The sequence below is a fragment of the Desulfatibacillum aliphaticivorans DSM 15576 genome (genome assembly GCF_000429905.1).
Taxonomy (GTDB): domain Bacteria; phylum Desulfobacterota; class Desulfobacteria; order Desulfobacterales; family Desulfatibacillaceae; genus Desulfatibacillum; species Desulfatibacillum aliphaticivorans.
This window is the reverse complement of the sequence record NZ_AUCT01000020.1, coordinates 115344-159642: the sequence shown is the minus strand read 5'-3', so window position 1 is coordinate 159642 and position 44299 is coordinate 115344. Positions and strand designations below refer to the sequence as shown.

Genomic DNA, 44299 nt, shown 5'->3' with positions numbered 1-44299 from the left:
ACCGGAGTTCTTGTTGAGCTGGGCTTCCAATTTTTCAATGCGTTTGTTTTGCTGTTGAATGATTTGGCCCTGTTCCTGAACAAGCTGGGTGAGTTGGTCCACGGATTGTTGAAGCTGTTGGACGGTGCGTTCCAGATAGAGCACATACTCACGCATAGGTTGGGGAGTGAGTTGCCAGTCCAGGTCGGATATGGGGCGCTTGGGTTTCATGAAACAACCCTAGCACATAACACAGAGGACGTCTAGTAGGAATAATTCCTAAGTAGGACTTTTTTTAGCCCCCTGAACGCTTACGAAAGACATTCCAAAACTCGGTGTGATCTAAGCCCGATTTCAATATATCCATTTCTAACCTACTTAAATCAAATACAATATAATCAGTTGGTTCAAGCACATTGTCCTCAATGTATTGTTTATTTCGTGCATAGAAGGGAGCTTGACACAAAATAAACGCAAACCAATCATCACCTCCAGATTGATCCTGGTTCTCAAACATTGAAATGTCATATTTGGATTCAAAACGAATAAAAAATGCCTTTCGGCAATCTATTAGCGATTGGGTAAAATTCCCTTTCTCATATTGGTCCTTAGCCGCCTCCAACAAGGCCTTTTCTTCTCCCTCATTTACCAAATCGATCATACTTATAGAGGCAAAGGACTTATTGAAAATAGACGAGGTAACAGCGTTGAAAAACTCTTCCATTGCAACGAGCAGGCCTCTCGTTTCAGAAGAAGAAGGAATCAACCCATAATGTTTTGCATTTACTCTAAGTTTGTTCAGTGAAATCAATTTAGTTCTAAATGGTAGTTTTTCAGATTTAAGCTCATCATTAATGAGATTAATATACTGATCAAATGTTGTATTATTCTTAATGTTAGCGTTTACCTCTTCTGCGACAGATAACAAAAAAACCTCTACAGCATCTTGCAGAAGACACACTCCAACAGTTCTCGAAATGTCATTAGGGCTTTGCAAATTGTCGCTGGCCAACAGAAAAAGGCGACGCGATAAAAGGATTTTCTTTATTGAATCCATTTTCATGAAAATGCCCCCATATTTGAATTTAATCCCAGGGTGTCAGCATCAAAAGCTGCTCCAGCCCCAGCGTTTTTTAACTCAATCAATAGAGACCGCATTTGCATTGAATGATAGATTGCAGAGGGTATACTTTTATCGCAAATGGATATTGATACGGCAAGTTGTTTTTTCCCGGACAAAATGGAGCCCGCCAAAACCTGGGACGATTGGGGAAAGGTTTTTGCCTTGCAAGGCATATAATACTTGAGCAACGGATTTCCATCAATTACCCATCAATTAAAATTATACAATATTTACAGATAGATACAATTACAACCCTTTGTTTTACCCTCTTCCCATCAATTACCCGTCAATTAAAATTACATGGCCGCAGGACTGTATGGAAAGTGCAACATTGAGCGCATGGGCTCAAATAGCTTCCCTGGGCCGCCCGTCCTCACTGGTTTCCAGCAATGCACAGGCCGCACTTATTGCGCTGACGCGCCCCGGCAGGATACTGCCCTGCCGCGGCTGGCCGGGCTATTGCAGCGCATAAGGATAATTTGATTGGAACGAGATCCTATGCAAGGCCATTCGCCCGCCGGCCATCCCCAATTTGAAAGTTCTTCGTGGGTCGCGCCTTTTGGCCTCCGGCCCCAGGCATTGCATGCCTGGGCCACCCTGCCAGGATGAATTCGCGCCCTACTCCCGGATTTTCTGCAGACCGGGATGGACCGCCCAAAAAATACACAGGACAAGCCCTGATGCCGCACTGCCTTTTGATACGCCATGGGTTGAATTCGATTTGCAGCGCAGGCCCCCGCGCCTGCCAACGGCGCCCGGGCTTTCAGGACTGACCGGAGGGTCCCGCCCGTCTTTTTTTTTGACCACATGGCGGCTACTGGAGGGTCTTGAGGATTTCCCGGGCTACAAGCCTTGCTCCAAAAATTGATAAATGGTTGTCGTCCCGATAAAAAATACGGCCGTTGCTCTGGACGGCGCACCTTCCTTTAACGAACGTGTCGCAAAATATGCGCTCGGGATACACTCGGTACAGATTGGGATGCTGGCCCAAGGAATCAAGCATTTCGCAGGCCCCTTTGTTGCGTTTAAGAAAGGCTTGGTAGTCGGTGGAGCCCACGCTCTTATCCAGGTCGGCCGCTTCCGCGCCGTGGATAAAGGCCCATTTGTTGATATACGCCGGCGCGCTCCATCCCACTTCCGGAATGGGATACACGATCACCACCTTTTTGCCTGCATCCAATAGTTTTTGAATGGACTCCTGGTAGGCGGCTTCAAGATTGCTTTTTCTGTCTTCCTCCCGGCTGACAATTTTTCGGTTGTCCGATATAACGTCCAACCCGCCCGGCTCTCCGTATTCGACGCCGCCCTCGCCATTGTCGAATCTTTCCTTTTCAAGGTATAAGGTCCACCGGGCGGCCAACACCACGTATTTGATTTGATCGTTTTCAAGGATGTAATTGTACAAATCCTGGTTGTGCTCATAACACCTGTGGTCGTCCCCCTTGTCCGGCCTGTAGACGTTTTCAATGGGGGGGCACGCCGTGTAAGAGATGTACATGAAGCCGTAATCGGAGTTATCCAGGGTCTGCATCAGGCCCTCTGCAATGGCGCCCGCGTGGGAGTCTCCAATCAGATACATGATATTGTCGTCATTTTTGCCTGGGGCGACATTTTTAAACGAGTCCCGGACGTCATCGGGCTGTCCAGGCCCCATGATATGCCATTTATCAACCAGGGGGCCTTTATTCACCGCGCTGGATAACGCGCTTATGAGCCCTTCCGGCATTCTTGTGGGCCAGCCGTAGCCAAAATACCCCAAAAACCCGGCTGTGATTAAAAAAACGGATCCTATGCCGGCGAAAGTGAAGATCGTTTTTCTTTGGACCTTTGCTTTGTTTCGGAATGGAGTCTCGATAAATTTCCAGCTTAAATAAGCAAGAACCAGGGACGCAGCAGCCAGGCCCAGGAATACATTCAGGCTTGGCTCGGTCAACAGTCTGTGCCGGGCGAAAACAAAAAGCGGATAATGCCATAAATAGGCGCTGTAGCTGATTAAACCAAGCCCAACCAGAGGTTTGGCGCCCAAAAGGCGCCCCACCGCATTGCTTGGCGTTGCAAAAGCGATGACCAGGGCCGCGCCCGCTGTTGGCGCAAGGGCGTGGAACCCGGGAAAAGGCGTTGTTCTGTCGTAGGCGAAAACCGCGTATCCGATTAAAATTAGCCCGACGAACGCCAACGGCCCGCTTAATTTTTTTACGGACTCTGCAAAGGCTTTTTGATCCTTTTTAAAAACAAAGTAGTAGGCCAGCCATGCGCCGACGGCCAGCTCCCAGCCGCGGGTGGGCAGCAGGTAAAAAGCGGCGGACGGATTATGATGCGCCATCCACTGGGCCAAAAACAGGCTGCATACGCCGACGACAAGCAAGGCGCCGAATAAAATCTTCCTGGCAAATTTCCATAATAAAAACAGGAAGATCGGAAAGAAGAGGTAAAACTGCTCCTCCACCGCCAGGCTCCAGGTATGGAGCAGGGGCTTTAATTCCGCGGCTGTGTCAAAATATCCGCTTTGGGAGTAAAACAGGAAATTGGAGCAAAATGAGGCGACGGCCATCACGCTTTGGGAGAATTCCTCCAAATAATGCGGAGACAGCCACATCCAGGCAAAGGGGAAGCAAGCCAGGGTTATAAAAAACAAGGCGGGCAAAATCCGGCGCGCTCTTCTATCATAAAAAGCGACGATGGAAAAATTGTCCTTGGCCAGATCATTAAGAATTATCGTTGTGATCAAATATCCGCTGATCACAAAAAAGATGTCAACGCCTACGTATCCGCCCTGAAACAGATTGAGCCCTGCATGAAACAGGATAACCGGCATGACGGCGACGGCCCTCATTCCATCAATTTCTCTACGATACTCCATAAAACCTCTGATGCAAGGCGCGCATTAACTCCGGGCGAGCGGTAAGATGTCTTGAGGGTTGAAAAGGGCCGCAAAAAGCCGTACTGCGGGCTTAGGAGTATCACAGATCAAAGGATAAATCCATCCGCCTGAAACCAAAGATATTGACCTTTATTTATGACGAATAAAAAAAGCCCGCCAAAACCGGTTGGTCCGATCTTGGCGGGCTCAGGTTATTCCTCGCCCTCCCGGAGCTTCAGGCGGGAGGGCTTTTTGTTTTGTAAAGATCCTATTTGGAAAGGTCCACGCTTTCTCCCGTTACCAGGTCAATATAAACCGCGCCGTCCGAAGGATTGAGGTCCGTCCAAAGGGTTCCCATCATCTGGCCCAGGGTCGCGGTTTGTTCGTTGGCCAGGTAGGCGTTGATTTTCGCCAGGACTTCGGCCGTTGGGGTTTCATCGCCGGCGTAATGCGCGGCGTAAGCGGCGGCTACATCAGGGGCCAAAGCCTGGGCCGTGGCCGCGTCCACGCCGAACAGGGACTGCAGCAAAACGGTCGCCACCACTTCCAGGCCTTCTTCCAGGTATTCAGCGGCGTAATCCTGGAAGTACTCGCCGTCCAGGTCGTAGTCGATCCATTCAATGAGATGGGTGGAGATTTCCATGGTCTTTTCGGAGCCGTCCAGAGAGACCGTGCGCCAGGGGCAGGGGCTGGTCACCGAGGAGCCGGTTTCCACGTCATAGACAAAGCTGGCGGCCGTGGCGAATTTGGTGATGTCGTTGGCGTGGTAGTGGCCGGTAAAAACCACGTGCATGCCAGCGTCCGCCAGGGTCGTGGCGACGTTTTCGTAATCGTCGATCACGTAGTCGGCGCCGATGGCGTCCACGGATTGGCCGGTGTAGTGCTCCACCAGGTTGTGGTGTTCAAATCCGATGACCGTGAAACCCGCTTCCACGGCTTCCTCGGTTTGGGCTTTAATCCAAGCCAGGGTTTCGGCGGAAAAAGCGCCGCTGGTTTCGGCGTGTTCGGCGTTATCTTCGTCGCTGTACTTGCAGGAGTCCATGCCGATGATGCGCAGCCAGTCATTGGGCTGAACCACGTAAGACAGGGAGTTGGGGTCGCGTGCGATGGCTTCGTTGTATCCAAAGTCCGCATAGATGGTTGCAAAGTCTTCGGCGCTGATGTTGTCCACGGCCACTTCGTTGTCGCCTTCGTAGCCGTAGGCCTGGGGGTTGTTAACGTCATGATTGCCGGGAACCACGTACACCTGGGCGCCGGCGGCCTCGATCTTGGCGATGCCCTCGGCGAATTCCTGATGGCTGGCCAAAGCGCCGTCCTTGGTCAAATCGCCGCACACCAGCACAAAGTCCGGGTTTTCCGCACGGATCATCTGCACGGTGGAGTCCATGATAGCCTCGCTCTCCGCGATGAGCTTGCGGTCCTGAAGCAGATAGGCTTCGAAGGCGGCGCCTTCGGTTCCCAGGGAAGAATCGTAGTAATGGGGGTCGGTAAAAACCGCGAATTCCGCCTTGCGGGAGGCGCTGTCCACGGAATACAGGGTGGTGGTGCCGGAGACTTCATTGGCGCAGGCCAGCATGGGCTTGCCGTTGGGGCTGTCGGAAGCCGGGATGAAAATCAGACCTTCGGGCGCCATGTCCAGGGCCGGGCCGGTGGTTTCGTCGTCCTCGTCCCAGTTCATGTTCCGGTTGTTGATATAATGGCAGTAAACCGGATTTTCGGGAATGGTGATGTCAAAGGTCATGATACCGCCCATGCGTTCCAGGCCCACAAAAGCGTACACGCGGCCGTCGATCTCGCCGATGGCGACGGCTTCCGGTTCGGGGCCCTTGTTATCGGAGCGGTTGTCGAACTTGATTTCGTCGTCCGTGGTGTTGAAGGCTTCCGGGAACATGGCTGCTACGACCTGCTCGATCTTGTCGCCGGAGTCGAAAACCAGCTCCAAGCCGCTGGCGCCGACTTTCCAAACGGAAAAGGAGCGTGCGCCGAAGGAATAGAGTTCGTCGTAATCGCCGTCGTTGTCGGTGTCGCCCATGGTATTGGTGACGCTGAGCTTGCCCAGGTTTTCCTTTTCCTGCAAGGTGGCGGCGTTGGGGAAGGCGGTTTCGTCAAGGTCCAAATCTTCAACGGATTCCTCTTCCTCAAAGGCGTCGTATTCCCTGGCGTCGCCTTCGTTGGCCGTAACCAGAAAGATTTCTCCGCCCAGATTATACGCAGCGATGGAGTCGGGCATATACATGCCCAGGACAGGCCAGGTTGCAATATTGATGGCGTCGTCCTTGTTGCTGGCGTCCAGGCCGTTTCCGTCCAGGCTGTGATCCTTATATCCCAAGGGGAAAATGCCGGTAACCGTGGCGGTAGCCAGGTCGATTTCCGCAATGGCGTTGTTTTCCTGCAGGGTGACGTAAGCAGTGCTGGAATCGGCGTTGACGGCGATGTACTCGGGCTCCAGATCCTGCGCCACGGTGGCGTTGGGGCCGAAAATGCGAACGCCGGAGGCGATCAGCGCGGCTTTGTCGTCGTTGAAGGCGGCGAATCCGGCGGTAGCTACGCTGGCGGAGGCCGCTCCGCCGGAGATGTCGATGACGGAAACGGAGCCTTCAGGGTCCGTGGTGTAGTCGTCGTTAGGCTCGCCTTCGTTGGCGACCAGCACCTTGGTTCCATCCGGGGTGAAGGCGACCATGTCGGGCAAGGCGCCCACCGTCACATGATTGATGTAGGTTCCGTCAGTCTGGTAAAAGGCGACCACGCCGGGATTCTGCTTGGGGTCGGACTCGATGGCGATGGCCACTACGCCGTTTTTCACCGCGCAGGAGTTGACGCCGGCGCCCATGCCGGAGACGTCGATGCTGTCAACATAGGCCGGGGCCGTAGGATCGGACACGTCAATAATATCCACCTTCACGTAGTCGTCTTTGCGGTCCGGCATTTCGCCGGCGTTGGTGACATAAACCTGCTGGGTCGCGGGATCGTAAGCAACGATTTCAGCATAGGCTTCGGAGATGTCTTTATCCGGGTCGGGATCGTAAGTTCCCAGAACCGCCAGTTGCACAGCCACGGGGGAAGAGGTCGCCAAACGGGCCTTGGCGCCGGATGTATCGGCTTCAGTCCCCAGGTTGGCCACGGCGGCGGCGCCCATGCCTTCTCCGATGGCGCCGTCCGCATCCTCATTGGCGAGTTTGGCGGCAGCCGCCTGCAGAGCAGCTTCCAGGGCGGCGGGATCATCCAATTCGTTCAGGCGGCTCACAAAGCGCTGTCCGAACTCGCTCAGCATGCCCATATAGGAATCGTCGAAATTCAGGGCGGTGAGCAGGTCCTGATCCAAATCGTCCGCTGCGCCGTCCACGGTTCCGTCCATGATATCCAGGGCGAAAGTAAGCAGGACTTCGTCAATGGCCGCGTCCGTACCGGCGGCCGTGTTTTCAACCACATAAAGCAGGAAGTCAATGGCCGTACGGTGGGCGACCATTTCATCGAGGATGTCCTGGTCAATCTTCTGGTTTGTCTGCACCGTGGGGGGCGTGGCAATGGATTCAAATTCCAGGCCCAGGCCGAACAGGCTTTCCACAATGCTGGTTGCAGCGTTCACATCGGTTATGGTTATTTCCAGGGGATCGCCGCCGGCCCTGGCCAGGGCTACGTAATAGATGAGGGTGGTCAGGGGCGTGGGATGGCCGGCGGCTGCGCCGTCGTTAAAATTGACCGCCAGGGCGAAATATTCCCCATCAAACGGGGTGCATGGGTTGGTTGCGTTGTCGCATCCTCCGTCGTAAAGGCGAATGCGCAGGGGCCGGCTGACATCGTCCGGCAGGGTAATGCTGTAGGCGCCCGTGGCGTTCGTCCGGGAGGAGGCTGTCCATTCATTGCCCCTGGAATCGGTAATGGTTATCTTGGCCCCCTCAATGGGGCCGTCCACGGCATTTCCCTTTAACAGCTTTTCTTTCTGCTCAGGGGTCAATGAATCGTCGTCGCTGCACCCGACGGAAAAACATAAGGCCAGCGCCAACAATACCGCCAGCAGCCGGAATAGTCTCTTATCCATGAACACGCTCCTCTATCGATTTAATGATGGAATTAGGTTGATTTTTCAGGGGCGGAGGCCCTTGAAGCATGAAGGAGTATTTAGTTCCGCAGGGTTATGAAACTGTTAAGCCCGGATTAGTCTTTGATTGGCGGAATATGAGAAACATGTAAAGGAGGCTGCGGCCAGCCGGAGAGAACCAAGGCGTCAGGAATGCTCCGCAAAGGTTCTCCCCACATCAAGGAAAGCACGGCCCAATCCGGCCTGGGAATAAATAAATTGCTGCACTAAAGTCCGGCTTCATTGCCCCCCCGGTTATCCCGGGTTCGAAAACCCACCGCTCCATTTTCCATGCAGGGAGAAAGCGCTTAACAAAGCGGCTTTTATCGAACGGCGCCCCTTCGGCCAGGGTCTTTCATCTTGAAAAGGGTCTTAAGTCCTACTTTCACGCCCCCTGTGAAAAAATATTTATAGGATAGAAATTACTGGAAAATATATTTTGAATTGAAATAATCTTTAAACTAAAGTATTATAATTGAAATAATCAGAACGCCAATCGTCGGATGCATTGCGGGCGGGATCGCCAAACCCAAACATGCCCTGGCTGCGCACGGCGCGGCCATGCCCGGCGAGAATCTAAAAGCAACACAGGCAAAAGGAACCGGCATGGAAAAAATCGTCATTGAAAATCTGTACAAAGTATTTGGCAGTCCGGCGCAAAAAGCCATGACCCTGCTGGAGCAGGGGATGGAAAAAGACGCCATCTTCGAGAAAACCGGACTGACCGTCGGCGTCAACAACGCCTCGTTCTCCGTGAACGCGGGGGAGATATTTGTGGTCATGGGGCTTTCCGGGTCCGGCAAATCAACCCTGGTTCGCATGCTGAATCGTTTGATTGAGCCTACTGCAGGGAACGTTTTGGTGGACGGCGAAAACGTAAGCAAAATGAGCCAGGACGAATTGGTGAATTTCCGGCTTCACAACATGAGCATGGTTTTCCAGTCTTTCGCCCTAATGCCTCATCTTACCGTGCTGCAAAATGCGGCCTTTGGCCTGCAGTTGGCCAAGGTGGAGAAAAAGAAACGGGAGGAGCGGGCCGCCGAGGCTTTGGCGCAGGTTGGCCTGGCCGGATGGGAGGATTCCTATCCCAAGCAGCTTTCCGGCGGCATGCAGCAGCGCGTTGGGCTGGCCCGCGGCCTGGCCGTGGATCCCGACATTCTGCTCATGGACGAGGCCTTTTCCGCTCTGGATCCCCTGATCCGTACGGAAATGCAGGACGAGCTGCTTAAACTGCAGGAAGACGACCAGCGCACCATCGTGTTCATCTCCCATGACCTGGACGAGGCCCTGCGCATTGGGGACCGCATCGCCATCATGGAAGGCGGCCGGGTGGTCCAGGTGGGCTCGCCCGAGGAGATCCTCCAAAATCCGGCGGACGATTACGTCCGGGCCTTCTTCCGCGGCGTGGACCCCACAAACGTCATCAGCGCGGGCGACATTGTCCGCGACACCCAGCCCACGGTCATCAAAATGAAAGCCGGCAGCCTGCGGGCGGCTCACGAATTGTTGAGCGGCAGCGAACGGGACTATCTGTACGTCCTGGGGCCGAAAAAACAATTTTTGGGGCTGGTTTCCACGGATTCCCTCAAGGAAGCCATGGACAAGAAAACCGGGGACTCTCCCATTGATCAAGCCTTTATCCAGGACGCCGAACCGGTAAAAATGGACGACTCCATGCAGGACATCCTGCCTTTGGTGGCCAGCCACACCTGGCCCGTGCCTGTGGTGGACGAAAACAACAAGTACAAAGGCGTGGTTTCCAAAAACCGGTTCCTGGGCGCCCTGCACAGGGCCGAGAACGCTATCGAGGCGGAATAAACCATCCGGGGCGTGCTGCGCCCCTGATAGAGGTATTGGAGAGAAGCAATGTTTGAAGACAAAATAATACCCCTGGATTCCTGGGTTTCCCAAGCAGTGGAGTGGCTGGTGGATAATTACCGGCCCTTTTTCCAGGCCATCAAATGGCCCGTGGAGACCACTCTGTCGGGATTTGACAATGGTCTGAACGCAATCCATCCGATCATCATCATCATCGCCATTGGATTGGCGGCCTGGAAATTTTCCGGGATCAAGCTGTCCATATTCTCGGTGGTCACCATGGTTTTCATTGGCATGCTGGGTCTTTGGGCCGACGCCATGACCACCCTGGCCATGGTGCTTTCGGCCGTCATATTCTGCACGCTTGTGGGGGCGCCTTTGGGCATCCTTGCGGGACGATCGGATAAATTCGAATCCTGGCTTAGGCCCTTTTTGGACGCCATGCAGACCACTCCGGCCTTTGTGTACCTCGTACCCATTGTCATGCTGTTTTCCGTGGGCAACGTGGCGGGCGTTCTGTCCACCATCGTGTTCGCCATGCCCCCCATCATCCGGCTGACCAGCCTGGGCATTAGGGGAGTGCATCCCGAACTGGTGGAAGCGGCCCAGGCCTTTGGCGCCACCAACTGGCAGGTGCTTATACGCGTGCAGATTCCCCTTGCCATGCCCACCATCCTGGCAGGACTCAACCAAACCATCATGATGGCTCTTTCCATGGTCGTCATTGCAGCGCTCATCGGCGCGGGCGGCCTGGGCTCCCCCGTCATCCTGGGCCTGAACACTCTGGATATCGGGCAGGCTGTGATCGGCGGCCTGGGCATTGTTCTTATGGCTATTATTCTGGATCGCATCACCCAATCCATGGCTCAAAGGAAAGACTGATAAACAGGCAAACCAACAACTATTTTTGCAGAGGAGGAATTATGAATTTTCGTTTAGTTAAAGCATTGGTCATCGCCGCTGTAGCGGCCTGCCTCATCGCTCCGGCGCCGGGCATGGCCTATCAGGAAAAGCCCGGCAAGGGCGTCACCGTCAAACCCGCCCGCGCCACCTGGAACACGGGCTTTTTCCAGGAAGTCCTGGTCCGCAAGGGCCTGGAAGAGCTTGGCTACAAAGCCGAAAAGCCCAAAGACCTGGCCAACCCCATTTTCTATAAATCCGTGACCCTGGGCGATCTGGACTACTGGTGCAACGGCTGGTTCCCCATGCACAACAGCCAGGTTCCCAAGGACTTTGACGAAAAAGCCCAGACCATCGGCTACGTGGCCAAGGCCGGCGGACTCCAGGGATACCTGGTTTCCAAAAGGGACGTGGAAAAATTCAACATCAAAAGCCTGGACGATTTCAAACGCCCGGAAGTAAAAAAGGCTTTTGACACCAACAACGACGGCAAAGCCGACCTCACCGCCTGCCCTCCCGGATGGGGATGTGAAAAAGCCATCGCCCATCACATGGACGTGTATGACCTGAAAGACCACATCAACCCGGTCAAGGCCTCCTATGAAGCCGGCATCGCTTCCGCCCTGGCGGCCTACAAATCCGGCAAGCCCGTTTTCTTTTACACCTGGGCCCCCAACTGGACCATCTTCAAGATGAAACCCGGCAAGGACGTCATGTGGATCAACGTGCCTGAAATCATCCCCATGGATGCCCAAAAACCCGCCGTGGAACGCATGACCGTATCTGGTGTAGAAGGCGCTGTGACCGATCCCGTAAAACTGGGCTTTGTGGTTTGCGACATTCAGATTGTGGCCAACAAAAAATTTCTGGCGGAAAACCCGGCGGCCAAACGTTTTTTTGAGCTTTTCACCCTGCCTTTGATTGACATCAACGAGCAGAACACCAGGATGAACGAAGGCGAAAAGTCGGCTAAGGATATCGAAAAACATGCCAACGAATGGATCGCCAAGAACCAGGACACCTGGAACGGCTGGATTGAAGAAGCACGGAAAGCCGTGAAATAGCAGTTTTTTTCCAACGTGATCATTCCCGGCCCCGCCGCCGCCAATAACTGCTGCGGCGGGGCCTTTCAGCCCCTTGGATCAGGCGGCCCGCTATTTTTCCAGCCGTGCTTATTTCAGTTGCCTTTCTTGACGCCTGGTGATAATTTCCGTGCCTGTGGTAGAATAATTGAAGGCGGTTATTATTATGAATCGACCGTTAAACGAACCGGTTGTTTTTGATAACAAAATAAAAGAAATTGTTTGGCTCATCCGCCGCCTCATCCAGGCGGAGGAAATGTACACCAAGGAGCTCAGCCGCACCTATTTGGTCAGCGGCCCTCAGTTGGCATGCCTCATGGCCTTGTACGAAAAGGGCTCCCTGTCCCTGTCCCGGCTCGCCGCGGAAATCATGGTCAAGTCCAGCACGGTCACCGGCATTATCGACCGCCTGGAAAACAAAGGCCTGGTGATCCGCTCCCGGACCAACAAGGATCGCAGGGTGATCACCGTGGAACTCACGGATAAAGGCAGGGACATGGCCTCTGACGCCCCTCCCCCGCTCCAAAAGCAAATCATCGAAGGACTGGAAAATCTGCCCCCGCAGGAAGTGGCGGAGATTGTCTCCAGCTTGTCCAAGCTCATCCATTTTATCGACGAACCTCCCATGTCCGAAAACGGCTTGGCCGTGTCCGACGAGCTTATGGACGCCCGGCCTCCTGAAGAACGGTAAAAACAAAAAACGATAATAAAAAAAGCCTTCGGCGAGTCGCTTTCTTGAAAGAAAGCTCCGCAAAGAACCTTTCCATGACGCTCTGCGCAAAAAGCGGGGAAGTTTTCCCGGCATGAAGATGGGTGGATTGTTGCGTTCTGACAAACAGTTGTATTCCAAGGTAAGGTTAAAATGGCGATGGATACTGCAATCTCCGTAGGATACGCATATCAGGGTATAATTTAGCGTTACATGAATCTTGCAACTAACTTGATTTCAATAACTTACAGTATGCATTCCCACGCTGGAGCATGGGAACGAGTTAAACAATTCCCATAAGGCCGTCTGCTTCTTCCCGGTTATGGCCCAAGGCGGCAAGGCCCAAACGGGTGCAAAGACCTACGCGCCCCGTCATCCCCGGGCAGCCATGGAGGCGGGATGATTGCGGGCAGTTGTGCAATCATCATGCTGTAACGGCGGAAACGGGGATCCAGCGTCGTTGTTTTTCGGCTATTTCCCCAGGCTTTGATCCAACAGATCCAGGATGTCGTCCTCCGAGGCGTTGGAAAGATCCAGGGGCTTGCCCTTCCGCCATCAAAAAAGCTGAAAAGTTATCTCGCTTAACGGCGTCGCAGAGCCCTTGCATAAAGCGCATGCCCGGGCGGATTTCAATGGTTTCAAGAAAATCAGAGCAGTTACTTATAGAAAAACCTAACAGAAAAAAAACCTCTTGCCAAAACGATTAAAATGCGCCATAAGACACCCACCCTTTGGGGCGCATGTGAAGGTTCGCCTTAGGCCCATAAGGGAAAGCCCATGCAGGCAAGACATAGAAGTACGCCGCATAAAATGCGGAGAGGTGACCGAGCTGGCCGAAGGTGCACGACTGGAAATCGTGTGTACGGCACAACCGTACCGTGGGTTCGAATCCCACCCTCTCCGCCATTTTTTTGCCCAAAAATCCTAATTGCCGCACAATCCCCTATTTTCACCGTCTGGTTTTCTGAAGTTTCGCAAGCCCGATTCAAGCTGCAATTCCTGTGTCCGGATTTAAAAACCTGTTCATGTGTAATAGGCGAAAAACGCTTCCTGCCGCAAACAAATCAGAGAGCGGATTTCCGCCGGTTTCCCAAACTCCGCATTTGGCAATGTCAAAAAAGTCTTTACAATGGAGTAAAATAGAATGTAATAAGAATACATTGTCTACTGACGCACCATGCCATCAATAACCGGAGCCCCAGCGTCTGCCCATGCCGGGATCCGTCCCCCCAACAGGATTTAAATCCCATGCCTAATACTCAAAAAGCGTCCTCGAAGACCCCAAAAGACAGCCTCCAGGCTGCAAAAGAAAAGGCTTCGCCCGAAAGCTCCCGGGGGGAGCAGCTTCAGGAACTGGAAGCGGCCTTAAAGGCCCTGGCCAACGAAAACCAGTTTTTCGAAACCCTCATCCGGGGCCTGCCGGGCATATTCTATTGCTTTAATGACAAGCTCCAGGTGCTTCGCTGGAACCGGAACGTGGAAACCGTCACCGGATACACCGAGGAGGAAGTGGGTTCCATCAGCCTGCTCACCTTGTTCAAAGGCGGGGACAAGAGCCTGATCCGCAAGAGCATCAAGGACGTATTCGTAAACGGAGAGGGGTTGGCTGAATCCACCATTGTCACCAAGGATGGCAAAAAGATTCCCTATATGTTCACGGGGGTCAGCACCCGAATCAATGGAGCGCCCTATCTCATGGGCATGGGCCTGGACATCTCGGCCAGGAAAGCCGCGGAACGGAGCCTCAGGGAATCGGAAGCGCTCTATCGCCTGCTGGGAGAGCGCATTACCGAAGGGGTCGTGCTGGCCCACCGGAACAGATTTCTGTTCGCCAACGAAGCCGCGGCTTCCATGTTTGGCTACACCAGGGAGGAGTTCCTCGCCAAAACCCCGGAATCTATGGCGGCTGAGCCGTTTCGCCCCTATTTTCTGGAATTGTACGAGGCCCTGGAGTCCGGCGCTGCGGAGGAACGCACATTCCAGGCCCGTTGCCTGCACAAGATGGGCAATGAACTCTGGGTGGAGGGCAAGGCCAATTTTATCACCTGGAAAGGAAGGCCCAGCCTGCTGCTCACCGCCCGCGACATCACGGAAACAAAACTCAGGGAGCTCTCCATGCAGGAGGAAGCGGAAAACCTGCGCCGGGAAAACGTCAACCTTCGCTCCTCCATGCGGGACCGCTACCGGTTTGGCAATATCATCGGCAAAAGCACAGCCATGCAGGAAGTGTACGAGCTCATCCTCAACGCGGCTGCGGGCGAAGCCAATGTCATTATTTACGGCGAATCCGGAACCGGCAAGGAACTGGCGGCCAGAGCCATCCACAAAATGAGTAAAAGGGCCGACCAGCCTTTTGTTCCCGTAAACTGCGCGGCCATCCCGGCCAATCTTCTGGAAAGCGAGTTTTTCGGAAGCCGCAAAGGCGCCTTCACCGGCGCCCATTCCAACAAGGAAGGCTTCCTGGACCTGGCCAACGGCGGAACCCTGTTTTTGGACGAAGTGGGTGAACTGGACATCATGCTGCAAGTCAAACTCCTCCGGGCCATTGAAGGAGGAGGCTACACCCCCGTGGGCGGCAATGCCGTCAAATTTTCCGACTTCCGCATTATCGCCGCCACCAACCGCAACCTCCTGGAACAAGCCCGGGCCGGCAAGATGCGCGAGGATTTTTTCTTCAGAATTCACATCATCCCCATCAACCTGCCGCCCCTGCGCCAGCGCCGGGACGACATTCCCCTGCTGGCGGAGCACTTCCTGAAAGTCTATTCCGGAGGCCAGGGCCAGGCTGTCCTGCCCGGCAAGGTCCTGGACGCACTGGTCGCCTACGACTGGCCGGGCAATGTGCGGGAGCTCCAAAACGTGATCCAGCGCTACCTCACGGTAAATCGCCTGGACTTCATCTCTCCCGAACCGGTGCAGGCCAAGGCGCCCCTATCCGAAGCCATGGAAAACGGGGCTGATCTCAGAGGCGCTACTGAAAACGTGGAAAAGGCCCTGATCAAAAAAGCCCTGGACCAGCATCGGGGGCACAAGTCCCGAACCGCCGAGTCTTTAGGCATCTCCCGCAAGACCCTTTTTCGTAAGATGAAGCGCCTGGGTCTGTCGTGACCCAACTTGGCCATTTGTGACCCAACGCACAAACTCCAAATCAATTCCTGCATTATTTCAGACTATTATGCCTAATCCACTGCTCCAAAGGCCGTACGGCCGCCCTTGATTTTGGGCGGCTTTGTCCCACTGGGCGCGCCTGGGGCGCCTCCCCCGAGAACCGCTGCTGATAAAATACAACATTATTTCAAGCATTTAAACAAAAACTCCGCGTTCTGGCGCCCTTCTTGCCATTATACTGCACACCAGCCTGCCACTATCTACTCGGAGGGAATTCATGAACAACAAAAAAATTCGTGTACTCATAGCCAAACCAGGTTTGGACGGCCACGAGCGAGGGGCGAGAATTATCGCCTACGGCCTGCGGGACGCAGGCTTTGAGGTCATTTATACGGGTTTGCGCCAGAGCCCGGAGCAAATCGTGAGCGCAGCCCTGCAGGAGGATGTGGACGTGATCGGCCTGTCCATTTTATCCGGCGCCCACCTGAGCCTGACCCAAAAGGTGGTGGATCAGCTCAAAAGCAAAAACGCCGAGGACATCCTGCTGATTGTGGGCGGCGTGATTCCCGAACAGGACGTGGCCTCGCTCAAAGAAATGGGCGTGGCGGGCGTGTTCACCGCCGGCTCCGCCGTCTCTCAGGTGGCCGGATTCATATCGGAATCGGTCGCCTGCTGATTTTTGACTGTTTCACCCGTCCCAGCCGGATTCACGGCATCAAACATGGCCGAAGCATGTTCGGCCGTACGCTGCAAAGAGGGGGTTCATGAAGGACAATCAAACCAAATGCGACTGCCGGGAAAAGAGGGAGCAGATAGCCAGGGAGGAAAAATCCTGGCGGGAAAATTTACTGGACAAACGCGTCAGCCAGTATAATCTGGAAAAGTCTCCCACCAGCTTTTACACGCCCAATGCCATACGGGATTTTGATTTTCTCGAGAAGGTCGGTTTTCCCGGCCAATATCCCTTTACCGCGGGAAACGCTCCTTTTGATTTCGCCAAAGCCAATGAAAAACTGGCGGCCCAGGCCAATTACAGGCCGGACTGGGGCGGCGCCAGGGGCGTGGGCAAGTACGGCGGGTTCGGCGCCGCCGCCGATTATCGCGATTATCTGAAACGCATGCATTCCATGGGGCGTTTCGGCGGCCCCAACATGGCCTTTGATTTGGTGACCCAGTGCGGTTACGACTCCGACTCTCCCATGGCGGAAGGCGAAGTGGGCCGGGTAGGGGTGGCCATCGACAGCTTTCGGGATTTTTGCGTCATCTACGAGCCCTACACCGGAGACCTTGAAATCGACAAGGTTCCCTCCAACTTCACCATAAACGCTCCCTGCGCAATCATCATCGCCATGTACGCAGAGCTTGCACGGTCCAGGGGCATCGACCCCGCCGCACTCCGGGGAACTCCCCAGAACGACATTTTAAAGGAGTTCATCGCCCGGGGAACGTATATTTATCCGGCCGGACCTTCCCTGCGCCTTTTCAGGGACGCCCTTCAGTTCATGCGCAAGCATATGCCCTTGCTGAACGTCAACAGCATCGGCGGCTACCACATCCGGGAGGCCGGGGCCACCCGCACCCAGGACCTGGCCTTTTCCCTGGCCAACGCAGCCGCCTACATCCAGGAAGGAATCAACGCGGGCCTGGACCCCAACGACTTTCTGACCAAATTCACGTTCAACGCCTTTGGCGGGTCCATGGAAATCTACAAGGAGATCGCCTTTCACAGGGCTTCCCGCCGGATGTACGCCCGCATGCTGAAAGAAGAATTCGGGGTGACCAACCCCAAGGCCATGACCATTCGCCAGCCCATCACCGCCCACATCGGGTGTTCGTCCACCACGCTGCAAAGAACCCTAAATAACTGGCCCAGGGCCGTGGTGGGAGGCGTGGCGGCGGGCATGACCGGCAGCCTGCCCGGGGTTTTCCCCCCGTGGGACGAGCCTTTAGGGCTGGGCCACAGCCAGGAGGCGGTGCAGATGCAGTTGGACGCCACGCGGATTCTCATGCATGAAACCGGCCTGACCGACGTGTGCGATCCCTGGGCGGGATCCTATTTCATGGAGTCCCTCACCGACGAACTGGAAGCCGAAGCCCTGGCTGAAATGGATAAGATCAAGGGCATGGGCGGCGCGGTGGCGGCCATTGAAAGCGGATACATGCCCAAGGCCGTGGCTAAAAGCGCCTACGAAAAGCAAAAACGCATTGAAAGCCAGGAGGATCTGGTGGTGGGCGTCAATTGCTACACCAGCGACCTGGAACTCGAAGTCACCATCAACCGGGAGGTGGAAGCCACCTACGATCCCGCCCTCATGGCCACCTGTGAAGAGCGGCAAAAGGCCTCTCTCCGGGAATTGAAAAGAACGCGCGACGGCAGGACGGCCGCAAGCCTTTTGTCCTCGCTCAGGACCCATGCCAAGGACGAAAACCGGAATTTGATGCCCGATATCTGCGACTGCGTGAAAAACGACTGCACGCTTCAGGAAATCTGCGACGCCCTGCGCGAGGTTTTTGGAGAGGCCCAGCCTGTCAAATTGTAATAATCCCGCGCCTCTTTTTTCGTTTCGGCGCACAAGACCATAAGGATGAAATCTCTGGTGCAAGCATCTTGGGAAACATTGTTGGATGGGGTGAAAAAGGGAAACGAACGCTCCCTGGCCCGCATCATCACCCTGGTGGAAAACCGGGAAAACGGCTGGAAGGACGCCATGAAACGTCTTTACCCCCTGGGGGGAAAGGCGAAAATCATTGGCGTCACCGGCAGCCCGGGCGCGGGCAAGAGCACCCTGACCAACTCCATAGCCAGGGAACTGGTTTCCCGGGGCCGAACCGTAGGGATTATCGCAGTGGACCCCTCCTCCCCCTTTTCCGGAGGCGCCCTCCTGGGGGACAGGCTGCGCATGCGCGATGCCGTCAATCTGCCGGAAATATTCATCCGCTCCATGGCCACCAGAGGCGCTTTGGGCGGCCTGTGCCAGGGCGCCCGCGACGTCAGCAGGATTCTGGACGCTTTCGGCAAGGACGTGATTCTCATTGAAACCGTGGGAGTCGGCCAGGACGAGGTGGAAGTCGTCAAGACCGCCGACATCGTCATGGTGGTTTGCGTTCCGGGCCAGGGAGACGGCATTCAGGCCCTGAAAGCCGGAATCATGGAAATCGCCGACCTGTACGTGGTGAACAAGGCCGACAAGGAAGGCGCGGACGAAGTGGCGGCGGATATCGGGGGCATGCTGGACATTGCTTCCGAAGGCCGCGAGCCCAGGCCGCCGATCCTGAAAACCTCCGCCATCCATAATCTTGGCGTAACGGAGTTGGTGGACGCCCTGGTCCATGGCTTGGATGCGGGAAAAAATCGGGCGGCCTGGCAAGCCCAGCGGATCAAGGAGGAAATCCTCTCCCTCCTGGAAAGCGAAATCCTGAATTGTCTGCAAGACAAATGGGATCGCACCGGAGACCTGGACAAGGCAATCCATCGAATTTTGAAACAGCAAACCGATCCGTATTCCGCGGCCGACTCCCTGCTGCCCCTGATGCGGGAGGCTTTTGGAATCAAGGAGACCACATGACCGGCGAAACAATAGGAATGACCAAAAAACTGGCAGGGTTCTGCTCCACCACCCCCGCCTCCTCCATTCCGGAGGAAATGCACGATCACGCCAAGACCGCCTTTATGGACTGGCTGGCCGTAACCTACGGCGGCAAGGACGATCCCCTGGTGGAGAAGCTCATGCACTGGGCCGGCCAGGAAGGCGGCAGCCCCCAGGCGACCATCATCGGGTTTGGAGAAAAAAAATCCCTGGGCCAGGCCGCCCTCATCAATGGCGCGGCGTCCCATGCATTGGACTATGACGATACTCTGGTCTCCTTTCTCGGGCACCCCTCCGTCACCCTTTTTCCCGCCCTGTTGGCTCTGGCGGAAAAGGAAAACAAAAACGGCAGGGAGTTGCTGGACGCCTATATCATGGGAATCCAGGTGGGAGGAACCATCGGCGCCTGCGCCGGCCTGGATCATTACCTGGCGGGCTGGCACGGCACATCCACCCTGGGCCACATGGCCTCGGCCGCGGGTTGCGCCCGGCTGTTGGGCCTGGATCCGCAGCAGACCGCCTGGGCTTTGGGCATCGGCGCCACCCAGGCTTCGGGGCTCAAACGCAATTTCGGCACAATGTGCAAGCCCTTTCATGCGGGCCGGGCGAGCCAGTCCGGGCTGATGGCGGCCATGCTGGCAAGAGATGGCTTCACCGGCGCCGATGACGTGCTGGAGGGGCCCCAGGGCTTTTTCGAGGCGCTTCGCGGCAAGGTGAACGACGAAATCCTGTCCATGCTGGGCCTGGGGTGGGACGTGGTCAACCTGAGCCAGAAATATCACGCCTCATGCCACGCCACCCACTCGCCTTTGGAGGCCGCCAGGCAGGTGGTGCAGGAAAACAGCCTGAGCCTGGACCATATTGAAAGCATCCGGGTTTACTCCTCCGAGGTCACCATGCAGGCAGCGGCCAACGCCAATCCCAAAACCGGAACCGAAGCCAAGTTCTCCGTAGCCTATTGCGTGGCCAACGCCCTCACCCGCGAAGTCACGGGCATGGCCGCCTTTACCGACGATTTGGTGAACGATCCCCAGGTAAGAAGCCTGATGCAAAAAATTGAATTGATTAAGGATGAATCCATGACCGCCCTGGAATCCCGGGTTGTAATCAGGGCCAAGGGCCGGGACTACGAAGGCTTTTCCGACATCCTCCAGCAAATTCCTTCCCTGGACGCCAAGCAAGAGCGCGTCAGAGCCAAGTTCCTGGACCTGGCGGGCGCTGTTATCGGCCGCAAAAAGGCGGAAGATCTTGCCGGAAGGATCGATCACTTGGAATCGGCGGACATGGCGGACTTTGCGGCGACTCTGTAAATTTTGGCGGAGGATTTCCGCCTCACAAGGAAACGGAGCGGGAGGGAAAAATGGCCAATGCCTGCTTGATTACGGAAATTCAGCGTTTTGCCATAAACGACGGTCCGGGATTCCGCACCAACGTCTTTTTAAAGGGCTGCCCCCTCAAGTGCGTCTGGTGCCACAACCCCGAAACCATTGACGCAAAAGCTCAGGTTTTCTGGAAAAAAAGGCTCTGCGCACAATGCGGCGCATGCATGGAAGCCTGTCCCACGGAGGCGATCCAGCCTCCCATCGACCCGGTTCTGGCCCAGTCGGAAGGCGTGGATTATTACAAAATCGACCTTGCCCGCTGCAATCATTCCATGCAATGCGCGGCGGTTTGCCCTTACGGCGCCCTGGAAATAACGGGCAAGCTCCTAACCGTGAAGGAAATCCTGGACGAAGTGGAGTCGGACCTGCCCTTTTACAAAAACTCCGGAGGCGGCATGACTCTTTCCGGCGGAGAACCCACGGCGCATCCGGACTTCGCTGAAAAGCTCCTGGCGGGCGCCAAGGCTCGGGGGCTTCACACCTGCCTGGACACCAACGGGTACTGTTCCTGGGACATTCTGCAGAGGCTCCTGAAATACATCGACATAGTCCTTTTCGACCTCAAGCACACGGACCCGGAAAAACACAAGCAATGGACCGGCGTGGATAACGCCTTGATTATGAAAAACCTCGCCCGCCTGACTCAAACCGGGGTGGAAACCTGGGTGCGAATCCCGGTGATCCCCGGCTTCAATGATTCCATCGAGGATCACCAGGCGGCCGTGGAGTTCCTGAACGGCCTTCCCGGAAAAATCCATCGGGTGGATTTGCTGCCGTACCACAACTGGTGCCAGGACAAATACGGGTGGCTGGGGCTGGATTGGCCCTTGGGGCGGGTGGAGGCCATGGAGCCCTCCCTGCTGGAAATTCCCAAGGAGTATTACGAAATGAGCGGCCTGAAAACCACCATCGGCGGCTCCGGCTTTGAAGACGCAAAGTAACCATCGGCGGTTGATCCGCCTGGTATAACCTGAAAACCCTCATCGTCATGACAAGGAGGCATCAATGTCCCGGAGGAGTCAGTGGAAACAAGTGGCTAATGGAATGCTGGGAGACGTGAGCAAGGCCCGTTCCGTCGAGGAAAGGGAAAACGTCCCCGAGAAGGCATGCGGGTTTTGCAAAAACTTTTCCGAAAACGCCTACGCTTCGGACGGCCGCGGCTATTGCAAAAAGCTCAAGGTGGGGTCCGACATCAAGGTGAATCCGCCTGTCTATGTCATGGAAGGCCAGGCCAGCCTGACGGTTCTGTTCAACAGCGACGGCGCCGGGTGCGAGTATTTCAACCGCCAGGATTTAATTGATACCGACGGCAACGAAGTCAATGATCCTTCATACAGGAGAGTGCAGCGTCAGATGGAAAAAGCCATTAAATAAACGCTGCGCTGCGAATCGAATTCTCAGGTCAAATCGAATTGAAAGGAGGTGATGGTTCTTATGTCGACATGCGCCGAATGCAGAAGTTTTTTCCTCAGGGAAGATGAACCCGGCCAGGGGGACTGCGTCCGCAGGGTGGTGGATCCCAGGCAGGCTTTCTACCAAAGCAAGCCGGTCCGGGAGGACAACGACGCTTCCGGATGTGAATCCTTTCAAAAGAAGTAGAACCAAAAAAAAAGTAGAGTCATAAAAACCGTATTAGTTGGGTTTTTACCATACCCATAATTCAAAACGGGACAGGTCCGGGGGGAGATTGTCCCACAATGTGGAGGAATGGAAATGGTAGCAGAACCAGCACAGGACCAGTCTGTCCAAGAACTGGAAGACAAACAGGAATGGTGGTGGGTCGCTGAAAAAAAGCGTTCCAAGCGTCTGGATTACTTAAGAAAATCTATCTGGAAAAAAGGCGCTTTGGGGGGCAATTACGCCCCGGGAATTAAGCTGGATTTGGAATGCGCGACCCTTTTTACGGACATGTGGAAATTCTGGAAATACGACCCAATCATGATGCGCAGAGCCAAGGCCATCGCCCATGTCCTGGACAAAAAAACGATCTTCATCACCGACCACGCCCAATTGGTGGGCTACTTCGGCAGCCTGCCCAACACCATCATGTGGCGTGTGGACGGCGCGTCCATGGTCAACGAGGAAGCCTACAACGAACCGGGCATCATGCCCGAGCCCGAAAATGAATCCCTGCAAAAAGTGGCGGAGCTCAATGACTATTGGGCGGGCCAGACAGCCGTGGACAAGGTGGCCCGCATCCTGGACCCCGAAGACGCGGTGAAATTCCTATCCGGCGCCATTGGCTGGGGAGCGCCTTCCTCCGCCTACGGATACTCCGGCAAGGATTATGAGTACCTGTTTGCGGGAAGGCGGGGATTTGAAGACATTATCGAGGAAATCAACGCAGCCATTGAAAAGGCCGAGGATAAAACCGTGGGCGTTCCCGGCCCTGAAATCCTGGATATCTACGACAGACTCCAGAACTGGGACGCCATGATCCTGGTCCTGGAGGCGGGCATCCGTCACGCCAAGCGGTATGCAAGGCTGGCGAGAACCATGGCCGAAAACATGGAGACGGATGAAAAACGGCGGGAAGAACTGCTTAAAATCGCCGAAACCTGCGAAAGAGTGCCTGCCAGGGCGCCCAGGAATCTCCAGGAATCCCTGCAGTACGACCACTTCATCCAGATATTCGCCAGAACGGAAGCCCACGAAGGGGCCTGGCCGGCAAGGCCCGACTATTATCACGGGCCCTATTACGACAAGGACGTGAACGTCGACAAAACCCTCACCAAGGAAGACGCATTGGATCTGGTGGGCGAGTTCATGATTCGGGCTTACGAGGTGGGCGGCTTCGCCCCCCGGTGGGCGCGGGAAGGCCTTCAGGGCATTACCGGCACCTGGGTCTGGACCCTGGGAGGCGTGAACAAGGACGGCTCGGACGCGTGCAACGATCTGACCGTCGCCTTTCTCCAGGCGGCCCGCCTGGTCAGGGTGTCCAATCCCACCTTTGGGTTCCGATGGCATCCCAAAGTCAAGGACGAAGTCCTGCGCGAATGCTTTGAGTGCATCCGCCACGGCCTGGGGTATCCGTCCATCCGCAACGACCCCTTGCTTATCCAGAACGCCATGCACTGGCACGGCCATCCTCTGGAAGAGGCGCGCACCTGGGTGCATCAGGCCTGCATGAGCCCCTGCCCCACCACCAAGCACGGGGTGCAGCCCATGCGCATGGCTTCGGCCACCGCCAACTGCGCCAAGATGGTGGAATACGCCCTGCACAACGGCTATGACCACGTGGTGGGCATGCAAATGGGGCCTGAAACCGGGGACGCCGCCAAGTTCCATGATTTTGAGGACCTTTTCCAGGCCTGGGTCAAACAGATGGAATGGCTCACCAGCCTACTGGTCCGCACCGTCAACCTGGGCAGATACAAGGACCCCGAGTTTTTCGGCAGGCCTTTTCTCTCCGGCATGAGCGAACGCAGTGTGGAATCCGGTCTGGACGTGGTCAGCCCGGTGGGGGATCGCGGCAACTGCTGGGTCACGGCATTCACCTGGGTGGAGAACATCGACTCCCTGGCCGCGGTCAAAAAGCTGGTTTTTGACGATAAAAAATACACCATGGAGCAGTTGCTCACCGCCCTCAAGGCCAATTGGGACGGCTACGAGGAAATGCGCCTGGACTTCGTCAACAACGCTCCCAAATGGGGCAATGACGACGATTACGTGGACGACATCATGCTTCGCTGCCTCCGGGAGACCGCCAGGCACAGCCGCGTCATGAAATGCCCCTCGGGCAACAGTTGGCCCATCCTGCCCGAAAACGTCTCCGGCAATATTCATTACGCCTCCATCGTGGGCGCACTGCCCAACGGGCGCCGGTGCGGGGACGCCCTGTACGACGGCGGCATTTCCCCCGGCCCTGGCCTGGACAAAAAAGGCCCCTCGGCCGTTTTGAAATCCTGCGGCAAAATCGACCACGTTTCCGACGGCCGGGCGTTCCTGCTGAACCAGCGTCTTTCCCCCACCCAATTGGCCGGGGAAAAAGGCTATCAGCTTTGGAAAGCCTATATCCGCACCTGGGCCGACCTGGGGCTGGACCACGTCCAGTTCAATATGGTTTCGGACGAAACCCTGCGGGCCGCTCAAAAGGACCCGGAGAAATACTCCGAGGTCATCGTCCGGGTGGCCGGATACAGCGCCCACTTTGTGGATATTTCCCGCAAAACCCAGGACAACATCATCCAAAGAACCGTCCAGGGCATCTAACCGGAGGAAATGCATCATTCCGCAAGAAAGAAAAAATCCGGGGGGCTGGGCCCCTCGGATTTCAGGAGGAAAAAACATGAAATGCACGGAATGCAGTCACGAAGCCGGAGTTTCCTCTTTCCGGTATCTCTACAACGCACGCATTGACGCTCCCATAACCCTGCGTCAGTGCCCCCAATGCCAGGCATGGCTCGCCGTGGACGAAATGGCCGGGGAAGCCCGCCAAAGGGTGGACGCAGGCGAGGCCCCCTGGGGCAAATCCGCGGGCATTGAAGGCCTGGCGGAAGACGCCAGGTAATTGTTTCGCCGCCGGGCCGGGATTTCTTTCGGCATAAGATGGTCCCGGCCCGGTTTTCATGCTTACGCCAGAGTTTTACCAACCCTGACGTCCGAGTAAGACAGACCCAAGGAGGTAAGCGTGGAGCTTGCTTGTCATGAATGCGGTTTTAAGGGCGAAGTCCAGGATTTTGCCTTTCTGTGCAAAAACGGCTGCCCCGCCTGCGGGGAGTCCGACATGCGCCAATGCCCCCGGTGCGGAGCTCATGTCATGTTCTCCCGGGCCGCGGCCCTGGAAAAGGAAGAAATGCAAATGCGTGATCTGTGCCGGGAACTGGCCGGGATAGAGCGCTCTGACAAGCCGGAGGTGCAAAAAAGGGCCATGGAATTGATAGGCGGGTTGCGGCGCATGAACGAACGCTGGAACATTCCCCAGTTGGGGGATTTTATCAAACAGCGGTCCCGGGAGTTGTTTTTTTAAAGGAAGGGAAAAACAATGGCGGAAACGGAACACGGATTGGAAATCCCCCAGCGGGAGGAGCATTTTTTCCTGCCCCAAGACATCATTGACAACCTGGGAAGGATCGAAGCCTTGTCGCAACGCCACCCCGTCAATGTACTGGCGGCAGGCAGGCAGGGGTGCGGAAAATCCACCATGGTGCGTCAGTTCGCCGCCAGGAACAATCGCCCCCTGGCTGCTTTTCAAATCGGCATTTTATCCGAACCCGGACAGCTTTTTGGAGAGCACAGGCTCAAGGACGGCGAGACCTATTATCAGCAATTCCTTTTTCCCCAGGCCATCCAAACTCCCGGATGCGTGATTCACCTGGAGGAAATCAACAGGCCCGAACATCCCAAGGCTTTGAACATGCTGTTTTCGGTTCTCTCCCAGGACCGGCAGGTCTGGACCGATGAACTGGGGCTTATCAAGGTGGCGCCGGGGGTGGTTTTTTTCGCAACCCTTAATGAGGGCGAGGAGTTTGTGGGAACCGAAATGCTGGACGCCGCCTTGAGGGATCGGTTTTACGTGACCCTCATGGACTATTTGACGCCCCAAGTGGAAACCAATGTTTTGCACCTGAAAACCGGAATCAGCCCGGCGGACGCCCAAACCATCGTGAATGTGGCGGGCCAGCTTAGAAAAAACGCCCAGGAGCCTGTTACCGTATCCACCCGGCACACCCTCATGATCGCCGAAATGGTCGCCGTGGGAGCTACGGTGAAAGAGGCTTTCGCCGAAAGCCTTCAGGTGAGCCGCGACATTCTGGAATCGGTGCTGCTCTCCCTGCACCTGCAGACCGGAGCAACGGAAAAGTCCAATGGAAGCAGATACAATGCATACTAATCCGCGAGCCGATCACCATGGGAACGCGTCGCCTCCGTCCCTGTCAGGCTTCTGGCGGAAAAACACCTCCTGCTTGGAAGCCGAAGAGCTTGCCAACCTGCTTCGGGCGCTCCGCAAGGCGGCAGGCCACATCGGGCCTAATGTGGGCGTCATCGAATATTCGGGCATGTCCCACGGCGAGGCGGCTTCCATTGTCATTGATCCGGCCCTGGTTATGGGCGAATACCCCGTGCCTCCCAAGACCGTGGATGCGGCCGTGGGGCTGACGGTCCATGAGGCCTTCCATAAAACAGAGTGGTCGGAAAAGGTGTGGAAACTGCTTTCCCCGGATTTTGCCGCATTGCCCGGATTGTCCAGGGTCGCCTTTCAAAGAATTGTCCACACCGGCGAGGATATATACGTGGACCTTTTGGCGGACCGGTCGGTCCTGGGCCGCTACACGTCCGGCGTACGAAACAGGGTTTTAGAGGACGCCGAATCCCGTTTGAACCGGGAAAAGCCCAGCCTGGAGGCTCTCATTCATCTTTGGTGGGCGTCCGTATGGACTGTACAGGATGAGGGCGCCGTGAACCCGGCCTACGAAAAAGGCCTGGAAATCCTTCAAAATCTGACCGGAAATCTGAAGAATCTTCCGGATCGGCGCGCAGGCGTACTCCAGCGCTGCCAGGAGCGGGCGGCCCTCTACAAAAACGCCTGGGCTGCGCTCGAAGGGGCGGTAAAGGGCCTGCAAATTTTGGATAAGCGCCTTTTGTGGGCGCCGGCTTCGGCAGTCTCCAGCGTCAATGCGCAGGACGCCGCCCTCCCCGCCAAAACGAAAAAAAATGGCCTGGACGCCGAGCTAAGACGGGATGTCGAAATCAGCCTGGCGCAGGGCTCTGCGGATATTACGCCCATTATCCGGTCCATAGTCGGACCGGACAACCCGGACGTGGCGCCCATATCCAGATGGGATTTCAACATCGCCGCCCACCCGGTCATCGACCGGAAAACCGTGGGCCGGCTGAGGGCTATATTCGCCAATTACGCAGAGCGGCAAAAAATAGTCAGCCGGGGGCTTGCCTGCGGACGCATAGACCGGCGCAGGCTTTACCGGGCGCCCATCAACGGCCGCTGCTTTCGTCAGGTGGATTCCATGCCTTCCGAGGACTGGAACGTCACCCTGCTTTTGGACGCCACGGGCAGCATGCGGGGCGGTAAATGGCGCATGGTGGAAAACACCGTGGGCAATATGCATAAGGCCCTTTCCGGCTCGCAAAACCGCCTGGGCGCCTGGGCCTATTTTGAAATGGACGGCATTTGCATGATGTCCCGGCTGATTTCCGGCCGAAACCTTTTATCCGTGCCGCCCAGCGGCCAGACCGCCTCGGGGCAGGCCATCATCGCAGCGGCGTATTTTATGCCCAAAGACAAACGGCGCAAGCTGCTCATCCACGTTACGGACGGGGAGTCCAATTTCGGGGTGGATGCGTCGTGCGGGATAGATTACTGCCGTCAGCAAAACATCAATCTGGTCACCATTGGATGCGGCGTAAAGGACCGGAGCCGAATGAAGGAGCAGTATGGGAGGACCATTCAGTTCGTAAGCCGCTTCGGACAGCTTCCGTCGGCCATGGAAAAACTTTTGAAATGGTCATTTCTTTATGGAGACGCAAAGAACCTGGCTGCGGAAAACAGGCTGAACAGGATCTTTTCCACTGATTGAAGCTCAAGACGCAAAGGAGAAACGTTATGCAGGTAAGTGAAACCGTCGCCGAATTCCTGGAGTCGCCCGACAGAACCAATGTGCTTGCCACTGCCAACGCCGAAGGAAGGGTTAATGCGGCGGTTTTCGGCTCCCCCACGCTGGTGGACGGCGACAAAATCCGCCTGATGCTGGGCGATAACAGGACCTACGACAATCTCAATCAAAATCCCTTCGCCGCCCTTTTTGTGACCATCCAGGGCAAGACCGGCATGGCCATGGAAGGATGCCGCCTTTATTTGAAAATGCTGGACACGGCCGACGAAGGGCCGGAGTTCGAGGCGGTTCACGCGGAAATCAAAAAACGCATTGGCGACGCCTCCTCCATGCTCAAGCACCTTGTCAAGCTGGAAGTGGTGGAAACCCGGCCCATCCTGGATTTCGGGCAGGGGGTTTGATCCGGGCCTGTGGGTGGAATCGCCCAAACAAGGCCGGCCCTCTGCACAGGCAAGGGGGCGTACAGGGAAAGGAAGATGTTCATGACCCGGGATAACCTGCTTGTGGAAGTAACAAACCATGTGGGAACCCTGACGTTCAATCGTCCGGAAAAAAGGAATTCCCTCACGCCGGACATGCTCATCCGGATGCACCTGGCTTTGGAGGAATGGGCCAAAGGCTCGGAAGTCCGGTGCGTGGTCGTAACGGGAGGCCAGGGCCAGGCCTTTTCTTCCGGGTACGATATTACGGCGATACCTACGGAAATCGCCCCGGAAATGGAAGACCTTTTAAAAAGCGCCAATCCTATTGAACTGGCGCTGCACTCCCTGGAAAATTTTCCCTATCCCACCCTGGCCGCGTGGAACGGGTTCTGCTTCGGCGCGGCCCTGAACCTTTCGGTATGCTGCGATATCAGGGTGTCCGCGGACGACGCCAAATTCGGAATGCCTCCGGCCAAATTGGGGTTGGTCTACCACGCGGAAGGCTTCCGGCAATTTGTGGACGCCATTGGAATGAGTGCAACCCGGGAACTGTTTATGACCGCGGGGACGTACACCGCGCATCAGGCCAGGGAAATGGGAGTGGTGAGCCATTTGTATCCCAGGGAAACGTTTCAGGAAGAGGTCAGGCGTTTCGCCGCCTCCATTGCCGGCAATGCGCCTCTTTCCCTCAAAGGGGCCAAAACCATCCTGAATATGCTGGCCCGCCAAACCGGGTTGACCGCCGAACAGAAAACTTTGGCGGAACAGCTTCAGGCGGAGAGCTTTGCCAGCGAGGATCTTAAAGAAGGCCAACTGGCCTTTATTGAAAAAAGGAGCCCCGTGTTCAAGGGAATATAGGGGGTTTTGTAGAGTCCTAATTACCAAATAGAAGGCCGTCCCCATGGGGGGGCGCTTCGGAATTTTCGGGCGGCTTTACCCGGACAGGCGTTTTGCGTCCAAAAGCCGGGGCCCTGCGCCGGAGCTTGATTTGCACGTAAAACGCCCTGAAAAGAAAGGAGAATTTTGCTATGTCAACGCATTGGGATGTGGGATATATTATTAAGAAAAGAGAACAAAATACGCCTGACAAGACCGCCGTCATTTTTGAGGACGAGCCCTTTTCGTACAAACAGCTCAACCAGGGCGCCAACCGGTGCGCCCATTATCTGCAGCAGTTGGGGATCAAAAAGGGCGACAGAATCGGCGTGCTCATGCTCAATTGCATGGAGTTTTTGGAATGCTATTTTGCGGCGGCCAAGCTGGGGGTCATCTTCGTTCCCTTGAACTGGCGGCTGACAGGCCCGGAACTGGAATACCAGATCAACGACTCCCAATGCCGCCTGCTGCTTTTTCACGACTGCTTTTTTTACTCCATCGATCCTGTTCGTTCCAACCTGAAGGTGGAAAACGACAAGTTCGTCTATTGCCAAAGCGGAAACCCCGACGCCCCGGCCCGGCCTGACTGGGCCGCTGATTTTCATGCAGGCGCGGACGACAAACCGGTTAGCGAGCCCGTCCCGGACAGCCCCATCGCCATGGACGACGATTTGGCCATCGTATACACCAGCGGCGTGACCGGCAATCCCAAAGGCGCGGTTCTTTCCCACGGGCAGACCTATTTCAAGTGCTTTCAAACCTCCCTCTATGTGCAGGACAATCAGAACATCTCCGCCAACGAAGTCATGGTGGCCCAAATGCCTTTGTTCCATTCGGGAGGCCTGTTCATTGTGGCCACCCCCGTGATTTTTTCGGGCATCACCCTGGTCATGCGGCGGGGATTCAACCCGGACGAATTCGCCCAGGATATAGAGCGTTATAAGGCCACGGCGGTTTTCGCGCTCACCACCATGTGGCGGTTTATCCTGGACACCGGCAAGCTGGATCAGATTGACGTCTCCAGCGTGCGCAGCGTCATGGGAGGCGGGGAAAGAACGCCCCCCAGCCTGTTTGAGGAACTGGCCAAACGAGGGCTGTACATGCAGCAGGGCTTCGGCCAGACCGAATGCAGCGCCATGACCCTTGTTCCCAAGGAAGACATCCAGCGAAAAATGGGTTCCATCGGCAAGCCCGGCTTTTTCGCCCATGTATGGATTGGGGACAACAACGGCAAGGAGCTTCCCCCGGGTGAAATCGGCCATATTCTCGCCAAGGGCCCCACGGTCATGAGCCGTTATTGGAACCTGCCTGACATGACGGAAAAAGCCATTGTCAACGGCATTCTGAACACCGGCGACCTGGGGTACATGGATGAGGAAGGCTACCTGTACATTGTGGACCGGGCCAAGGACATGTACCGCAGCGGCGGCGAAAACGTATATCCGGCGGAAGTGGAAAAGATTCTGGCAGGCCATCCCAAGGTGTTGAATGTTTCCATCATTGGAGTGCCCGACGAAAAATGGGGGGAGACGGGCGCCGCCTTTATCGTGCCCGCCATGGGCCAGGAACTGGCCGAGGAAGAGGTTTTGGAATACCTCCAGGGAAAGGCGGCCCGGTTCAAGCATCCTTCCAAAATTTTCTTTGTGGAGGAATTGCCCCTCACCGCCACCATGAAAGTCAAAAAAATGGAATTGAAGGAGGAGTATGCCAAGTTGCAGCAAGAATAACCCGGTTTCGGAAATCCTGGGAACCCAATACCCCATTGTTCTGGGCGCCATGCGGCTGATCACCCACGCCAGGCTGGCTGCGGCGGTTTCCAATGCCGGGGGATTCGGCCTCATCGCCGCCTCGGGCATGGCGCCCGAAACCCTGCGCAGGCAATTGGAAGAGGTTAAAACCCTGACAGACAAACCGGTGGGCGTGAATATTCCGGTGTATCGGCCCAATGCGCGGGAACTCATTGAGGTCGCCATTGAAATGGGAGTGAAGGCCATCAGCACCTCCGCCGGGAATCCGGCCAAGATTATGGGGCTTGCCCGGGAGGGCGGGCTCAAGGTCGTGCACAAGGTTTCCTCCCTGGCCATGGCCCTGAAAGCCCAGGACGCCGGCGTGGACGCGGTCACGGCCATGGGCTTTGAAGCGGGCGGACATGTGGGGAGGGAGCATGTGACGACCTTTTGCCTCATCCCCCAACTGGTGGACAACCTGGACATCCCGGTCATCGCAGCCGGGGGCATAGCCGACTCCCGGGGCGCGGCCGCGGCTTTCGCCTTGGGCGCCCAAGGGGTGGAGATGGGGACGCGCTTTGTCCTCTGTACGGAAAGCGGCGCTCCGGCCTTTTTCAAGGACTGCCTCAAAAACGCGGACTGCGAGGCGACCCTGATCCTGGGGAAGGAAGCCATGCCCATCCGGGTCTTGAAAAACGCGGTCACAAAGATGGTTGCGGGCATGGACGCCGGCGAAGCGGATAAGGCCATGATCAAGTCCGGGGACGCCACGTACGTCATGAGCGGAGGGGACCGGCAAACCGCGGTTATGCCGTGCGGCCAGACGGCAGGGCTTGTCGCCGGGGAGCAAAGCGTGGAGGAAATCATCCGCGAAATCACGGAAGGCTTCAGGCGGATTGGCCGGCAAATGGAAACATCTTTTTTTAGCTGAGTTTTTTCGCGTCGTCATCTATGGGGGGATTATGGAGCATGTCCTGTTGGAAAAAAAAGAGCACGTGGCCCTTATAACGCTTAACCGGCCTGACAGATACAATTCCTTTGGCGGACTCATGCGTCAGGAAATCGTCCAGGCCCTGGAGGATGCAGCGGCCGATAAAGACGTCCGGTGCGTGGTCATCACCGGCGCCGGCAAATACTTCTGCACGGGCGGGGACGTGGGCGAATTCGCTTCGGGAACCACCAAGGCCCTGGCCCCAACCGTTACGGCGGAGCGCCATGCCATGAACCAGGCGGTGCTGTTGATCAACAGCATGGAAAAGCCGGTGATCGCCTCCGTCAACGGCCCGGCCGCCGGGGGAGGATGCAACCTGGCCCTGGCCTGCGACATCCGGATCGGGAGCGACAAGGCCAAATTCGGCCAGGTGTTCGTCCGGCGCGGCGTGCATCCGGATTGGGGCGGCGTCTATTTTCTGCCCCGCCTTGTGGGCTATTCCAAAGCCTGCGAGCTTATTTTCGGCGGCGAAGTGGTGGAGGCGGAGGAAGCCTTTCGCATAGGCCTCTTGAACAAGCTGGTTCCCCAGGAGGAACTGGCCCAGGCCGCCTGGGACATGGCGCATCGCTTCGCCCATAACGCCCCCATTCCCATAGCCTTTGCCAAGCGCGGCCTGCAAAATTACGGAAAATGGGACCTGCCCCAGGCGCTGGACTATGAATCCTATGTGCTCTCCGTATGCATGCAGACGGAGGATATGATCGAGGGCTTCGGAGCCTTCCTGGAAAAACGGGAGCCTGTGTTCAAAGGAAAATAAGTCCCTTGCGGGATTTCATTAAGGGAGATCATGATGGACGAATTGTATTCCAAACGAATTGCCCAGTTGGAGGAAGCCCGTGCGAAAGTCCGTTTGGGCGGCGGAGAGGATCGCATTGAAAAACATCATAGCGAAGGCAAAATGACCGCCAGGGAAAGACTGGATTTTTTGCTGGACCCTGACAGCTTTTTGGAGCTCAACATGCTGGCGGGCCACAAGCTCGACGCCCCGGCGGACGGCCTGGTGTGCGGAAGCGGAACCATAAACGGCCGCCAGGTCTTTGTCTATTCCCAGGACCGCACGGTGCGGGGCGGGTCCGTGGGCATAGAGCACGGGTACAAGATGTATCGCACCATAGAGCGCGCCCTGGAAATGCGGGCGCCCCTGATCGGGCTGCACGACTCCCCGGGAGCGCGGCTGCCCAACCAGGACGAACTGGAATTTTTGTCCGCCGGCAAGCGGTCTATTTTCGGCAGCATTTCCCAAAAGCACGGGGGCTCGGTGTTTTATCCCAACACCCTGGCTTCCGGGATTATTCCCCAGATTTCGGCCATCATGGGCGCCTGCGGCGGGATTTCCGTCTATTCTCCGGCCTTGAATGATTTTGTCTTTATGGTGGATAAAACCAGCCACATGTTCATTACCGGCCCCATGGTGGTCCAGATGGTCACCGGGGAGGAAATCAGCATGGAGGACCTTGGCGGCGCCCGGGTTCACGCCCAGGTTTCGGGCAACTGCGATTTCCGGAGCCCGGACGAAAAAACGCTTCTGACAGATATACGCACTTTGTTAAGTTTTCTCCCCCTGAATTGCGATGAACAGCCTCCCATTGTGGAAACAGGGGACGACCCGGACCGCATGTGCCACGAGCTCGCCGACATCGTGCCCACCGCTCCCAACAAGCCCTACGACGTTCGGCAGGCCGTCAAGGTGATTGTGGACAATGGAGACTTTTTTGAGGTTAAAAAGGAGTTCGCCAAAGAGGTCGTGGTGGGCTTTGCCCGGCTGGACGGCCGGTCCGTGGGGATCATAGCCAATCAGCCAAAGGTGATGGCCGGGTCCATGACCGTGAACAGCAGCGACAAGCAGGCCCGGTTCATCCGGTTCTGCGATTCCTTCAACATTCCCCTGGTCCTGTTGGTGGACACCCCGGCCTATCTGCCCGGTTCCGCCCAGGAGCACGCAGGCATTATCCGGCATGGCGCCAAGGTCTTGTACGCTTTGTGCGAGGCCGCCGTGCCCAGAATTTCCGTGGTTACCCGCAAGGCGTACGGAGGGGGGAACCTTGGCATGGGGGTGCTTCCGGGATTGGGCACGGACCTGGTGGTGTACTGGCCCATCATGGAAACGGGCATTCTGGGGGCGGATCAATCCGTCATGCTGCTATACGGCAGACATCCCGACGCCATGACGGACCCCGACTTTCTTCAAAACAAGTTGAAGGAGTATCGCGAAACCTACGCCAACCCCATTTACGACGTCTCCTCCAACACCAATGTGGAGGAAGTTGTGGCGCCGGCCGAAACAAGGCGTTTTTTGATCAAAGCCTTGAAAATGCTGCGGACCAAAACAGTCAACCATCCCGTCAAGCGGCACGGGAACATTCCGTTGTAGGGATTGGAAGCTTTATTTGCCGCCAGTGATAGCAATTGCAAGCGGATCTGTGCTAATATAAGAAACCGATTGCCCGCCCGATGATTATAGGGCGAGGCAAGGCCTTGGGGGGTTGCGCGGCCGCAACCGGCCGCCGGCACAATGACGCGGTGCAACCGCTATTCATCATACAGGATCTATCATGTTTCCATTCGCCAAAACAATCGCTTCCATTGGCAAGGCGGGGCTGGTTTCGCTCATGCTGGCTTGCGCCGGGCTGGCCCTGATTATTGTGATCGCCGCTTTTATGGGAATCAACGCTTTTACCGCCTGGCTGGTGAACTTTGACGCCGCCTGGCTGAACTGGCTGATCCAGGGAACCGTGGGAATCGCCGCGGGCGTGGGGGGTTGGTTTATGCTTCCGGCCCTGACCGTGCTCATCGGCGGGGTGTTCCAGGAAACCGCCATCGACAAGGTGGAACGCATTTACTACCCGGAAAAAGTGCGCCAGGAAGGCCCCCGTTTGTGGCCGGACCTTTTTCACGACATCAAGTTCACGGCATGGGCCGTATTCCTGAACATGCTGGTTCTGCCCTTTTATCTCTTGGGCGGAATCGGGCTGTTCGTCTCCATCGCTTTAAACACCTACCTCTTGGGCCGGGAGTTTTTCGAAAGCGCCGCCGGATACCACATCGGCAAGCCCCAGGCCTTGCGCATGGAATCCACCAACAAGGCGGCCGTTTACGGCGGAGGCTTTATCATCACCCTCATCGCCCTGGTGCCCTTGGTGAATTTGTTCATCCCCATCATCGCCGTGGTGTGGATGATCCACGTCTTTCACAGCCTGCCCCAAAACGGCGCCGGGCAATCCCTGCCGGCGGGTCCGTCGTCACACGCAGAATAAATTCCGGATTCACTGAGAAAAATTTTTTTAAACCACGGAAAACACGGAAGTCACGGAAGTTAAAAAATTCTGTGTGTTCCGTGCCTTCCGTGGTTAAAAATATGCGTTCCAGGATGATGAGAGGATGACGCTGGATTCCCGAAAAAAAGTTTCGCGGTGGGACGGCCTGTCAGTGCTCGTTCCCATGCTTTGCGTGGGAATGCATACGGAACTCTCTGAAATCATAATTTATAATATAATCAAAACCCTTCATAGAATCTTGATAAATGCGGATTAATCAAGGCATCCCGCCCGCCGGCCTTGCCTGATTTCGATGCGCCTTTCAGGTCGCTCCTTTTGTCGCTTCTCGACCCAGGCAAGATACTGCTTTGCCTGGGCTACCCGAGTCATAATGGGCGCTCGTGAATAACAGACAAAGGCGGACAGGCGCGGGGGCCTGTCGCTACAATGCGTTATGACGATTTTAGGAGAACAATAGAGGCATAAACCAAGGATTTCCATCCGCCGATCCGCCCCAACCTCGATGATCTTAATAGGCCGCACTTATTGGCCTGGCGGCCCCCGGCATTGCATGCCGCGGCTGGCCTCGGTGCGTCAGTCGCTTCCGGCCCAATTTATTCCCCGTCTCTGACGGGCGGATTCGCACCTACATCCCCGCCTGGGTTTGCAGTATGTAGATGGCTTCTTCCAGGCCGAAGGCGCTGTCTGCGTTGACGTCGGCCTCGGGGTTCAGGGCGCCTGTTTTTCGGCCGGCCAGGATTTTCAGGACCAACACCGCGTCGGTCAGGTTTATGTTGGAATCTCCGTTCAAGTCCCCTGCAATATCCGACCTGCCCTTGATCTCCATATAGTTCAGCATGGTGTATTCGTCAAAAATTCCCATTTCCATGGTGAGTTTGTAATCTTTGACTTCCACCATCCTGGTGCGGACCAGATACGGGCTGGTCGCTTCGTCCACGACGAAATCCACGCCTTCCACCACGATCTGGTTATGGGAATATGTCCTGCCCTGCCATCCCACGGAAACCGTGATTTCGTAATTTCCGTTGGGCAGGTCGAATTCAAAGGTTTTCTCCCGGCCCCAATCGTCGTACAGGATGCTGCCTTGGAGCACGTTGGGGGCGCTGGACAAGTATTGATATTCCACGTGGGCCATGTCGCCGTACCAGCCGTAGCCCAAGCCCTGGTCGTAGTCGTTCCAGCCGATTTTCATGTAAGTCTTGCCGTCCACGATCAGGGGATTGGCCGCAGGCTCGCCCGCCGGGTTTTGAAAGTTGATGTAATAATTATCCGGCTCGCCCTGGGAGCGGTCATGGAGCACCAGCGGCGATATATCCGGGATTTCGGCGATTTCATTCCCCAGGTATTGGCCGATGTACTTGCGCAGGTTGTACATGAATTGGCTGTCCCGGGTGTAGGAGGTCAGGCTGGATATGATTTTATCCGCCTGGGCGTCCGAGGGATTGACGGCGTCCACCAAGGGATTTGCGCCGCCGTTCAGCAGGTACAGGTACTCGTAATCCTCCAGGCTGTCGCGCATAAGCTCCAGGCGGATGGACGGAACCAGGCGATGGTTGTTCGCGCCGTAATCGATGGCCGAATTATCCTCGGACGGCGGGTAGAACATGAAAGTATCGCCGTTGTGGCCGTCGGTCATGGGGCTGGTCCAGGGATTCTTGCTCCATCCGTTCATGGAGTAATAGGCGATGCCCCGGATGCGATATTTCCATAAGAGCCAACCCGTAAACTTGCTTTCAATGCCCGGGTGGTCCAGGGTGATGGGGTTGTAATAGGGGGGCCGGGTGCCGTGGAGAAAGTAGACCCAGGTTTCCTCCTGGTGGTTCTTCTCCCTGTCGTGGGAGATGTCCGGGTCGTAATTGTTCAGGACAGGCAGCCAGATGTCGATCTTGGCGCCGGGAAAGGTTGCATTGTTGTAAATTTCCTCTTTAGGCTCCTCGGAAACCATGAGCTTGAGGTCGGACGCCGCGCTTTTTAAGAGATTGGCGTACCAGGCCACGGCTTTGTAATCCTCGTCGTCCTGGGGCTCGTTGGCCATGTAGTAATAGGCCCTGTCCAGGTAGCCCAGGCCTCTCAGATATTCCTGGGTGGCGTGCATGTAATCCTTCCACTTGGTATTATAGACGGAGTCCGGATTGTTCGCCGTATACCAGTCGTTTGCGCTGCGGGAAGATCCGCAAAACGTGCTGGGCCGCTGATCCTGGGAGGAGTCGTTATTTTGAAAGGTAATGGCCATAAAGGACGGGAAACCCACGCCATCGTTGAACAGCTCTCCTTCTTCAAAACCAACGCCGTCCAGGTATTTTTTGGCCGGCTTTTCAAAGCCCCAAATGTCCCAGGGATCGGTCAGGGTCTGGGCGTCGCAATCATAGGTGATGTAAGACGCGCCCCCGGAGGAGGTCAGCCCGCCCGACCAAAGGGGCGACTTGGATGTCAGGCGATGGTCGATGAAAAACTGCTTCATCATGTCCACGTACATCCAGTAGTTATCGCCGGTCCCGGAAACGCCGTATTTTTGCAGCACGGCGTTATGACTGAAATTCATCTGGGACTTGACGTGCAGCTCATCGGGCACGGAAAAATTAAAAACGTGCAGATTGACGGGGATGGTCGTCCCGCCAATGGTCACGCTGCCCAAATGATCGCCGGCGGCGGCTGTGCTGCTGATGTTCAGGCTGACCCAAAAGGCCGTGTTTTCGCCTGCGGTAAGGTTTACATTGGCGCCGTTTTCCAGAGGCCAGAGCGGATCCGGATAATCGCCGCTGCGGCCCAGGTTGTCCGACACGGTTTCAATATTGACGTATTTGACCTGATACAACTCCGCTGTCACGCCCGTCCCAAAATCGCCGATCGTCACCTGCACGTTTCCCGTGGATGCCGGATTGACCACAATCTGAAAAGGCTCAAACTCGTTCTTTGCCGTATAAACGAGGACCTGAGAGCCGGTTTCCTCGGGCGGAGCGTCATCCTTGAACACCCTCTCCGAAGGCGGCGTGGTCCAGAAGGTATGGCCTGCGGTGGACTGGGTCAGAGTAAAGGTGTAATTTTCCAGCTCGTCATCCGCCGCGTCCGTTATGGACGGAGACCAAAGCAATAACAGCAACAGGGGGATAACAAAACTGACGCGAATACAAACGGGGAGAACATGGATGAGATTCCTCATTCTGCACACACCTGACCATCCACAAGGACGCTGCGCGGCCAAAGGGATCATTAGCCCCTAAAGGCAACGCCGCTATGCGGGTTATTTAATATTGTAATCATGGATTATATCGCCCGGAAAGCGGCAGTAGCCTCAATCCTGGACTTTTACGGAGCTGATTATACCGGACGCGGAATGGGAGGAAAATGAAACGGAACACACATCGGCTGTTTTTTCTTGAAGGGCGGAATTATCCTTTTTTTTTTGCAAAGGCTTGGGAATTTGGTTTTCGCAAGGAACGCCTGTGGCGCAAAGGCCGCAGCCGTAAATGAAAATATGGTAATGTTTGTTGCAGTATCTTAAAGAATCTTTGACCTTTTTATAGCATTTTTCCTTGTCATGGGCGCCGTCCTCGGAAATGGCGCCCACCGGGCATCGCTCCATGCATTTCAGGCATTTTACGCCCTGATAATGCAGACAGTTGGCGTGGATGTCCTCGGACCGCTCCCGGTTGGGCTGCAGGCGCAGGTTGACTACAAAGCTGCCCAGACGGTGTGCGCAGCCTTTTTCCGTAATTAAAAAGTCGTGCATGCCAAAGGTTCCCAGCCCGGCGGCGTAGGCCACATGGCGATGGGACCAGGGAGACGCCCACCCGACTTTCGGGTATCTTTTTTTGTTGAATTTGGGAGTGACGTCCGGCGCCACGGCAAGGATTCCCCGGCTCATGAGATAGGTGACTATCTCCCGGACGAAAAGCTGGCTGAAAAGCTCCCCATGAAGGCGGGTCTGGGCCCAGCGCTCCGCCGGCCACTGGTGGGCCTTCCTGTTGTCGTCCCGGGTGGCTTTGGTGATGGGCATGACAAAACTCACCACGGAGATGTCCTCCGGGGAAGGCGGCTCCACGCCGTTACTCTCCGCCTGCCACGCCATGATCTCCCACGGCGTAAAATGATGGGGGCCGATGATTTCCTTGAACTCTTCGAAAATGGGGTCATCGCCCCGGACAAAGCCCACCAGAGCTTCTTCAAAAATGCGCTCCCCGTAAAACGGATATTCCATGCCGTTTTCAGGGTGTCCGGCAATCTTGGCTTTGATGGTGCTGCAGAACCAATGCTCGTCCAACACCGGGTCTCCCGGCTGGCACTGGCACCCGCAATTCAACGGCGGCTGCTTGGGAAAGCCGAACCCGTGCATCTCGCCCAGGGCGTTTTGTATGCCCCCCAGATCCGTGATGAAGGAAAGTTTCCGGTAATGGTCTTTCATCTTACGTCTTGCCATGGGATATCCCCTTTCCATTCATCATGTTACCGGTCCTGCAATCCAGCCTTGGATGGAAGCATGTCTCCAACGTTGGTTGCACAAACGCGGCGGAACGCCGGCCGTTCAATCAAAAAAGACGTGCTCGGTCTGGTGGAAAAGCCGAAATTACAAAGAAGTGAAATACCCGGCCAAGGAAGGAACAATCCGTCAAACAAACGCTGATATGAAGCGGAAGAACAACGCTCCTAAATCATTTCCCCACGGTTCCCCCAATTCAAAATGCTGGCTCACCCAAATAGACAGTCACAGGCCGAGTTCCAATCGAAAGTAAGTCTGACAGATGCAAAACAGATAGTCAAGCGGCAGACGAAAACAACTAAAAACTAACACTAAATCACACCAACATTAACTATTATATAATTTTTACCTGTGTTCAGATGCAAAAAACACCAAGACAGGGCCGCTGAAAATGTACAGAGGCTTTCCCGCTTTGGCGGGCCGATTCCGTCTTAGGTTATGCCATGCGGCAATGCGGAAGGCTCGACCAGGGGGGTAAAAAATCCGTTATGAGGGACTCATTTTTTTTGTTGCAAAAAATAACGCCCTTTCCGTCCTATCTTCGAATCATCATACCCGGCAAAGGATCGGGCGAGAAGTCGTCTCCGTCCACCACCTTGCGGCCGTTAATGAACACCATATGGATTCCTTTGGGGGAATGGGCGGGATCCTGGGCCGTTGAGTTGGAGCCGATGGTTTCAGGATCGAACAAAACCATGTCCGCATAATAGCCCTCGGCGATATTCCCCCGATTGGGGAGATTGATTTGAGAGGCCGGCAGTTCCGTGCATTTCCGGATGGCCTCGGGCAGGGCCAGGAGCTTCCAGTCCCGGGCGTATTGGCCCAGGAATTTTGGAAAGCAGTCGTAGGTCAGATGGGACGGCTTGCCAAAGCCCAGGGGGATGTAATCGGTGCCGATGCTCACGTTGGGGTCCATGAGGGTTCCCTGGAGGGACAGCTCCACCATGGGGTCGCCGGGATAGGTGGGGGTTTCGAAAATCAGCACCCTTCCGTTTTCCTCCAAGGCCAGGTCGCAGGCTGCGTCAAAGGGATGTTTGCCCTGGGCCTTTCCGATTTCGCCGAAATTCATCCCGATGTATTTTTGATTTTTTTCGCTTGTGACGCTCATGACTGACGCGCAATCCCACCCCATGATTTTAAACAGGTTCATGGACCAGGAATCCGGGCCGCGATGGGGCCAGACCGGCTTGCCGTTTTCTATGCTTTTTCTGATGCGCAGGCGGTCTTTAGGGTCGGCGATCCGTTTCATGACGCCATGCAAGCCGCCCTCCAGACTCCAAGGCGGAAAAAAGGCGAATAGATGGGTGAAGCCGGCGCTGGTGGGCATGGCGTCCACGCCGATGGGCTGCCCTTTGTCAACCAGTCTCGCCACCTTGGCCATGTGGGATTTGGTGGACGAGTCTAAAGGAATGGGAAAGGGATGAATTTTATACAATCTGCTGGCCGCTTTTACAAAGGCCTTCATGATGGTGTTCAGGGGCTCGAACATATAAGGCACCCAGAACAGGTGGCTCAGTTGAACGGGAATCTCCGCCTCCCGGCCTATGTCCATGATTTCGTCCATGGCGTTTTGAAGGCCGTTGGAATTGTAGCTGCGCAGGTGGGAGGTGAACACGCCGTCGTATTCGGCCAGCACCTTGGCCAATTCCAGGAGTTCCCGGGAGTCGGAGCATAGTCCCGGAAAATACTGAAGCCCGGTGCTCATGCCCACGGCGCCCGCCTCCAGGCACTCCCGGAGGCTTTGTATCATGACGGCCAGGTCGTCCGGCCCTGCAGTTTCCACGCTGTCCCCCATGGCGTGCATGCGAAGAATGCCGTGGGGCGCCAGCATAGCCGTATTAACCAACAGGCCGCCAGCCTCCAGGGACTCCAGCATCTCGCCGAAACCTTGCCAGGTGATATAGGGCTGTTGATCCTTGCCCAGAAAAATTTCATAGAACTTGTACTGAAAATCCGCGTTGCGGTCCGAGATGGGCCCCATGCCCGCCCCGCAGTTCCCGCCAACGATGGTGGTGATTCCCTGCCTCACCAGGGGCGCCAGAACCTCCACTTGCTCCGGCCGGTGCAAGGCCATGTCCGCGTGGGTGTGCACGTCGATAAAACCCGGGCACAGCCCCATGTCCCGGGCGTAAATCCGCTCTCCAGCCTCGGCCTCCGCCAGGTTTCCCAAGGCCTGAATTTTTCCGTCCTTCACCCCGACATCCTGAATGACGGCCCTGGTTCCCGAGCCGTTAAAAACGGAAGGCTGTTCGATAACAAGATCAAAATGCATGGCTAAACCCTTTCACACAAATAGGATGCAATAAAGAAGGGGGCGTTTGGGGGAGGGCCCCTTTTTTTGAACGCTTGGTAAAGGAGTACCCTTTTTCCCTGAGTCCGTCAAGCCCCTTCACGCCGAGACCTTGAAAAAGGCCGGTTTTGGTATGCTTATTGCTTCATACAGGTGTTTGTTGCAGACTTGAAAAACCGGATACAAAAAAAGGAGTCGTCAGTATGGAAACCATGGGACAAGAGGCGCAGAGCAGGGATGATCAAAGAAAATGGCCGCGCGTGAGTTTTTCAGTGCACGCAACCATGGATGTGGACGGGGAAAGCATTGAGGTGGGATGCCGCAATCTTTCCATGAACGGAATGCTGGTTTCCAGCCCCAAATCCTTGCCCTTGGGAGCTTCGGGCAGAGTCCGCATTCTTCACGTTATGGGCCGGGAGTCCTTACTGGTGCTGGCCAATTTTAAGGTCATAAGAAGCCAGCCGGACAAAACCGGGGGGTATAACACCATGGGGTTGAGTCTGTTTGATATTGACGGGGACAGCTCCATCAACCTTTTCAATATTGTCCGGCATAACGCCCCCGACGCCGTATCCTAACCGAATGCAACCGGCGAAAGGCTACGGCTCGTCAAGTTTGTGACGCATAAACAAGAACAGGCGCGTCCCAGCGTGGATCTGTGAACGCTGAGAATCCGCTCCTCCCGAAGGCTGCTGCATGATCCTAAATTCCATAAGAACTCGCATTATTTTAGTTGTGGGCTTGAGTGTGGGAATCATGCTGGCTGCGGTCTGGACCTTTGCCGCCGTTTCCCTCAGGCAGGCGGCGATTGATTCCGCCCAAAATCAGTATATCGAAACATCCCGGCAATACGCATCCCGGATAAAAACGCAAATCAATGTGGCGCTGGGAGTGAGCCAAGCGCTGGCCAACACCTTGTCTTGCTTTAACATCTCCAAGACTTCGGCGACTATCGGCCGTGACGCAGCCAACGAAGTCATTTTAAAGATCCTCAAGGAAAATCCCCAGTTCCTGGGTTTGCGCACCGTCTGGGAGCCTGACGGTTTTGACGGCATGGATGTGATGCATAAAGGCCGTGAGGGCCACAATGAAGAAGGACGATTCATTCCTTTCTGGTTTCGTGACGGGCTAGGGAGATTTCACCTGGAAAAAGCGCCCGTTGATGACAGCGATCCATTCTGTCCTTACGAAAGAATAAAGGCCGCCAGGAAAAGCATATTAACAAAACCGCATTTCCAACCGTTGGGCAGTTTGAAGAGCAGCCATTTTTCCGTAGCCACGCCTATTATTTTCAATGGATCTTTTCGGGGTGTGGTTGGAGTGGTCTTTAACGCCGAAACGGTTGCGGAAGTGCTTTGGGATGCGCACAAAGCCAATCCCAAAGCCCACTTTTTTGTGGTTGATCGAACCGGAGAAGTCTTGGCGGGAAGCGCAAAAGCCGACGGCCTGGAAAAAAATATCCTGGGATCAAATAGCACCAGTATTCTTTCCATGGCAAAAATTTCCATGGATCATAGCTTTCTCTCTTTTGGCCACAATAATCTTAACGCCATCATTCCAATCCAGTTTTCAGGCGATTTAAGCGAATGGTTTCTCTTGTGTCAGGTTTCAAAAAACGAAATCCTTAAAAGACCCAACCGAAATATGGGCATTTTGCTTGCCATAGGCGCCGGCCTGGCTTTTTTAACCATCCTGTTTGTATATTATGCGGCCTCAAAAATAACCAGGCCGATCATCACGTTGACTGAATTGGTCAAGGACGCAGGCAAGGGTAATCTGAAACTCCAACCCGCCATAAAGGGCCCCAATGAGATTGCGGAACTGACGTCCAGCTTTTACCGCATGATTGAGGAACGGGACCAAGCCCTCCAGGAAATACTGGACGCCAAGCAGGAGCTGGAGTTGTCCAACCAGCAATTGGAAAACCTGGTGGAGAACGCCAACAAACTGGCTGTGGAAGCGGAATTGGCCAATATGGCCAAGGGGGTGTTCCTGGCCAATATGAGCCACGAAATCCGCACGCCCATGAACGGGGTTATCGGCA

At 55.6% G+C, this 44299-nt stretch carries 32 protein-coding genes, 1 tRNA gene and 1 pseudogene (1 of these 34 running past the window's edge); 27 read left to right on the top strand and 7 right to left on the bottom strand.

Annotated features, from left to right (window positions below):
• From G491_RS35550 to G491_RS35905, 4 genes and pseudogenes are all read right to left on the bottom strand, one after another.
• Positions 1-210, bottom strand: a pseudogene (locus tag G491_RS35550) (hypothetical protein); the annotation flags it as partial.
• A gap of 64 nt (positions 211-274) precedes the next feature.
• Positions 275-1042: a hypothetical protein gene (locus G491_RS31345; RefSeq protein WP_051327353.1), complete on the bottom strand. Its 768-nt coding sequence runs from the start codon at positions 1040-1042 to the stop codon at positions 275-277.
• A gap of 874 nt (positions 1043-1916) precedes the next feature.
• Positions 1917-3962, bottom strand: a complete 2046-nt coding sequence (locus G491_RS0117685; RefSeq protein ID WP_028315537.1) for an acyltransferase family protein — start codon at positions 3960-3962, stop codon at positions 1917-1919.
• Positions 3963-4230: 268 nt separating this feature from the next.
• Positions 4231-8001 (bottom strand): choice-of-anchor I family protein, encoded by a 3771-nt coding sequence (locus G491_RS35905; protein ID WP_051327351.1) that lies wholly within the window; start codon positions 7999-8001, stop codon positions 4231-4233.
• 645 nt (positions 8002-8646) lie between these two features.
• Between G491_RS35905 and proV the strand changes: the two genes are divergently transcribed.
• The 25 genes from proV to G491_RS0117555 all read left to right on the top strand — a co-directional run bounded on the left by proV (position 8647) and on the right by G491_RS0117555 (position 35467).
• The gene (proV, locus tag G491_RS0117675) at positions 8647-9858 is read left to right on the top strand and encodes a glycine betaine/L-proline ABC transporter ATP-binding protein ProV (RefSeq protein WP_012610850.1); all 1212 of its coding nucleotides are present in this window, start codon (positions 8647-8649) and stop codon (positions 9856-9858) included.
• A 48-nt stretch (positions 9859-9906) separates the two neighbouring features.
• Positions 9907-10740 carry an ABC transporter permease gene (locus tag G491_RS0117670; RefSeq protein WP_028315536.1) on the top strand — a complete coding sequence of 278 codons (834 nt, stop codon included), beginning with the start codon at positions 9907-9909 and terminating at the stop codon, positions 10738-10740.
• Between the two features lie 41 nt (positions 10741-10781).
• Entirely contained in the window at positions 10782-11822 is a 1041-nt protein-coding gene (gene proX / locus G491_RS0117665; protein ID WP_035219291.1) for a glycine betaine/L-proline ABC transporter substrate-binding protein ProX, read from the top strand.
• 184 nt (positions 11823-12006) lie between these two features.
• The gene (locus G491_RS0117660; protein WP_012610853.1) at positions 12007-12531 is read left to right on the top strand and encodes a MarR family winged helix-turn-helix transcriptional regulator; all 525 of its coding nucleotides are present in this window, start codon (positions 12007-12009) and stop codon (positions 12529-12531) included.
• Positions 12532-13363: 832 nt separating this feature from the next.
• Positions 13364-13455, top strand: a tRNA-Ser gene (locus G491_RS0117655).
• Positions 13456-13797: 342 nt separating this feature from the next.
• Positions 13798-15657, top strand: a complete 1860-nt coding sequence (locus G491_RS34150; RefSeq protein WP_051327350.1) for a sigma-54-dependent Fis family transcriptional regulator — start codon at positions 13798-13800, stop codon at positions 15655-15657.
• 277 nt (positions 15658-15934) lie between these two features.
• Positions 15935-16333, top strand: coding sequence for a cobalamin B12-binding domain-containing protein (locus G491_RS0117645; protein WP_012610855.1), 399 nt, complete (start codon positions 15935-15937; stop codon positions 16331-16333).
• 88 nt (positions 16334-16421) lie between these two features.
• Positions 16422-18197: a methylmalonyl-CoA mutase family protein gene (locus tag G491_RS0117640; RefSeq protein WP_028315534.1), complete on the top strand. Its 1776-nt coding sequence runs from the start codon at positions 16422-16424 to the stop codon at positions 18195-18197.
• A gap of 57 nt (positions 18198-18254) precedes the next feature.
• Positions 18255-19223 (top strand): methylmalonyl Co-A mutase-associated GTPase MeaB, encoded by a 969-nt coding sequence (gene meaB / locus G491_RS0117635; protein ID WP_211239159.1) that lies wholly within the window; start codon positions 18255-18257, stop codon positions 19221-19223.
• The gene (locus G491_RS31330; protein WP_051327349.1) at positions 19220-20554 is read left to right on the top strand and encodes an MmgE/PrpD family protein; all 1335 of its coding nucleotides are present in this window, start codon (positions 19220-19222) and stop codon (positions 20552-20554) included. Before meaB ends, G491_RS31330 begins: the two co-directional genes overlap by 4 nt.
• A 50-nt stretch (positions 20555-20604) precedes the next feature.
• Positions 20605-21567 (top strand): glycyl-radical enzyme activating protein, encoded by a 963-nt coding sequence (locus G491_RS0117625; protein WP_028315532.1) that lies wholly within the window; start codon positions 20605-20607, stop codon positions 21565-21567.
• Positions 21568-21631: 64 nt separating this feature from the next.
• On the top strand, positions 21632-22000 hold the full coding sequence (locus G491_RS0117620) for a hypothetical protein (protein WP_012610860.1): 369 nt from the start codon (positions 21632-21634) through the stop codon (positions 21998-22000).
• A gap of 60 nt (positions 22001-22060) precedes the next feature.
• Positions 22061-22225, top strand: coding sequence for a benzylsuccinate synthase gamma subunit family protein (locus tag G491_RS34980; protein ID WP_012610861.1), 165 nt, complete (start codon positions 22061-22063; stop codon positions 22223-22225).
• A 114-nt stretch (positions 22226-22339) separates the two neighbouring features.
• Positions 22340-24838, top strand: coding sequence for a pyruvate formate lyase family protein (locus G491_RS0117610; RefSeq protein ID WP_084511574.1), 2499 nt, complete (start codon positions 22340-22342; stop codon positions 24836-24838).
• Between the two features lie 76 nt (positions 24839-24914).
• Positions 24915-25136, top strand: a complete 222-nt coding sequence (locus G491_RS0117605; protein WP_012610863.1) for a hypothetical protein — start codon at positions 24915-24917, stop codon at positions 25134-25136.
• Between the two features lie 120 nt (positions 25137-25256).
• Positions 25257-25595, top strand: coding sequence for a hypothetical protein (locus tag G491_RS0117600; protein ID WP_012610864.1), 339 nt, complete (start codon positions 25257-25259; stop codon positions 25593-25595).
• Between the two features lie 15 nt (positions 25596-25610).
• Positions 25611-26459, top strand: coding sequence for an AAA family ATPase (locus tag G491_RS0117595; protein ID WP_012610865.1), 849 nt, complete (start codon positions 25611-25613; stop codon positions 26457-26459).
• Positions 26434-28161, top strand: a complete 1728-nt coding sequence (locus G491_RS0117590; protein ID WP_248635434.1) for a vWA domain-containing protein — start codon at positions 26434-26436, stop codon at positions 28159-28161. The genes G491_RS0117595 and G491_RS0117590 overlap by 26 nt, the downstream gene beginning before the upstream one ends.
• Before the next feature lie 26 nt (positions 28162-28187).
• Positions 28188-28598: a pyridoxamine 5'-phosphate oxidase family protein gene (locus G491_RS0117585; RefSeq protein ID WP_051327348.1), complete on the top strand. Its 411-nt coding sequence runs from the start codon at positions 28188-28190 to the stop codon at positions 28596-28598.
• An 81-nt stretch (positions 28599-28679) separates the two neighbouring features.
• Positions 28680-29477: an enoyl-CoA hydratase/isomerase family protein gene (locus G491_RS31325; protein ID WP_051327347.1), complete on the top strand. Its 798-nt coding sequence runs from the start codon at positions 28680-28682 to the stop codon at positions 29475-29477.
• A 170-nt stretch (positions 29478-29647) separates the two neighbouring features.
• Complete coding sequence (locus G491_RS0117575) at positions 29648-31222, top strand: class I adenylate-forming enzyme family protein (protein ID WP_028315527.1); 1575 nt, start codon at positions 29648-29650, stop codon at positions 31220-31222.
• Positions 31200-32153 carry an NAD(P)H-dependent flavin oxidoreductase gene (locus G491_RS0117570; RefSeq protein ID WP_035219287.1) on the top strand — a complete coding sequence of 318 codons (954 nt, stop codon included), beginning with the start codon at positions 31200-31202 and terminating at the stop codon, positions 32151-32153. Before G491_RS0117575 ends, G491_RS0117570 begins: the two co-directional genes overlap by 23 nt.
• A 31-nt stretch (positions 32154-32184) precedes the next feature.
• Positions 32185-32970, top strand: coding sequence for an enoyl-CoA hydratase/isomerase family protein (locus G491_RS0117565; RefSeq protein WP_012610870.1), 786 nt, complete (start codon positions 32185-32187; stop codon positions 32968-32970).
• Positions 32971-33000: 30 nt separating this feature from the next.
• On the top strand, positions 33001-34584 hold the full coding sequence (locus G491_RS0117560; protein ID WP_157468366.1) for an acyl-CoA carboxylase subunit beta: 1584 nt from the start codon (positions 33001-33003) through the stop codon (positions 34582-34584).
• A 181-nt stretch (positions 34585-34765) separates the two neighbouring features.
• Positions 34766-35467: an EI24 domain-containing protein gene (locus G491_RS0117555; protein ID WP_028315523.1), complete on the top strand. Its 702-nt coding sequence runs from the start codon at positions 34766-34768 to the stop codon at positions 35465-35467.
• Positions 35468-36113: 646 nt separating this feature from the next.
• On the opposite strand, the gene G491_RS0117545 is transcribed toward G491_RS0117555, so the two are convergent.
• The 3 genes from G491_RS0117545 to G491_RS0117535 all read right to left on the bottom strand — a co-directional run bounded on the left by G491_RS0117545 (position 36114) and on the right by G491_RS0117535 (position 42237).
• Positions 36114-38648 carry a glycoside hydrolase domain-containing protein gene (locus tag G491_RS0117545; RefSeq protein WP_028315522.1) on the bottom strand — a complete coding sequence of 845 codons (2535 nt, stop codon included), beginning with the start codon at positions 38646-38648 and terminating at the stop codon, positions 36114-36116.
• Positions 38649-38780: 132 nt separating this feature from the next.
• Positions 38781-39905 carry an epoxyqueuosine reductase gene (locus G491_RS0117540; protein WP_248635432.1) on the bottom strand — a complete coding sequence of 375 codons (1125 nt, stop codon included), beginning with the start codon at positions 39903-39905 and terminating at the stop codon, positions 38781-38783.
• A 595-nt stretch (positions 39906-40500) separates the two neighbouring features.
• Positions 40501-42237, bottom strand: a complete 1737-nt coding sequence (locus tag G491_RS0117535; protein WP_028315520.1) for an N-acyl-D-amino-acid deacylase family protein — start codon at positions 42235-42237, stop codon at positions 40501-40503.
• Between the two features lie 221 nt (positions 42238-42458).
• Here G491_RS0117535 and G491_RS0117530 point away from each other — a divergent pair, with 221 nt between their 5' ends.
• Both G491_RS0117530 and G491_RS34145 read left to right on the top strand, forming a co-directional pair.
• Positions 42459-42833, top strand: a complete 375-nt coding sequence (locus G491_RS0117530; protein ID WP_012610877.1) for a PilZ domain-containing protein — start codon at positions 42459-42461, stop codon at positions 42831-42833.
• A gap of 118 nt (positions 42834-42951) precedes the next feature.
• Positions 42952-44299, top strand: partial view of a response regulator gene (locus tag G491_RS34145; protein WP_051327345.1) — the 5' end (the start) only. 1961 nt of this gene lie beyond the right edge of the window; the window shows 1348 of its 3309 coding nt (coding positions 1-1348); its start codon is at positions 42952-42954; the stop codon falls past the right edge of the window.

What these genes read in the sequence shown, in the direction of transcription:
- G491_RS31345 (WP_051327353.1), bottom strand. Translation starts at nt 1,042, where the DNA reads ATGAAAATGGATTCAATAAAGAAAATCCTTTTATCGCGTCGCCTTTTT.
- G491_RS0117685 (WP_028315537.1), bottom strand. Translation starts at nt 3,962, where the DNA reads ATGGAGTATCGTAGAGAAATTGATGGAATGAGGGCCGTCGCCGTCATG.
- G491_RS35905 (WP_051327351.1), bottom strand. Translation starts at nt 8,001, where the DNA reads ATGGATAAGAGACTATTCCGGCTGCTGGCGGTATTGTTGGCGCTGGCC.
- proV (WP_012610850.1), top strand. Translation starts at nt 8,647, where the DNA reads ATGGAAAAAATCGTCATTGAAAATCTGTACAAAGTATTTGGCAGTCCG.
- G491_RS0117670 (WP_028315536.1), top strand. Translation starts at nt 9,907, where the DNA reads ATGTTTGAAGACAAAATAATACCCCTGGATTCCTGGGTTTCCCAAGCA.
- proX (WP_035219291.1), top strand. Translation starts at nt 10,782, where the DNA reads ATGAATTTTCGTTTAGTTAAAGCATTGGTCATCGCCGCTGTAGCGGCC.
- G491_RS0117660 (WP_012610853.1), top strand. Translation starts at nt 12,007, where the DNA reads ATGAATCGACCGTTAAACGAACCGGTTGTTTTTGATAACAAAATAAAA.
- G491_RS34150 (WP_051327350.1), top strand. Translation starts at nt 13,798, where the DNA reads ATGCCTAATACTCAAAAAGCGTCCTCGAAGACCCCAAAAGACAGCCTC.
- G491_RS0117645 (WP_012610855.1), top strand. Translation starts at nt 15,935, where the DNA reads ATGAACAACAAAAAAATTCGTGTACTCATAGCCAAACCAGGTTTGGAC.
- G491_RS0117640 (WP_028315534.1), top strand. Translation starts at nt 16,422, where the DNA reads ATGAAGGACAATCAAACCAAATGCGACTGCCGGGAAAAGAGGGAGCAG.
- G491_RS31330 (WP_051327349.1), top strand. Translation starts at nt 19,220, where the DNA reads ATGACCGGCGAAACAATAGGAATGACCAAAAAACTGGCAGGGTTCTGC.
- G491_RS0117625 (WP_028315532.1), top strand. Translation starts at nt 20,605, where the DNA reads ATGGCCAATGCCTGCTTGATTACGGAAATTCAGCGTTTTGCCATAAAC.
- G491_RS0117620 (WP_012610860.1), top strand. Translation starts at nt 21,632, where the DNA reads ATGTCCCGGAGGAGTCAGTGGAAACAAGTGGCTAATGGAATGCTGGGA.
- G491_RS34980 (WP_012610861.1), top strand. Translation starts at nt 22,061, where the DNA reads ATGTCGACATGCGCCGAATGCAGAAGTTTTTTCCTCAGGGAAGATGAA.
- G491_RS0117610 (WP_084511574.1), top strand. Translation starts at nt 22,340, where the DNA reads ATGGTAGCAGAACCAGCACAGGACCAGTCTGTCCAAGAACTGGAAGAC.
- G491_RS0117605 (WP_012610863.1), top strand. Translation starts at nt 24,915, where the DNA reads ATGAAATGCACGGAATGCAGTCACGAAGCCGGAGTTTCCTCTTTCCGG.
- G491_RS0117595 (WP_012610865.1), top strand. Translation starts at nt 25,611, where the DNA reads ATGGCGGAAACGGAACACGGATTGGAAATCCCCCAGCGGGAGGAGCAT.
- G491_RS0117590 (WP_248635434.1), top strand. Translation starts at nt 26,434, where the DNA reads ATGGAAGCAGATACAATGCATACTAATCCGCGAGCCGATCACCATGGG.
- G491_RS0117585 (WP_051327348.1), top strand. Translation starts at nt 28,188, where the DNA reads ATGCAGGTAAGTGAAACCGTCGCCGAATTCCTGGAGTCGCCCGACAGA.
- G491_RS31325 (WP_051327347.1), top strand. Translation starts at nt 28,680, where the DNA reads ATGACCCGGGATAACCTGCTTGTGGAAGTAACAAACCATGTGGGAACC.
- G491_RS0117575 (WP_028315527.1), top strand. Translation starts at nt 29,648, where the DNA reads ATGTCAACGCATTGGGATGTGGGATATATTATTAAGAAAAGAGAACAA.
- G491_RS0117570 (WP_035219287.1), top strand. Translation starts at nt 31,200, where the DNA reads ATGCCAAGTTGCAGCAAGAATAACCCGGTTTCGGAAATCCTGGGAACC.
- G491_RS0117565 (WP_012610870.1), top strand. Translation starts at nt 32,185, where the DNA reads ATGGAGCATGTCCTGTTGGAAAAAAAAGAGCACGTGGCCCTTATAACG.
- G491_RS0117560 (WP_157468366.1), top strand. Translation starts at nt 33,001, where the DNA reads ATGATGGACGAATTGTATTCCAAACGAATTGCCCAGTTGGAGGAAGCC.
- G491_RS0117555 (WP_028315523.1), top strand. Translation starts at nt 34,766, where the DNA reads ATGTTTCCATTCGCCAAAACAATCGCTTCCATTGGCAAGGCGGGGCTG.
- G491_RS0117545 (WP_028315522.1), bottom strand. Translation starts at nt 38,648, where the DNA reads ATGAGGAATCTCATCCATGTTCTCCCCGTTTGTATTCGCGTCAGTTTT.
- G491_RS0117540 (WP_248635432.1), bottom strand. Translation starts at nt 39,905, where the DNA reads ATGGCAAGACGTAAGATGAAAGACCATTACCGGAAACTTTCCTTCATC.
- G491_RS0117535 (WP_028315520.1), bottom strand. Translation starts at nt 42,237, where the DNA reads ATGCATTTTGATCTTGTTATCGAACAGCCTTCCGTTTTTAACGGCTCG.
- G491_RS0117530 (WP_012610877.1), top strand. Translation starts at nt 42,459, where the DNA reads ATGGAAACCATGGGACAAGAGGCGCAGAGCAGGGATGATCAAAGAAAA.